The following is a 45,211-nucleotide window of genomic DNA, read 5'->3' as shown; positions in this document are numbered from 1 at the left end:
TCCACAGCCGCTAACTCGGGCCGGTACCAAGAGCCCTCCCCATGGCTGGGATGGGGATGATTATGGGGCGGCTTGAGCAGGTGGGGATAAGTTGGGGTGATAAAGTTGTAGGGCGTTGAGTTGGTTGGATTCTTTTCCGATTACGCCGTGTGAGCAGCGTGCGTATCCCTCGACCCTTCTCCCCTTGCGGGAGAAGGTGGCGGCGAAGCCGACGGATGAGGGGTCTCTCAGACATCCAATATCGCACCCAGCCTGACCGGTGCACGCGGCGTTGAGGTCTGAGAGACCCCTCACCCGACCTCGCTCCGCGAGGCCACCCTCTCCCGCAAGGGGAGAGGGATCAGCGTGGCTTCAGTTTGATCGACGTCACCGCAGCCGCCCCTTCCGAGCGCAGGACCAGGACGTTGGTCCCGGCCAGCAGGTGCACCGTTCCGCCCGAACGAACTTCCGCACCGCCGTTGGCCGCCAGCGTCATAGGCCCCTGCCCTACGATCGTGACCGCATAGGCCCCTGCCCGGTCAGCCGTCACCGTGTAGCGCAGCCATTCGCCGGCGGTGAAGTCGGTGCCGTCGGGGGCGATGTCGACGCCGTCGTTGCGGGCGGTGCGGCCGTTGTTCCAGAGGGTGCGGTCGGCCCCGGTGGCGACGTGGTAGTTGGCGGCGTCGGCGTCCCAGTAGGCCTTGCCCATGACGCCGAGGTCGTAGTCGACGGCGGCGATGGTTCCGCCCTTGGCTGTGACGCGCTGGGGCTTGAACGGCCGGACGCTGTCGTCGTGCGGCTGACGCAGCATGGCGTCGAGCACGTCGGGGTGGCGCAGGTTGTTCTCGAAGCGGACGTCATGGGAGGCCAGCTTCATCAGCACGGCGTAGGCCTGGTCGGGCTGGACCGGGGTCTTGGCCTCGCCGGTCAGGGTGGCGACGACGGCGTCGTAGTCGGGGCCGACCTGGACCTCCAGCGGCTGGTTGAAGCCGATCTTCTTCAGCGGCCAGAAGGCCCAGCCGATCCCGTGGCCCTCGACCAGGCGGATGGCGTCGGCGAACCAGACGTTGGAGTTCTCGCCCGACTCCCCCAGCCAGACCGGCAGGCCGGTCTGCTCGCGCAGTTTCAGGATCGGCTCGACCGAGGCCTGGTCGTTGCGGTTCCAGTACTTGTGGAACGACAGGGCCAGATTGCCGTCCCAGGGCTTTCCCAGACCCTTGTAGTTGTTGCCCCAGCAGTTGCCCTCGATGATCACCAGGTGGCGCTGGTCGACCTCGCGGATCGCCGCCGTGATCCGGCGCTGGACGTCCCAGAGCAGCGCCTGCTTCTCGTCGGCGCAGCCGTTGCCCGACGCCCTCCTGTCGAAGTCCCAGTTGGGTTCGTTGAGCACGTCGTAGGCGGCGATGGCCGGCTCGTCCTTGTAGCGCTCGGCGAGCTTCTTCCAGAGGGCGATGGTCTTGCGCTGGTTCTCCGGGCTGTCCCACAGCGAGGGCTTGGCCGGGTCGCGATCGGAGATGGCGAGATCATTGCCCTGCCCGCCCGGCGCGGCGTGCAGATCCAGGATCAGGTGCATGCCGTTGGCCTTGGTCCAGGCCAGGAGGTCGTCGATGCGGCGGAAGCCGTCCTCTTTCCAGGTGTCGGCGCCCGGGACGGGCTCCTGATCGGCCGGCAGGGTCAGGAGGGCGTAGTGCATCGGCAGGCGCACGGAGTTGAAGCCGGCGGCGGCCATGTCGTCGATGTCGGCCTTGGTGGTGTGGTTGTCGAGCCAGGCTGTGTGGATCGCGGCCTCGCGCCGCGGGCCGACCAGGGCCGCGATGCGGGCGCGGATGACGTGCTCCTGGCCGAGCTTGGACAGGCGCAGCATGTAGCCCTCCTGCAGCATCCAGCCGCCCAGCCCCATGCCGCGCAGGACGACGGGCGCGCCGGTCTCGTCGACGATGCGGTCGCCCTGGGCCTTGAGCCACTGCGGACCGGGAGGCGGCGGCGCTTCGGCGGCGATCGCGGTCGAGACGGCGAGCAGAGACGCGGCGGCGGCCAGGACGGCGGCGAACTTCATGGACGAACTCCCCAGCGCGCGCGGCTGGTTGGGAGGTCGCCGCTGCGTCGCGGGCGGAGTTGGCCCGGGGACTCTGATCTTGTCCAGATGGACGGCGCATTTGTCCATGAGGACAAATGGTTAGGGGGAATTCTGGAGGTGGGCGGCGCTAGTTCTTCAAGCAGAAAATTGCCCGTCATCCCGGCCGTAGCGAAGCGAAGAGCCGGGACCCAGGGGCGGCGCGCAGCGAGGCGGCGACCGCTGGCAGCGCGAACCTTATCGCGGTGCCCAGTCCCCTGGGTCCCGGATAAGCCCTCCGGGCTTTCCGGGATGACGATCTTCTTGAGAGCTGTGAGGGAGGAAGCCCCTCAGCCGCACTTCACCTGCTGGACCACGCCAGTGTCCGGATTGAACAGGATGTTCAGGCGGTCGGCGCGGTAGTCCATGGTCACCGGGCAGGTGGTGCAGGCCACGCGCCAGCGGGAGGGATCGACCGGGGCCGGCAGTTCGGTGCGGTTCTTGCCGACGAAGGCTTGGGCGTCCTTCAGGCCGCACTGGTCCTTTTCGGGTTCCGGCGGCTTGGGCAGGGCGATGGCCGGCGGGGCGACCGGGGTTTCGGGCGGCGGCGGCGGGGCGGGCTCGGGCGCGCCGGTCGAGCAGGCCGCCAGGACCATGGCCGCGCCGAACATCACGCCAAACCGCTTCACGAACCGCGTCATGCCTTCTTCTCCCATCCGCGTTCGGCCTGCTGCCAGTAGGACACCGGGTGGCCGGCCGCCTTGAACGCCTTCCAACGGCCCCGCGCCAGCCGCAGGGCCTCTTCGTCACGACCGTCGAACAGCAGGATGCAGCGCGTGAACGCGGCAAGGTCCCCCGGCTCAGCGCCGTCGAGCAGGAACAACGCGTCCCCGCCGTTCGGGTTGTCGAGACCGGCGCTGAGCAGCACCGGCTGGCGCTCGGCCAGCGGCTCCTCGGCCATGCCGTGCGGCAGGAAGCTGTCGTCGCGAAAGGTCCAGAGGTGGGCGTCCAGCGCGTTGAGGCGCGCGGGGTCCCCGCCCCGGACCAGAGCCTTCCAGCCGCGCCCCAGGGTCTTTTCCAGAAGCTCGGGCAGCACCTGTTCGGCGCTGCTTCGCTCCAGATGGTAGAACCAGATCTCGCAGGGCGCGGCGCTCATGCTTGTGCCGGAGCCCTTTGGGCTCCGCCCCAAATGTTAGTTGGAGCGTGGCAACCGCCGAAACCGCTCACACTTTCGGCTGCCACGCTCACGCGTCAGCCTTCGTAGGCGTCGGCGACGAGGCGGTTGAGCAGGCGCACGCCGAAGCCGGCCGCGCCGTCGGGCACGGTCGGATCGGTCGAGCCCTTGCGCCAGGCGGTCGAGGCGATGTCGAGGTGGGCCCACGGCACGCCGTTGACGAAGCGCTGCAGGAACAGGCCGGCCGTGATCGAGCCGGCCGGGCGGCCGCCGATGTTCTTCATGTCGGCGATCGGGCTTTCGATCTGCTTCTCGTAGGCCTTGGGCAGCGGCAGGCGCCACAGCGGCTCGCGCTCGGACTCGCCGGCGGCCAGCAGCTTCTCCGACAGGCCGTCGTTGTTGCTGAACAGGCCCGCATAGTCGTTGCCCAGCGAGATGATGATCGCGCCGGTCAGGGTGGCCAGATCGATCATGAACTTCGGCTTGAAGCGCTCCTGGGTGTACCAGAGGGCGTCGGCCAGGACGAGGCGGCCTTCGGCGTCGGTGTTGATGACCTCGATGGTCTGGCCCGACATCGAGGTGACCACGTCGCCGGGGCGCTGGGCGTTACCGTCGGGCATGTTCTCGACGAGGCCGAGCACGCCGATGGCGTTGACCTTGGCCTTGCGGCCGGCCAGGGCGTGCATGACGCCGGCCACGGCGGCCGCGCCGCCCATGTCCCACTTCATGTCTTCCATGCCGTCGGCCGGCTTGATCGAGATGCCGCCGGTGTCGAAGCAGACGCCCTTGCCGACGAAGGCGATCGGCTGGGCCGACTTGTCGGCCGCGCCGTTCCAGCGGGCGATGACCAGCTGGCTTTCGCGGACGCTGCCCTGGCCGACGCCCAGCAGGCTGCCCATGCCGAGCTTGGCCATTTCGGCCTCGCCGAGGATCTCGACCTCCAGGCCCAGGCTCTCGAGGCCCTTCACGCGGGCGGCGAACTCTTCCGGATGCAGGATGTTGGCCGGCTCGGAGACCAGGTCGCGGCTGAACAGGATGGCGTCGGCCAGGGGCTCGAGGGCGGCGAAGGCCTTCTGGGCCTTGGCCGGATCGGCGGCGGCGACCTTCACCGTGGCGACCGAGGGCTTCTTCTCGGCCTTCTCGGTGGTGCGGTACTTGTCGAAGCGGTAGGCGGCCAGCTTGACGCCGAAGGCGACACGGGCGGCGGTCTCGGCGTCGCCGCCGAGCTTGAGCAGCAGTTCGGTGACGCCCGAGGTCTTGACCGCGCCATAGGCATGGGCGGCGGCGATCTCGACGGTCTCCGGCTCGACCACGCCCGAACCGTCGACGCCGATCACCACCACGCGGGCGGCGTCGAGGCCGGCCGGGGCGACGATGTCGAGCACCTGGCCCTTGGCGCCGATGAAGCGGCCGCCGGCCGCGGCGCGGACGATGGCGCCGCCGGCGGCGTCGTTGACCGCCTTGGCCTCGGGCGAAAGGGCGGCGGCCTCGTAGGCGAGGACGGCGATGGCGGCGTTGGCGCCGGCCTGGCTGTCGGCGGGGACGAACTCGATACGCATGGAGCGCTCCTGGGAAGCGGAAAGCCCGGTCGCGGCGCGGCCTCAAGAAGGCCGCGATCCGACGCGACAGGACGTGAACGCACGGCATAGTCCATGCCGATCCTTGGGAAAAGACCGTCGCCGTTCACAGCCCCGTCACGCCGTCCCAACGCCGTCCCACATCATGTCTTCGGTTGTGCCAAGCCGAGCCAGACGTGTAGAACACGCCAACGCCGGGGTTCGCCGCGCGAATCCGTGAAGCCCCCGAAACCACCCCCGCATGCGCCTGATCGAACGCTATCTTTTCCGACAGCTGGTCGGGCCGACCCTCCTGGCCACCGCGGCCCTGGCGGCGCTGGCTCTGCTCGCCCGTAGCCTGTCGGAATTCGACATTCTCGTGGAGCAGCGCCAGACGGCGTTGATCTTCGCCAAGATGATCCTGCTGGCCCTGCCGCAGTTGCTGAACATCATCATGCCGATCGCCCTGTTCGTGGCCGCCCTGGTGGCCCTGAACCGTCTGCATACCGAGCAGGAGATCGTCGTCTGCTTCGCCGGCGGCATGAGTCGCTGGCGGGTGATCTCGCCGGCCATGCGGCTGGCGGTGGGCGCGACCCTGGTGTCGCTGGCGCTGGGCCTCTGGGCGCAGCCATGGTCGGCGAGGCTGATCCGCGAGACGGCCTTCGACATGAAGACGGACCTGGCCTCGACCCTGGTGCGGCCCGGCGAGTTCACCGAGCCCGGACCCGGCCTGACGGTCTACGCCCAGTCGATCGACCGCGACAACCTGATCAAGAACCTGTTCATCCACCAGGAAAAGCCCAACGGCGGCTCGGTGACCTACACGGCCCGCGAAGGCGTCATCGCCAAGCGCAACGGCCTGCCGGTGCTGATCATGCGCAAGGGCTCGAACCAGGAATTCTCCAGCAGCGGCGTGCTGAACTATCTGTCGTTCGAGGAATACGTGTTCGACCTGTCGAGCCTGTTCCAGAGCGACGAGCTGCTGCACTACAAGATCGCCGACCGCTATCCGCACGAGCTGTTCTTTCCCGACCTGACCCAGGAGTGGGAGCAGCACAACCGGGTGAAGCTGATCGCCGAGGGCCACTCGCGCCTGTCCAGCCCGCTCTACAACCTCGCCATGATGGCCATGGCCCTGGCGGCCGTGATCGGCGGCTCGTTCAGCCGCATGGGCTACGCCAAGCGGATCGCCGCCGTCGGCGCGGCCGCGGCGGTGGTGCGCATCCTCGGCTTCGGCGTGCAGGCGGCCTGCGACGACCAGGTGTGGCTGAACGTGCTGCAATACGCCGTGCCGCTCGCCGCCACCTGGTGGGGCCTGGCCCAGATCTTCCGCCAGAAGATCATGCGCTACGTGCCGATCGCCACCCATCGCGACGGCCTGCTGCCGCTGGGAGCCGCGTCGTGATCGGTCCCGGGATGATCGAGCGGTACGTCCTGCGCAAGACGCTGGCCTCGCTGGGCGCGGCCCTGGCCGTGCTGGGCGCGCTGGTGATGCTGATCGCCTTCGTCGACATTAGCCGCAACGTCGGCACGCGATCGGAAGACGCGGGCTTTGGCCAGTTGCTGTACCTGACCCTCCTGCAGGCCCCGGCCACCCTGCTGACCCTGACGCCGTTCATCTTCCTGTTCGGCACCCTGGGCGCGTTCGTCGGCCTGAACCGCCGCAGCGAGCTGATCGCCATGCGCGCGGCCGGCGTCTCGGCCTGGCGGTTCATCCTGCCGGCGGCCTTCGCGGCCTTCGCGATGGGCGTGGTGACCGTCACCCTGCTCAACCCGCTGACCGCGGCGATGAGCACCCGCTTCGAGACCGAGCGCGACGCGCTGCTGGCCGGCTACCTGAAGAACGCCCCCAAGGGCGCCTGGCTGCGCCAGGGCGACACCAAGCGCCAGATCGTCATCCGCGCCCGCATGCGCGACAATGTGGGCGGCACGGTGCGCCTGCGCGGCGTGTCGTTCTTCGTCTACGACGTCCAGCCCAACGACACCCTGGTCTTCAAGGAGCGCTACGAGGCGGCCGAAGCGCGGCTGGAGCCGGGCTTCTGGCGGCTGACCGGAGTCAGCGTCGCCACGCCCGGCGTCGGCGCCATGCGCACCGAAAGCGTCACCGTGCCGTCCGACCTCGACGAGCGCACCGCCGCCGACCGCTTCAAGAACCCGCAGGCCGTGGCCTTCTGGCGCCTGCCCGAGACCATCTCCCGCACCGAGGCCGCCGGCTTCTCGGCCACGCCGTTCAAGCTGCGCCTGCAGCAGATCCTGGCCACGCCGCTGCTGTTCGCGGCGATGTCGGTGCTGGCGGCGGCCTTTTCGCTGCGCCTGATGCGCCTGGGTGGCCTGGCGGCCCTGGCCGGCTCTGGCGTCGCGCTCGGTTTCGGCTTCTTCTTCTTCAACGAACTCTGCGGCGCGCTCGGCAAGGCCGATCTCCTGGGGCCGATCCTGGCCGCCTGGACCCCGCCGGCCGCGGCGCTTTTGGCGGGGCTGACCCTGCTTTGCTATACCGAGGATGGTTGAGTCTGTGACGCCGGCATCGAGGCCCCTGATGATCGATCTAAGCCCAGCGCCGGCCGCGGCGGTTCGCAAGCTGCTGATGGCCGGCGTCGCGTGGCTGGCGTTCGCCGCCAGCGGCGCGCACGCGGCCCAGCCGTCCCTGGCGAGCGTGCCCGAGGTTCCCGCCAAGCCGGCCGCGGCCGACGACGGCCTCGGCGACGACGGCTACTATCTGGAATCCGACCTGCTGATCCGCGACGACGTGGCCCAGACCATGACCGCCCAGGGATCGGTGGAGGTTCGCTACCAGGGCCGCGTGCTGCGCGCCCAGGAAGTGATCTACGACACCAAGACCGGCGTGGTCACCGCCCACGGCAAGGTGCAACTGATCAACGCCGACGGCACCGCCCAATTCGCCGACGACCTGACGCTGGACAAGGACATGCGCGCCGGCTTCGCGCGCAACTTCTCCACGCGCCTGGACAAAAACGTGAAGATCGCGGCCGCCACCGCCATCCGCCGCAACGACCAGGTCACCGAACTCAACCAGGCGATCTACACCCCCTGCGACGTCTGCGCCGAGAAGCCGACCCCCACCTGGTCGATCGAGGCCGACAAGGTGGTGCAGGATAAGTCCAAGAAGATCGTCTACTATCACGGGGCCCGCATCCGCCTGTGGGGCGCGCCGCTGGTCTACCTGCCGCTGTTCTGGCACCCAGACCCGCAGGCCGAGCGGAGCTCGGGCTTCCTAACGCCTAAGGTCGGCCTCTCGAAGAAGCGCGGCCTGTCCTACCAGCAGCCCTATCTGCAGGTCATCTCGCCGTCTTCGGATGTCGTGCTAAGCCCTCAAATCAACACGAAAATTAATCCGTTCCTCAACGTCAATTACCGCAAGCGCTTCTACTCGGGCATGCTCGAGGCGCGCATGGGGGCGACGTACGAGAAGGAGTTCGACAACAAGGGCAACCGCTTCGGCGACGCGACCACCCGCAGCTACATCCTGGCCAAGGGCGCGTTCGACATCGACGAAAATTGGAAGTGGGGCTTCAGCGCCGAGCGCGCCTCCGACGCCCTGCTGTTCGACAAGTACGACATCAACGACGTCTACGAGCAGCGCGGCCTGTTCACGAGCGAGGATCACCGCCTGACCTCGCAGATCTACGCCTCGCGGCAGGACACGCGGTCGTGGTTCTCGGTTTCGGCCGTCTCGGTGCAGGGCCTGCGGGTCGTGGGCACCGATTCCACCACGGGCCTGGGCAACAAGTTCGAGAACAGCGGGGCCTTCCCGTTCATCGGCCCGCTGGTCGAAGGCCGCTGGGAGCCGGAATCGCCGGTTCTGTTCGGCCGCCTGCGGCTGCAAGGCTCGGGCGTGGTGCTGAACCGCTCCGAATCGCAATTCGGCGAGTCGCCCTACTCCTCGGCCATGCAGACGGCCTATCGCGGCCAGAACGGCGTCGACAGCGCCCGCGGCAGCTTCCAGGCCGACTGGCGCGCCAGCGCCGTGGTCGGTCCCGGCCTGCGCATCCAGCCCTTCGCCCAGGCCCGCGCCGACGCCTACAACATCAAGGGCGTCTATCTGACGACCGCCGCCCTGGCGGCCGGCGACGACGCCGAGGTCAGCTATTCGCGCACCCTGGGCGTGGCCGGCGTCGATCTGAGCCTGCCGCTGTACAAGGGCCTGAAGAACGGCGGCAGCGTCATCCTCGAGCCCCTGGTGCAGATCGCCACCGGTTCGGACAGCTCGCGCGTGCCCGTGGTCGTCGCCCGCGACGGGACCACGACCTACCTCTACAACGAGGACAGTTCGGCCTTCGAGTTCGACGAGACCAACCTGTTCCGCACCAACAAGTCGCCGGGCTTCGACCTCTACGAGGGCGGCACCCGGGCCAACGTCGGCGGTCGCGCGACCTTCACCACGGCCGACGGCCGCGGCGGCAGCATCCTGATCGGCCGCAGCTTCCGCACCAAGTACGACCCGCTGCTGCCGGAGCGCACCGGCCTGCAGGAGAAGTCGTCCGACTGGATCGTGGCGGCCACGGTCACGCCTGTGCCGGGCATCAACGCCTATGTCCGCACCCGCCTGGATTCGGACACAACCGAGATCAACCGTATCGAAACCGGCATGGACGCCGCCACGGCGCGCCTGCAGGGCTCGTTCCGCTACCTGAAGGACACCGTCGACTCCAATGGCGAGCGGCAGGAAAACTTCGAGACGCGGGGCCAGTTGAAGCTGACCAGCAAGTGGGCCCTGACGGCCTTCGGCCAGCTGGACCTGGTGGCCGAAACCTGGCGTCGCCGCGACCTGGGCGTCGCCTACACGGACGATTGCATCCGCATCGACATCATCTACCAACACGAAGACCGCTATAGCTCGACGGTGACGGGCCTGAAGCTCCAGCCCGACGAGTCGATCGTGGTCCGCCTAACCCTCGCCACATTGGGTGATACAGGGTACAGCGACTGATTATTCCATCGCGCCGGGGGGCGTGCGGGGGTCCGCACGCGTCCTTGTGGCGCATCGAGGCGCGACCACCGACAGGCAGCTGGAAGGTCGTTGCGTCTCAACGGTTTGAAATCGAGGTCGATCGGCGACGGTCGGGCTCCAGAGGAACGACACTACCCATGCGGGCTGCGCGTAGCGTGACGACTTTTGCGGCCAGCGCCGCGTCCATCCTCGCCCTGACCGTGGCGGCCATGCCGGCCCACGCGCGTCAGGCCGCGCCCACCATCGACGCCCCCGCGGCGGCCCAGCCGGAAGCTCAGGCTCGCGCCAATCCGCTGTCGGAAAGCGTCGCGGCCGTGGTCAACGACGACATCATCTCGTCCTACGACCTGATGCAGCGCATGCGCCTGCTGATGATCACCTCGGGCATGCAGCCGACCCAGGAGAACCTGCCCCAGCTGGAGCAGGAAGCCCTGCGCTCGCTGATCGACGAGCGCGTTCAGCTCCAGGAGCTGCGCCGCGTCGAGAAGGAACAGAAGATCACGATCATCTCGACCGACAAGGAAGTCGACGAGGAGATCGGCAGCATCGCCCAGGGCAACAAGATGACGGCCCAGCAGTTGCTGGACCAGCTGGCCGCCCAGGGCGTCAGCGCCGACACTTGGCGCTCCCAGATCCGCGCCGAGTCGAGCTGGCAGAACTGGATCAGCGGCCGCTACGGCTCGCGCCTGCGCATCGGCGAAGACCAGATCAAGGCCTTCCAGCGCCGCCTGGCCGAGTCGGCCAGCAAGCCGCAGTACCAGGTCAGCGAAGTGTTCATCGACGCCACCCGCGTCGGCGGTCCGGACGTGGCCCTGAACGGCGCCCGCCAACTGGTGACGCAGATCCAGCAGGGCGCGCCCTTCCCGGCCGTGGCCCGTCAGTTCTCGGCCGCGGCGACCGCGGCCAACGGCGGCGACGCCGGCTGGGTCAGCCCCGGCGAAATGCCGGCCGAGGTCGATGCGGCCCTGGAACAGCTGCGCCCCGGCCAGCTGTCGGCCCCGATCTCGGTCAAGGACGGCGTCTACATCGTCTATCTGCGCGACAAGCGCGCGGGCGCCAAGGCGACCCTGGTCGACCTGAAGCAGGTGGCCGTGGCCCTGGCCAAGGACGCCCCGGAAGCCGACGTGCAGTCGGCCACCGCCCTGCTGGCCGGCCTGAAGCCCAAGCTGACCAGCTGCCAGACCCTCGAGGCCGAAGCCGGCAAGGTGGACGGCGTCGTGGCCGGCGACCTCGGCGAAGCAGAGATCGGCGATCTGGCTCCGGCCTTCCAGGAGGCCGCCAACGCCCTCAACGTCGGCCAGATCTCGGATCCGATCCGCACCGACGCCGGCCTGCACCTGATCGCGGTGTGCGGCAAGCGCCAGTCGGGCGCCGCGGCGCCGTCGCATGACCAGATCGAGAATCGCCTGCGAGGTCAGCAACTTGCGCTGATCTCCAAACGTTACCTGCGAGACCTGCGCAACTCCGCCACCATCGAGACCCGGTGAAGACAGACACCTTGGCCCTGAGCGTCGGCGATCCCGCCGGCGTCGGGCCCGAGATCATCGCCAAGGCCTGGGCGGCCCTCCGGGAGACCGGACCCGTGTTCATGGCCGTCGGTGATCTCCAGAGTCTGGCCGCGGCCGGCGGCGGGGTGAAGGTTCGCCCCGTGACCGGTCCGGTCGAGGCCGCCAGGGTCTTCGCCGACGCCCTGCCGGTGCTGGACCTGCCGCTGCAGTCGCCGGTGATCGCCGGCCAGCCCTCCAGCGCCCACGCCGCCCAGATCATCCGCTGTATCGAGACCGGCGCCGGCCTGGCCCTGTCGGGCGCGGTGGCGGGCCTGGTCACGGCGCCGATCGCCAAGGCCCCGCTGTACGAGGCTGGCTTCAAGTTTCCCGGCCATACCGAGTTCCTCGCCGAACTGACCGCTCCGGCTCCCTACGAGGGCGCGCGCGGGCCGGTGATGATGCTGACCGCCGGCGACCTGCGCGCCACCCTGGTGACGATCCACCAGTCGGTGGGCTCGGTGCCGGGCGCGCTCAGCGTCGAGCGCATCGTCGAGGCGGGCCTGGTCACCGCCCAGGCCCTGAAGACCGATTTCGGGATCGCCGCGCCGCGCCTGGCGGTGGCCGCGCTCAACCCGCACGCCGGCGAAGGCGGAGCCCTGGGCCGCGAGGAGATCGACGTGATCATCCCGGCGGTGGAGGCCCTGCGCGCCCGCGGCGTCGACGCCCGCGGCCCCTCGCCCGCCGACAGCCTGTTTCACCCCGACGCCCGACGGACCTATGACGGGGTGCTGTGCATGTACCACGACCAGGCCCTGATCCCGGTGAAGATGCTCGACTTCTGGGGCGGGGTGAACGTGACCCTGGGCCTGCCGATCGTGCGCACCTCGCCCGACCACGGCACCGGCTTCGACATCGCCGGCCGCGGGATCGCCCGCCCCGACAGCCTGATCGCCGCCATCCACCTGGCCGCCCAGATCGCCGCCCGGCGTAGCGCCAGCTAGGCTTTCGCGGCGTTTCGATCTAGACGGGGACCATGACGTCCCCTTCCCTCGCCGACCTGCCGCCGCTGCGTGAAGCGCTGGAGCGCCACGGCCTGCTGGCCCGCAAGAGCTTCGGCCAGCACTTCCTGCTCGACCTTAACATCACCCGCAAGATCGCGCGCCTGGCCGAGGTGGGCGAAGGCGACACGGTGATCGAGGTGGGCCCTGGCCCCGGCGGCCTGACACGGGCCCTGCTGGAGACCGGCGCGCGGGTGATCGCCGTCGAGAAGGACAGCCGCTTCCTGCCGTTGCTGGGCGAGCTGTCCGAGGCCGCCGAGGGCCGCCTGACCCTGGTCGAGGGCGACGCCCTGCGGGCCGACATGGCCGCCCTGGCCGGCGGTCCGGCCCACATGGTCTCCAACCTCCCCTACAATGTCGGCACCCAGTTGCTGATCGACTGGCTGACCGGGCCCTTCCGCCCCCTGTCGATGACCCTGATGTTCCAGAAGGAGGTCGCCGACCGCATCGCCGCCCAGGACGGCGACGACGCCTATGGGCGGCTGGCGGTGATCTCGCAGACCGTCTGTACGGCCAAGGTGGTCATGGACCTGCCGGCCCGCGCCTTCACGCCGCCTCCCAAGGTCGCTTCGGCCGTGGTGCGGCTGGTCCCGCTGGCGCCCGCGCCGGACAAGGCGATGGTCTCGGCGCTTGAGCGGGTGACCGCCGCGGCCTTCGGCCAGCGCCGCAAGATGCTGCGCTCGAGTCTCAAGCCCCTGGGCGGCGGCGCCCTGTGCGAGGCGGCCGGGATCGACCCGGACGCACGGGCCGAGACCATCCCGGTCGACGGCTTCCAGGACCTGGCCAGGGCCCTGATCGCCGCCGGCTGAAGCTGAAGCGCTTGCCAAGCGGCGCGAGCGGGGGAATCAATCTCTGCATGCAGGCCTCGCCCGAGCAGCAGCACCTGGTCCTGGTCGTCGACGACGACGAGCTGGTGACGGAATTCGTCCGGTTCCGCCTGGAGACCGAGGGCTTCGCCGTCGAGGTGGCGCACAACGCCGAGGACGCCCTGGCCGCGGCCGTGCGCCGCCCGCCGCACCTCCTGCTGCTCGATGTCGGCCTGCCGGAGATCAACGGCCTGACCCTGCTGCGCCGGCTGCGGGTGGAAAAGCGCCTAAAGGACGTGCCGGCGATCATGATCACCGCCTCGGCCGCGGGCGCCAACGTCAAGGCCGCGATGGAGGCCGGCGCCGTCGGCTACGTGCTCAAGCCGTTTTCAGCCGACGACCTGTTGCAAAGGGTGCGCGCGGCGACCAAGAACCAGTCTCGCGTCTGGTTATGACGCACCGCGTACGGAGCCCCGCATGACGACCCGTCCCCTGGCCCTGGTGATCGACGACGACACCCTGATGCTGGAGTTCGTGTCGGGCGCGCTGACCGACGGCGGGTTCGACGTGCGAACGGCCGAGGACGCCCAGAGCCTGCTGACCGACGTGCACGACCGCAAGCCGGCCATCGTGTTCCTGGACGTGCGGATGCCGGGCGAGACCGGGATCGAGGTGCTGCGCCGCCTGCGGGTCAGCGACTGGGGCCGCGAGGTGCCGGTGGTGATCATGACCGGCGAACGGCGCCTGGACCGCGTGGTCGAGGCCATGAGCGCCGGCGCCACGACCTACATGATGAAGCCGTTCACGCCCGCCCAGATCGTCATGCGGGCCAAGGAACTGATCCAGCCGCGCGAGAGCGGCAGCTTTCACTACTGACCAGTCGGGTCCCGCTTTCCGGGAAGCCCTTGGTCCGCCGCTGAAACTCCCCCCAACCGCTTAATCCCCGCGAAGGCGGGGACCCAAGCTGATGTTCAGGATGAGGCGCGGTCGTGGGCAAGCCCGCCGGCTCGGCTTGGATCCCCGCCTGCGCGGGGATGCTCGGAGAATGGGGCTGGGGCCTCAGATATCCTCGGCCAGCAGGTCGCCGACCAGGTTGCCGATCCAGGGGTTGCGCGAGCGCTTCTGGCGTTCGGCGTGGTAGATGTGGGCGAGATCCGCGTAGGCCTTGTCGAAGTCGTCGTTGAGCACGACGTAGTCGAACTTCTCCCAGGCGGCGACCTCGTCCTTGGCGCGCGACAGGCGCCGCGCGATGACTTCCTCGCTGTCCTGGCTGCGGGCGTGCAGGCGGCGGCTCATCTCGGCCAGCGAAGGCGGCAGGATGTAGACCAGCACGCTGTCGGGACCGGCCTGGGCGTGCACCTTCATGGCGCCCTGGAAGTCGATGTCGAACAGCACGCTTTCGCCCTCGTCGAGCGCGGCCAGGATCGGGGCCTTGGGGCTGCCGTAGTAGTTGCCGTAGACCTCGGCCCACTCGAAGAAGGCGTCCTGGGCGATCATCTCCTGGAACTTGTCCTTGGAGACGAAGTGGTAGTCGCGGCCGTCGTGCTCGCCGGGACGCGGCTCGCGGGTGGTGGCGCTGATCGACAGGTGCAGGTCGCCGTGGTCAGCCACCAGGCGGCGGGTCAGCGAGGTCTTGCCGACGCCCGAGGGGGCCACCACCATCAGGAGGAGGCCGCGGTGCTTGCCCCCGTGCTTCTGGGCCGGGTTATTCGACATTCTGAACCTGTTCGCGAAACTGTTCGATCGTGGCCTTGAGTTCCAGGCCATGGGCGGTCAGCGCGGTCAGCGCCGACTTGCTGCAGAGGGTGTTGGCCTCGCGCATGAATTCCTGGGACAGGAAATCCAGGCGGCGGCCCGAGGCGCCGTCGCTGGACAGCAGGGTGCGGGCGGCGGCGACGTGGCCGGCCAGGCGGTCGAGCTCCTCGCGGACATCGGCCTTGACCGCCAGGGCGGCGGCTTCTTGGACGATGCGGTCCTGAGGCGCGCTTTCGCCGAGCAGTTCGGTCATGCGGCGCTCGAAGCGCTGCTTGAGGATCGAGGGCTGGCCCTCGGCCTCGGCGGCGGCCAGGCCGGTGAGGGTCTCGATGCGATCGACGAGGCCGGCTAGCACCGGGGTGAGCGAAGCGCCCTCCTCCTGGCGCGCGGTCTTCAGGCCATCGAGCGCCTGGGCCAGGCTGGCGGCCATGGCGGCCTCGAGCGCGGTGCGGGCCTCGGCGTCCTCGTCGTCCTCGCGGACCTCGATGACGCCGCGCAGGGCCAGCATGCCGTCGAGCGTGGGCTTGGCGACCATGCCGGTGGCGACATAGGGGCCGCCGGCCTTCAGGTAGCGCTCCAGCACCTCGACATTGACCTGCGGGGCGGCCGAGGCCTCGGCCTTGCGAGCCTGGACGTTGACGGTCAGTTGGCCGCGCTGGAAGCGGGCCTGAGCGCCGTCGCGGGCGGCCCGGTCGAGGCCTTCGAAGCCCGGCGGGCCGCGGAAGCGGGTCTCGAGGTTGCGGCCGTTGACGCTGCGGGCCTCGACGGCCCAGCTCCAGTCGCCCAGAGCGCCCTCGACGCGCGCGAACCCGGTCATGCCCGACAGCGCCATGCGATCAGCCTCCCGCCAGCGGCGTCGTTGCGGCCTTGGCCTGACGCTCGATCTTGCGCCACTGGGCCACGTTACGCTCGTGCTCTTCGTAGGTCTTGGCGAAGACATGGCCGCCGGTGCCGTCGGCGACGAAATAGAGCTCGTCGGTCTTGGGCGGGTTCAGCACCGCCGCCAGGGCCGCGCGGCCCGGATTGGCGATCGGCGTCGGCGGCAGGCCGGGGATCTTGTAGGTGTTGTAGGGCGTGAAGGTATCGAGTTCCGACCGGCGCAGGCCCCGGCCCAGGGGCCGGCCGCGGGTGATGCCGTAGATCACGGTCGGGTCGGTATCGAGCCGCATGCCCAGGCGCAGACGGTTGATGAACAGGGCCGCGACGCGCGGACGTTCGCTGGCCAGGCCCGTCTCCTTCTCGACGATCGAGGCCAGGGTGACGGCCTCGTCCTTGGTCTGGAACGGCAGGCCCGCCTCGCGCTCGGCCCAGAGGGCGTTCAGCACCTTGTCGCGGTCGTCCATCATGCGCTGAAGAACGGCGGCCCGCTCCTCGCCGCGCTCGACCTGGTAGGTCTCGGGCAGGACGGCGCCTTCCGGCGGGGTCGGCACGTCGCCGACCAGCACGTCGGAGCGCTGCAGGATCTCGACAACCATGTCCGAGGTCATGCCCTCGGGGATGGTCACCTGGTGGCGCACGACCTTGCCGTCGCGGACCATGGCCAGCACTGTCGACAGCGAGGCGCCGGTCGGGAATTCGTACTCGCCGGCCTTCAGCTTGCGGGCCGCGCGGGTGATCTGGGCGGCGGTCAGGAACAGCGAGGACGAGCGGATCGCCCCGCCGGCTTCCAGCGCGCCGGCGATCTCGGAGACGCTGGCGCCGCGGCGCAGGACCACCGAGGTGTATTCGCCGTTCTTGGCCTTGGGGCCGGGTCCGCCATAGACGAACACCGCCCCACCGACGACGACCAGCGCCGCGACCGCGGCGACCACCAGGCCGCCGCCGGCCATGGCGGCCAGGCGACGTCCCAGGGACGCGGTCTCCCGCTTGCGGGCGCTCGACGTCCGCTTGGACGCCGGAGCCTTCTTCTGCGGACGCGGCGGCTTGCTCACGAGACTTGGCTCACGAGATTTTACGGAACACGACGGAGGCGTTGGTGCCGCCGAAGCCGAAGCTGTTGGACACGGCCACGTCGATCTTCTTCGGCACGGCCTTGTTGGGCGCCAGGTTCATCGGCACGTCGACGTCGGGATTGTCGAGGTTGATGGTCGGCGGGCAGATCTGGTCGCGGATGGCCAGGATCGAGAAGATCGACTCGATGGCGCCGGCGGCGCCCAGAAGGTGGCCGGTCATCGACTTGGTCGAGGACATCACCACGTTCTTGGCGTGATCGCCCAGGAAGCGGGCGACGGCGCCGGCTTCCAGACCGTCGGCCATGGTCGAGGTGCCGTGGGCGTTGATGTAGTCGATGTCCGAGGGCTGGAGGCCCGCGTCCTTGACCGCCGCCGCCAGGGCCCGGCCGCCGCCTTCGCCGTCATCCGACGGGGCGGTGATGTGGTAGGCGTCGCCCGACAGGCCGTAGCCGACCACTTCGGCGTAGATCTTGGCGCCGCGCGCCTTGGCGTGCTCGTACTCTTCGAGAACGACCACTCCAGCGCCCTCGCCCATGACGAAGCCGTCACGGTCCTTGTCGTAGGGGCGCGAGGCCTTTTCCGGGGTCTCGTTGAAGGCGGTGGCCACGGCGCGGCAGGCGATGAAGCCGGCGATGCCGAGCTTGCAGACGGCCGCTTCGGCGCCGCCGGCGATCATCACGTCGGCATCGCCGTACTTGATCAGGCGCGCGGCGTCGCCAATGGCGTGGGCGCCGGTGGCGCAGGCCGTCACCACGGCGTGGTTGGGGCCCTTGAAGCCGTACTTGATCGAGACCTGGCCCGAGATCAGGTTGATCAGGGCCGAGGAGATGAAGAACGGGCTGACGCGGCGCGGGCCCTTGGCTTCCAGCTCCAGGGCGGTGTCGGCGATCGTCGACAGACCGCCGATGCCCGAACCCAGGATGACGCCCGTGCGCCACTTCTGCTCGTCGGTCTCCGGGACCCAGCCCGAATCCTTCACGGCTTCGTCCGCCGCGGCGATGCCGTAGAGGATGAAGTCGTCGACGCGCTTCTGGTCGCGCGGGCTCATGGTCTTGTCGGGGTCGAACGAGCCCTCGACGTCCGGACCGCCGCCGCCGCGACCATCGACCCGCGGCACCTCGCAGGCGACCTGACAGGCATAGTCGGTCGGGTCGAAAGCTGTGATGCGACCCGCGCCGGACTTTCCAGCCACGATGTTCTTCCAGGACACTTCGACGCCCTGGCCCAGAGGAGTCAGCAGGCCCAGCCCGGTGACGACGACTCTACGCATGGATTGCTCCCAACCTTCCGACGCACCGTTCTCGGACGATAAGGCGAACCCCTACCGGCCGGTTGCGGCGCGAATCTTGGCCACATACGAAAACCGCCGCGCGCACGATGGCAAGAGCCCGTGCTGCGCGGCGGCTGATAGTCCTGTTCGCCCGCGAGGGTACGAACCCGACGCCCTTAGGCGCCGGTCTTTTCCGTGATGAACTTCACGGCGTCGCCAACCGTCTGGATGTGCTCGGCGGCGTCGTCCGGAATTTCGATGTCGAATTCTTCTTCGAACGCCATCACCAGCTCAACGTTGTCGAGGCTGTCGGCGCCCAGGTCGTCGATGAAGCTAGCCTTCTCGGTGACCTTCTCGGGATCGGCATCCAGGTGTTCGATGACGATCTTACGCACGCGCTCGAGAATGTCGGACATTCTGTTAGTCCCTCGTTTTGAAATCTGTTTGTCCCGCGGCCGGTTTGAAAACTATTCACCGTCCGCGAGATGTCGGGTCACCGCCTATCACGTTCCTTTTCGGGTGACCAGCGGGTCAGCCGCGAAGAAGCGGGGCCATTTAAAGCCCAAGGCGGCGTTCGCCTAGATCATGGCCATGCCGCCGTTGACGTGCAAGGTCTGACCGGTGACGTAACCGCCCTGATCGCTGGCCAGGTAAACGCAGGCGGCGGCGATATCGCTCCCCTCGCCCAGCTTTCCGGCCGGAATGGTCGACAGGATGCCGGCCTTCTGGGCGTCGTTGAGGGCCTCGGTCATCGGGCTGGCGATGAAGCCGGGGGCGACGCAGTTGACGGTCACGCCGCGGCTGGCCAGCTCCTGGGCCAAGGCCTTGGAAAACCCGATCATTCCGGCCTTGGAGGCCGCATAGTTGGTCTGGCCGGGGTTGCCGGTGACGCCCACGACCGAGGTGATGCCGATGATGCGGCCGGCGCGGCGCTTCATCATGCCCTTGGCGGCGGCGCGGGCCAGGCGGAAGTAGCCTTCCAGGTTCACCTTGATGACGGTTTCCCAGTCCTCGTCCTTCATCCGCACGATCAGGCCGTCGCGGGTGATGCCGGCGTTGGCGATGACGATGTCGAGCGGAGCGCCGGCGGCTTCCTCGGCCTTGGCGACCAGGCCGTCGACCTGTTCGGCGTCCGACAGATTCGCCACGACGAACGAGGCGCGCTCGCCCAACTCGTTTTTCAGCTCGGTCAGGGCCGATTCGCGGGTGCCCGAGAGCACGACATGGGCGCCCTGGCCGTGCAGGGCCCGGGCGATGGCGCCGCCGATGCCGCCGGTCGCGCCGGTGACGAGGGCGGTCTTGCCGGTCAGATCAAACATTCGAGGTTTCTCCGTTCGGAGGGATTGGGAGTGCGGGCTCCTCGTCCTTCGACAAGCTCAGGATGAGGAACCCGAAGAGTTCAGAGCGATTGGGCGAAGGCTTCGAGGTCGGCCGGGGTGTTCAGCGGCGTGGCCTCGGCGTCCGGGGCGATGCGCTTGGCCATGCCCGACAGCACCTTGCCGGCGCCGGCCTCGGCGAAGCGGGTGACGCCGCCCTCGCCGGCCAGCCAGGTCATGCTTTCGCGCCAGCGGACGCGGCCGGTGACCTGCTCGACCAGCAGCTTGCGGATGACGTCCGGGTCGTGGACCGGCGAGGCGGTGACATTGGCCAGCAGCGGGGCCTTCGGCGCCAGGATGGTGGTGGCGGCCAGGGCGGCGGCCATCTCGTCGGCGGCCGGCTGCATCAGCGGGCAGTGGAACGGCGCCGAGACGTTCAGCGGAATGGCGCGGGCGCCCAGTTCCTTGGCCTTCTCGATGGCCCGATCGACCGCGGCCTTGGCGCCGGAGATCACGACGTTGCCGTTGTTGTTGTCGTTGGCCACGACACAGACGCCGACTTCCGAGCCGGCCGCAGCGGCGGCTTCGGCCAGGGCCAGATCGGTCTTGGGGCCGATCAGCGAGGCCATGGCGCCCTCGCCCACCGGCACGGCGCGCTGCATGGCCTGGCCGCGCAGCTTCAGCAGGCGGGCGGTGTCCGACAGGCTGATGGCGCCGGCGGCGGCCAGGGCCGAGTATTCGCCGAGGCTGTGACCGGCCACGAAAGCGGCGCGCTCGATGCCGATCCCGAACTCCTTCTCCAGGGTGCGGGTCACGGCCAGGCTGACGGCCATCAGGGCCGGCTGGGCGTTCTCGGTCAGGGTGAGATCACCCTCGGAACCTTCGCGCATCAGCTGGGAAAGCTTCTGGCCCAGGGCGTCGTCGACTTCCTGGAACACTTCGCGGGCGGACGCGAAGGCCTCCGCCAGCTCGACGCCCATGCCGACCGATTGGCTGCCCTGCCCCGGGAAGATGAAGGCGATGCTCATGGCGGCCCGCTCCTCTGTAATTCAATGTCTTGGGGGCGGAGGGTTAGGGGAAACACAAGGCCTGGGCAAGCCGGACCGATGTTTTGCCTGTGCTTGCTTTCCGCAGGGGCGCGTCCACATTGCTCGCCGTTCCGTATCTGAACGCGCCATGCTCTCCCCCGCCCTATCGGAGTCGCCAAGATGAAACGCCTCGCCCTCGCCGCCTCGCTGGCCGCCTTCAGCCTGCTGGCCGCCGCCCCCGCCCTGGCGGCGCTGAAGCCCGGCGACAAGGCCCCCGACTTCACCGCCCCGGCGGCGCTGGCGGGCAAGGACTTCGAGTTCAAGCTCAGCAAGGCCCTGAAGAAGGGCCCCGTGGTGCTCTACTTCTTCCCGGCCGCCTACACCTCGGGCTGCACCGCCGAAGCCCACGAGTTCGCCGAGGCCACCCCTGAGTTCGAGAAGCTGGGCGCGACCGTCATCGGCGTCACCGGCGGCAATGTCGACCGGATCAAGGACTTCTCGAAGGAGCACTGCCGCGACAAGTTCGCGGTGGCGGCCGCCAACCCGGCCCTGATCAAGGACTACGACGTCAAGCTGCCGCTGAAGGACAACATGTCCAACCGCACCTCCTATGTCATCGCCCCCGACGGCAAGGTGCTGCTGGCCTACAGCGACTTCAACTTCCAGGGCCACGTGACCAAGACCATGGAAGCGGTGAAGGCCTACAAGAAGAAGTAGGGGCGAAGCCGGGGCCGCCTCGTGAGAGGCGGCCCCCTCCCCGTCTAGAACTTCACCTTCACCCCGGCGCTCCACATCGCCGGTTCGTCGGCCAGGCGGTAGACGATCAGGCCGGGGATGAAGACCGCGCCCGAGACGTAGTCCTTGGCGTCGAGGACGTTGCGGCCCTGCACGAACACCCGCCAGGCGGCCGAGGGCGATTCCCAGGCGACGCCGGCGTTGACGCGGTCGACCGCGCCGATGCGGCCGGCCTGCGCATTGGTCGCCTCGGCGTAGCGCGGGCCGCGGTGGCTGTAGTCGGCCGAGAAGATCAGCGCCCCGCCCTTCAGCATCTCCGGCTCGATGCGCCAGGTTCCGCCGACCTGGGCCTGGACCTTGGAGACCAGCGGCAGGGTCTTGGCCCCGGCCTGGGCGGCGGCGGTGGAGGGGTCGAGCTTCTCGTACTCGGCGTCGGTCAGGGCCAGAGAGGCGAAGAGGTCCAGCCCCTTCACCGGCGTGGCGGCGGCCTCAAGCTCCAGGCCGGCGATGCGGGCCTCGGCGGCGTTCTGGGTCAGGATCGAGCCGTTGCTGATGACGTTCTGCTGCAGGTCCTTCAGCTGTTCGACATAGGCGGCGAGGTTCAGGCGGGCGCGGTGCTCGAAGGCCTCGATCTTGGCGCCGGCCTCGTAGGACCAGACGGTTTCGGGGTCGTAAGCCTTGGTGAAGATCGAAGGCTCGGCGATCGACAGGGCGACGAACCCGCCGGCGCGGTAGCCCCGCGCGATCGTGCCGTAGACCATGACGTCGTCGGAGACGTCGTACTGAAGATTGAACTTCGGGGTCCAGACCTTCCACTCGCCCTCGTTGGAGCGGCTGGTCAGGCTGGCGGGATAGGCGGCCAGGCCGTTCTGGATCGTGCCGGCGATGGTCTTTTCGTCCTTGGTCCAGCGCAGGCCGGCCGAGCCCTTCAGGCGGTCGGTGAAGCGCCATTCCAGCTGGCCGTAGGCGGCGACGCTTTCCGAGGTGGCGTGGATCGTCGTCGGCAGCAGCGGCACGGCGTAGGACCCGTAGATGCCCGCGCCGATGGTGTCGGATAGCACCTGGCCGCCCGTCTCCTTGAACCAGAACAGGCCGCCGATCCATTGCAGCCGGCCGTCGAAGGATTCGCCCAGAGCCTGGAACTCCTGGCTGGACTGCTCCTGCTCGGTCTGGCTGCCGCGCAGGAAGCCGGCGACGAGGCCGGCGCCGGCCACCAGGCCGCCTGAGAAGTCGAGCGTCCAGCGGTCGTCGAGGCGCTGATAGGCGGTGATCGACTTCAGCTGCACCGCGCCCAGATCGTAGCCGAGGTGGAGGGCCAGACTCTTCTGCTCGGTCTTGGTGTCGGTGTTGAGCGGCGAGCGGGTCGAGCCGAAGTCGCCGCCGGCCAGGGGCTTCAGCGTGACTGGGTCGAGCGGCGAGAAGTGCTGGCCGTCGGTGTCGGTGCGGGCGTAGGCGGCCGAGACCGTGGCGCTGAACGGGCCGGTGTCGATCAGGCCCAGCGCCAGGCGGACGCCGGCGTCGCGACGGGCGCCGACCTTCTTCTTGAGGGCGGTGTTCTGCTGCCAGCCGTCGCGTTCGGAGAACAGGGCCGAGACCGTGGCGCCGACATGGTCGGTGATCGCCCCGCCGGCGCTGGCCTTGTAGCGCTGCAGGCCGTAGTCGCCCCACGAGGCCTCCAGCGAGCCGCCGGCCGCGTCGCCAGGCTGGCGGGTGACGTATTTCAGCGCGCCGGTCATCGAGTTGCGGCCGTAGAGCGTGCCCTGCGGCCCGCGCAGCACCTCCACCCGCGCGACGTCGGCCAGGTCGAGGTTCGCGACCGACAGGCGGGCCTGGTAGACGTCGTCGACATAGATCCCGACGGGCGGCTCGGAGGTGATCATGCCGCCAGTCTGGTCCAGCGCCCCGCGCAGGGCGACCTGGATCGTCGAGGGCGAAGCGCTGATCTGCGAGACGTAGAGGCTGGGCACGGCCGCGCCCAGGGTCTCGACCTTGGTGATCTGCAGCTGGTCCAGCGCCTTGGCCCCGAAGGCGCTGACGGCGACGGGCGCGTCCTGCAGCTTCTGCTCGCGCCGCTGGGCGGTGACGACCAGGTCCTCGACCGTGGTCGGGTTTTCCTGGGCCAAGGCCGGCGTGACCCCGGCCAGGATCGCGCTGACCGCGGCCGCGCCGCATAGAACCGATTTTCGCATTTCCGCTCCCCCTCTGGTGGAGCGTTCAGGAGGGAAAGACGCGAGCCTGCACGCAAACCCGCCCTGCGGGGCGCCCGATGGTCGGACAGCGGCGCGGGTCGACGGCGACGGATTGTCAGGAAAGCGGCGCGGCTGCGCCGGAGGCTACCAGTTGGCCTTGACCAGCTTGACCATGAAGCGGCCGTCCTGGACGCGCTCGTCCTCGGCGCGGACGCTGACCGAGAACTCGGCCGGGATGTCGAACGGACGGATCAGGCTGAAGTCGACGCCCTCGTCGCCCATGGTGCCGCCGCCGAAGCCGATGGCGACGACCTGGCGGCCGTCCAGCGTCAAGGCCGAGCGCAGATTGGCGCGGGCCAACGGGATGGCGGCCGGCACGATCATCGAGCGCGTGGCGTTCATGTCGACCGACAGGCTGACATAGTTCGACTTGGGCAGGTCGCCGAAGCCGAACAGGCGCGACATCGACGAGCGGAAGCCGGCCTCGCGCTTGTTGAGCGAGGCGCCCAGGGCCATGGCGTGCGGGCTGGGGCCCTGCTCGGCCTTGGCCGTCAGGTTCAGGTTCACGTCGTAGGTGGGCTGCTCGATGTTGCCCGCCACCTTGGCCGTGAAGTCGACGCGCTCGGCGTCGGTCGACAGATCCATCGGCAGGGCGGCCGAATAGCCCGTGAAGCGGCCGTCGTTGGACGACACCGACAGGTCGGGCTTCTTGAGCAGGGTCTGGGCGAAGGTCGGGGCGGCCGACATCATGAGCGCAAAAGCGCCGCCGACGATCAGGCTCTTGAGGATGCTGCCCCGCATGCCTCTTCCCTAGCCACCGAAGGTGTTAACGGCAAGCTGACTTCCGCGACGAAAGCCTGTTTCGAGGTCGAAATCGACACGAAGGTTTCGGAAGGACACAGACCCGCGCCACCGCGCACGCATTTCGGGCGTCATAGTATAAGGTCTCCATTGGGCCTCCACCGGGCCTGGACCCGATCCTCGCCTTGCCTCCTGGCCCCGTTTCCTGTAATAGCGCGCGCTCTCACGGAAGGCGGTCTTGCGCGAACCCTTCATTGGGCCGGGATTTTCCCGCTCGTCGCACAGGATCCATCGTGGCCGTCGGACTTCCGTCGCCGACCACGCCGCCTTCCTCAACGGAAGAAGGAAAACATGTCGTTCTACGAACACGTGGTCATCGCGCGGCAGGACATCTCGCCGCAACAGGCCGAAGCTCTCAACGAGCAAATCAAGACCCTGATCGAAGAAGGTGGTGGTCACATCGCCAAGATCGAATACTGGGGTCTGCGTAACCTCACCTATCGCATCAAGAAGAACCGCAAGGGCCACTACTCCCTGCTCGCCATCGACGCCCCGGCGCCGGCGGTGAAGGAACTGGAGCGCCAGCTGTCGATCAACGAAGACGTGCTGCGTTTCCTGACCATCCGCGTGGAAGAGCTGGACCTGGAACTGTCGCCGGTTCTGGCCCGTCGCGACCGTGAGCGCAGCGATCGCCCCGAGCGTTCGGACCGCCCTGAGCGTTCCGAGCGTCCGCGCGAAGACTTCGCCCCGCAAGCGTAAGGGAGAAATAGATCATGACCGATACGACTGCTCCCGAAGCCGCGGCTCCGGCCGCCGCCGCCGGCGGCGCCCGCCGCCCGTTCTTCCGTCGCCGCAAGGTTTGCCCGTTCTCGGGCGCCAACGCGCCGAAGATCGACTACAAGGACGTGAAGCTGCTGCAGCGTTACGTTTCCGAACGCGGCAAGATCGTGCCGTCGCGCATCACCGCGGTGTCGGCCAAGAAGCAACGCGAACTGGCCAAGGCCATCAAGCGCGCCCGCTTCCTGGCTCTGCTCCCCTACGTCGTGAAGTAAGGGAGACGCCACGATGAAAGTGATCCTGCTCGAACGAGTCGAAGGCAAGGGCGTCCTGGGCGACGTGGTGACGGTGAAGGACGGCTACGCCCGTAACTTCCTGCTGCCGCGCCAGAAGGCTCTCCGCGCCAACTCGAACAACCTGAAGGCTTTCGAAGCGCAACGCGCCGAGATCGAAGCCCGCAACGTCCGCAACCGCGAAGCCGCCGGCAAGTCCGGTGAGTCGCTGGACGGCACGCAGTACGTCCTGATCCGTCAAGCTGGCGAAAGCGGCCAGCTGTACGGTTCGGTCGCGGGCCGCGACGTCGCCGACGCCATCAAGGCCGAAGGCGGCAAGGTCGACCGCTCGATGATCGTGCTGGACAAGCCGATCAAGACGCTGGGCGTCCACGAAGTGAAGGTGAAGCTGCACGCCGATGTGACCGTCACGGTCACCCTCAACATCGCGCGCAGCCAAGACGAAGCCGATCGCCAAGCGCGCGGCGAAAACGTCATCGCCTCGCAATTCGAAGAAGATCGCGCTGCCGACGCCGAAGCCGCCCAGGACATGCTGGAAGGTGGCGCCGGTTCGCACGAAGGCGACCACTACGAAGCCTGATCCGTCAGGTCATTCGCAGACTGATGAAAACGGCGCGGAGCAATCCGCGCCGTTTTTTTCTGCGCCAACGGCTAGAATTGCTCAGATTGTAAGCTGCACCCCGGTCAACCAAGTTCGTGTCCGTCTAGCCACCTGTCGGATACAAGAGCCGCATCCATGCGACCCCGCCCGACAGAGTTCGAGAGGGGTTATCTCATGCGTTCCAAACTGCTTCTGCTCGCCGCCGCGTCGGCGTCCGCCCTGGCCTTCTCGGCCCACGCCCAGACCGCGCCCGACGACCAGACCACGGTCGAGGAACTGGTCGTCACCGGCACCCGCACCGCCGGCCGCTCGCGCCTCGACACGGTCTCGCCGGTCGACGTGGTCGACAGCAAGGCCCTGACCCGCCAGGGCTCGACCGAACTGGCCCAGGCGCTGTCGACCCTTGCGCCGTCGCTGAACTTCCCGCGCCCGTCGGCCGTGGACGGCACCGACTCGGTGCGTCCGGCCACCCTGCGCGGCCTCGCCCCCGACCAGACCCTGGTGCTGCTGAACGGCAAGCGCGGCCACGCCGCCGCCCTGGTCAACATCAACGGCGCGGTCGGCCGCGGCTCGGCCGCCTTCGACCTCAACACCATCCCGACCGCCGCCCTCGACCGCGTCGAGATCCTGCGTGAAGGCGCCGCCGCCCAGTACGGCTCGGACGCCATCGCCGGCGTCGTCAACCTGCGCCTGCGCGAAGCCCGCACCGGCGGCGGCGCCACGGCCAGCTACGGCCTCTACGACACCGAGGTGAAGACCGCCCGCGACACCGACGGCCGCAAGGCCCATGACGGCGTCACCTACACCGCCTCGATCTGGCAGGGCTTCACCCTGCCCAACGACGGCTTTTTGACGCTCACCGGCGACTGGTCCAAGCGCAACCCGACCAACCGCAGCGACGTCTCGTCGGCCTTCAGCCCCGGCGTCGTGACCGGCCGCTACGGCGACGCCGAGGTCGAGAGCAAGTCGATCTTCGCCAACGCCGGCCTGCCCCTGAACGAGACCTGGAGCCTCTACGGCTGGGCCGGCTACCAGAAGCGCGAGGGCGAGAGCGCGGCCTTCCCGCGCCTGGCCAACAACGCCAACAACATCGCCTCGATCTATCCGAACGGCTTCCTGCCGAAGATCACCACCGACATCGACGACTACAACTTCGCCTTCGGAACCAAGGGCGAGCTGGGCGCCTACACGATCGACGCCAGCGTCACCTACGGCGAGAACGACATCGACTATGGCGTGAAGGACAGCCTGAACGCCTCGTACGGCCCGACCTCGCCGACCTCGTTCTACGCCGGCTCGATGAAGTACCGGCAGACGGTGGCCTCGCTGGACATCACCCGTCCGCTGGAGATCGCCGCCTTCGCCCAGCCCTCGACCCTGGCGTTCGGCGCGGAATACCGCAAGGAAGGCTATGAGATCGTGGCCGGCGAGACCGCCTCGTGGGCCAACGGCGGCTACAACAACCTGGCCGCCGGCGCGCAGGGCTTCCCGGGCTTCCGTCCGAGCAACGAGGTCGACGTCACCCGCGACAACTACAGCCTCTATATCGACCTCGACAGCCAGATCACCGACAAGCTGGACATCGACGTCGCCGCCCGCTTCGAGGACTATTCCGACTTCGGCTCGACCACGACCGGCAAAATCGCCGCGCGCTACGACTTCACCGACAGCTTCGCCCTGCGCGGCGCGGTGTCGACCGGCTTCCGCGCCCCGGCCCTGCAGCAGCAGTACTTCACCGCCACCTCGACCAACATCATCAGCGGCGTGGCGACGGAAGTCGGCACCTTCCCGGCCACCAGCGCCGTGTCGCAGGTGCTGGGCGCCAAGGCCCTGGAGCCGGAAGAGAGCACCAACTACTCGCTGGGCCTCGTCTATCGCCGCGGCCCGCTGGAAGTGACGGTCGACGCCTACCAGATCGACATCGACAACCGCATCGTGCTCTCGGAGAACATCCAGGGCAGCGCCACCGGCACGGCGACCCAGCAGGCGATCTACACCCTGCTGCAGCCCTATGGCGTGACCACCGCGCGGTTCTTCATCAACGGCGTCGACACCACCACCAAGGGCGTCGACGTGGTGGTGCGCTATCGCCTGGACGCCGAGGCGGCCGGCCGCTTCGACCTGACGCTGGCGGGCAACTACAACGAGACCGAGGTCACCCGCCTGCCGACGACCAACACCCTGTCGTCGCTGCCGGTCCCGCCGACCCTGTTCGGCCGGGTCAACGTCCTGACCTTCGAGCGGGGCACGCCGCGCACCAAGTTCGTCGCCAGCGGCGACTGGAGCAACGGCCCCTGGGGGGCGACCCTGAAGCTGACCGGCTACGGCACCGTGCTGCAGCCCAACGCCACGGCCTCGCTCGACTACTGGACCGGCCGCAAGGCGGTGATCGACCTGGAAGCCCGCCGCGCCTTCGGCGAGAACCTGACCTGGGCCGTCGGCGCCAACAACCTGTTCGACGAGTATCCCAACCGCACCCCGGCGGCCGTCAACAGCACCAGCGGCGTGGTCGGCTTCCCCAACTACTCGCCGTTCGGCTTCAACGGCCGGTTCCTCTACACCCGGGTCAGCTACAACTGGTGAAACCTGACCTGACGTAAGGCGCGAGGGGGACGTGGCGGACGCTGCGTCCCCTTTTGTCGTTCAACAGAGATATACACAGAACATCCCCATTCATCTTCGCCGTTCATCATGCTCTTCCAAGCGCCCGGACGGCGTTCGCGTTAACTTATGACGATGTCGCTCGTACCCGCTCTTGATCTGCGTCCTCCGACGCAGGACTCCCCCGTTATCGCCGTCGCACCGCACAACCTGGAAGCCGAGCAGGCGCTGCTGGGCGTGCTGCTCTACGACAACTCGGCCTATGAGCGGCTGACCGACAGCCTGCAGGGGCGCCACTTCTACGAGCCCTTCCACCAGCGGCTGTTCAGCTCGATCGAGACGCACATCCGCAAGGGCCAACTGGCCGAGCCGATCCTGCTGGCCGACGAGTTCAAGCACGACACGGCGTTCCAGGAGCTGGGCGGCATCCGCTACCTGGCCGACCTGGTGGACCGCGCCCCGCCGGCCGCCAATGTCGGCGACTACGCCCGGGCGGTGTTCGACCTGGCCCTGCGCCGCGACCTGATCCGCATCGGCGGCGAGATCGCCGCGGCCGCCCACGGCCATGGCGACGAAAAGCGCCCGGCCCGCGACCAGATCGAGTCCGCCGAACAGCAGCTCTACACCCTGGCCGAAAGCGGCACGGCCAGTTCCGGCTTCGTCAGCTTCGGCGACGCCCTGCGCGGCGCCGTCGAGATGACCGCCGAGGCCTTCCAGCGCGACGGCGGCATGTCGGGCCTGGCCTCGGACCTGATCGACCTCGACCAGAAGATCGGCGGCCTGCACCCGTCGGACTTGATCGTGCTGGCCGGTCGCCCCTCGATGGGCAAGACCGCGCTGGCGACCAACATCGCCTTCAACGTCGCCAAGAAATACGCCTGGGAGCCGCAGCCGGACGGCAGCCGCAAGACCGTCAGCGGCGGGGTGGTGGCCTTCTACTCGCTGGAAATGAGCGCCGAGCAGCTGGCCCTGCGTATGCTGGCCGACGCCTCGGGCGTGTCGGGCGACAAGCTCCGCAAGGGCGAGATCGACGCTTCGGAGTTCGGCCGGGTGCGCGACGCGGCCATGGAGCTGCAGGAAGCGCCGCTCTATATCGACGCCACCGGTGGTATCTCCATCGCCAAGCTGACCGCCCGGGCGCGACGCCTGAAGCGCCAGGTCGGCCTCGACCTCGTCGTCGTCGACTATCTCCAGCTGGTCACCGGCTCGGACCTGGGATCCAACGCCAGCCGCGTGCAGGAAGTCTCGCAGATCACCATGGGTCTGAAGGCCCTGGCCAAGGAACTGGCCTGCCCGGTCATCGCCCTGTCGCAGCTGTCGCGTCAGGTCGAAAGCCGCGAGGACAAGCGGCCGCAGCTGTCGGACCTTCGTGAATCCGGCTCGATCGAGCAGGACGCCGACATGGTCTGGTTCGTGTTCCGCGAAAGCTACTATGTCGGCCGGGCCGAGCCGCGCGAGGGCACGCCCGAGCACCTGACCTGGCAGGAAGAGATGGACAAGCTGCAGGGCCTGGCCGAGGTGATCATCGCCAAGCAGCGTCACGGTCCCATCGGCACGGTGCGCCTGTCGTTCAACAGCGACACCACCCGCTTCGGCAACCTGTCGCGCGACCACTATTTCCACCAGATGCGGTCGGGCAGCGACGAATAGCGTTTCCTTCCGGACGCGCGCCGGGCGAGGCTCGGCGCGCGATTCAGGAAGAGGCCTCGCTCGATGGACTTCAGCCCCCTGCCCGTCACGACCTTCGTCGGGGCGTTCCTGCTGGCCTTCCCGGCCCTGTTCTCGATCGTCAATCCGGTCGGGGCGGCGCTGATCTTCCACCAGATGCTGGCCGACCATCCGGCCGAGACGCGCCGGCGCCTGGCGCCGACCATCGCGCTCTACGCCTTCTGCATCCTGCTGGGCTCGCTGCTGCTGGGCGGCTACGTGCTGAACTTCTTCGGGGTCAGCCTGGGGGCGCTGCGGGTGGCCGGCGGCCTCGTCGTGGCGATCCGCGCCTGGGCGCTCCTGATGACGCCCGAGGAGCACGAAGAGCGCAAGGCCGACCAGGCCGCCTCGCCCGCCAAGGGCCGGGCCGAGGACATGGCCTTCTTCCCGCTGACCATGCCGTTCACCACCGGCCCCGGCGCGATCTCGGTGGCGATCGCCCTCTCCTCCCAGCGCCCGGCCGAAGGCCATTCGGTCGCGCCGTTCTTCCTGGGCGCCAGCCTGGCCGTCGCCGTCATCGCCCTGATGGTCTGGGCGTTCTACCGCGCCTCGGACCGGGTGCTGGCGCTGCTGGGCGTCAACGGCGCGCGGGTGATGTCGCGGCTGATGGCGTTCCTGCTGATGTGCATCGGCGTGCAGATCGTCGCCAGCGGCGTCGAGGCCCTGGTGACGCAGTTCCTCTCCACCCGGTGACCCGGGCGCGCGCCGGCACGCATCTCCACAGGATCTGCACTGGCCTTGGCGACGCGGGTCGGCTACCTCCGCAGCCGTGACCGAAGCTCGCCTGACCCTCGACCTGGACGCCCTGGCGGCCAACTACGCGACCCTCAAGGCGCAGGCCGGCGGGACCGAGCTCGCGCCGGCGGTGAAGGCCGACGGCTACGGCCTGGGCGCGGGCCTCGTCGCCCGCCGCCTGTGGGACGAAGGGGCGCGGGCCTTCTATGTCGCGCGGCTGTCGGAAGGCGTGGCCCTGCGCAAGGCGCTGGGCGAGCGCGAGGCGGCGATCCACGTGCTGGACGGGGCGACGCCGGGCTCGGGCCCCACGCTGGTGCAGGCCGGGCTGATCCCGGTGCTCAACAGCCTGCCGCAGGTCGAGGCCTGGAACAGCCAGGCCGGCAAGGGAGCGCTGGAAGCGGCGATCCACATCGACACCGGCATGAACCGCCTGGGTCTGCGCCACGAGGAGGCCGCGGTGCTCACGGCCTCGATGGACCGGCTGAAGCATCTGAACGTCTCGCTGGTGATCAGCCACCTGGCCTGCGGCGGCGAGCCGGAACATCCGCTCAACGGCCGCCAGCTGACCCGCTTCACCGACGCGGCCGCCCTGTTCCCCAACGCGCGCCGGAGCCTCGCCAATTCGGCCGGGATCTTCCTGGGCGAGGCCTATCGTTTCGACCAGTGCCGGCCGGGCATCTCCCTCTATGGCGGCGGGCCGCGCGACGTGGCCGACGACCGGATCAAGGCCGTGGCGACGCTCGAAGCGCCGATCCTGCAGGTGCGGGTCGTGCCGCGCGGCGAATCGATCGGCTATGGCGCGGCCTTCACGGCCAGCGAGACCACCCGCGTGGCGATCCTGGCCTGCGGTTATGCCGACGGCGTGCTGCGCTCGACCAGCCCGACCGGCCAGGTGTGGTTCGACGGCGCGCGCCGGCGGATCCTGGGCCGCGTGTCGATGGACCTGATCGCGGTGGAGATCACCGACTGCGACGCCGCCCGCCCCGGCGCGATGGTCGAGCTGTTCGGCCCCAACCTGCCGGTGGACGACGCGGCCGCCGCGGCGGGCACGACCAGCTACGAACTGCTGGTGCGCCTAGCCGGCCGCGCCCGCCGCGTGGTGCTGGGCGAGGCCTGAGGCCCCGCCCTTTTCCCTACTTCGCCAGGCCTTCCAGCCGGCCCGCATCGACCGACGCCACGGCCTTCTTGAGGTCGTCGACGCTGTCGGCCTCGCCATTGGCCTCGATGGTGAAGCGGTTGCCGACCACGATGCTGTAGCTGCCGGACTTGGCCTCGCGGTCCCACTTTTCGGAGACCAGGCGGCCGCCGGTCGTGCTGGTCTTCTCGTAGCCGGTGGCGGTTTCGGTCGAGGTCTGGGCGTTCATGGCCGAGGCCATGGCCGTCAGCCCCGCCAGCGCGCCCAGATCGGTGACGGCCAGGCTGAAGCGGCGGCCGTCCTTCTCGTAGTCGCCCTGGGCCGAGGCCATGCCCGCGCCGTCGGCGCCGGCCGAGTGGGCCTCGAGCGTGGTGCGCGCGAAGCCGCCCGACGAGGCCGGCAGGAAGCCCTTGAGCACGTCGGTCGAGGTCAGCGGCTTGCCCTTGCCGGCTTCAGCCGAGGCGGCGGCGGCTTCCAGCTGTTTGGAGGCGGCCTGCATCTTGCCGAGGTCGACCGTGTTGCCGCCGACCGTCAGCGAGCCGCCGTCGCCGGAGACCTTGGAACTGGCCGCATAGCTGCCGAGCGCGACCGCACCCGCGATCGTGCTGGTGACCAGGGCCACGGCGAAGAACAGCGCGATGGCGCAGACCACCGTCACGGCGGTGTAGCCGAGCGACTTCTCCTTGGACGACTTCATCAGCCGCGGCAGGCCGGTATAGAGCAGGTAGAGGCCATAGAGCCCCAGCAGGCCGCCGATGATCCCCAGCGCCGGGAAGATGCTGAAGATCCCGGCCACCCAGCCGGCGGTGTTGGAATAGGCGGCGACCTTGAAGGCCTGGAGCCTGTTCTTCTGGCCGTCGAAGGACGGCGCCAGGGCGTCGATGATCAGCGCCAGCAGGAACACCGACAGCAGCGACAGGCCATAGGCCACGACCGTGCCGATGATGGCCGGGATCGGCGCGGGCTTGATGACGGCGAGGCCCGGGATCCCGTTGCCGAAGACCAGGCTGCCCACCAGGCCCGCGACCGCCGGAATAGCCGCCAGGATGCAGACGTATCCGACGTAGAGCCCCTTGATGGTGGCGGGTTCCGGGTCGATCCGCTCCCACTCGGCGGATGGAGAAAGTAGAAGCCGCTTCACGCGGCCTACGAGATCGGACGAAACAACTCCGGGTTCGACCACGGACATTTAGGCGCCTCCAGAAAGATCCTGAGTCTGCGCCCCCCGGTGTCTATCTATACGCAACGCGCGCAAAACGGGAACAAGGTTCGGCGACAGGCTGGGCCGATGCAGCTGCGTCCGGCTTTGGCGCAGCGACGCTCCAGCCTGTAGTCTCCACCCATTCGAGAATCAGGAAGACCCCATGGCCCGCGACGGCGCCGTCTACGCCTGCCAGTCCTGCGGGGCGGTTCAGACCAAGTGGGCCGGGCAATGCCCCGCCTGCCAGAGCTGGAACACCCTCGTCGAGGAGGTCGGCGTCCGCGCGCCCGGCAGCCTGTCGGCCACCAAGGCGACCCGCAACCGCGGCCTCCAGTTCACGGGCCTCGAAAGCGACACCCCCGCCCCGCCCCGCATCCTGACCGGCGTCGACGAGTTCGACCGGGTCTGTGGCGGCGGCGTGGTGCCGGGCTCGGCGATCCTGATCGGCGGCGACCCGGGCGTGGGCAAGTCGACCCTGCTGCTGCAGGTCTGCGCCAACGCCTCGAGCCGGGGCGTGTCCTGCGCCTACATCTCGGGCGAAGAGGCCGTGGAGCAGATCCGCGGCCGCGCAGACCGCATGGGCCTGGCCGGCGCGCCGGTGAAGCTGGCGGCCGAGAGCAGCCTGCGCGACATCCTCGACGGGCTGAAACGCGACAAGTTCGACCTGGTGGTCATCGACTCGATCCAGACCATGTGGAGCGACGCCCACGAGGCCGGTCCGGGCACGGTCACCCAGGTGCGCGCCTGCGCCACCGAACTGGTGCGCCTGGCCAAGAAACAGGGCGTGGCCATCCTGCTGGTCGGCCACGTCACCAAGGACGGCCAGATCGCCGGCCCGCGCGTGGTCGAGCACCTGGTCGACGCCGTGCTGAGCTTCGAGGGCGAGCGCGGCTATCCCTTCCGCATCCTGCGCGGGGCCAAGAACCGTTTCGGGGCCACCGACGAGATCGGCGTCTTCGAGATGGGCGACATCGGCCTGCGCGAAGTGAAGAACCCCTCGGCCCTGTTCCTCAACGAAGGCGGGGAGCGCGCGGCCGGGGCGGCGGTGTTCGCCGGCATCGAGGGCTCGCGCCCCGTTCTGGTGGAATTCCAGGCCCTGGTGGCCCCGTCCGCCTACGGAACGCCCAGACGCGCCGTGGTCGGATGGGATTCCGGGCGTCTCGCCATGGTGCTCGCCGTGCTTGAATCGCGCTGCGGCCTTGGTTTTGGCGACAAGGACGTCTATCTGAACGTCGCTGGCGGGCTGAGGATCACCGAACCCGCCGCCGACCTCGCGGCGGCGGCCGCTCTGGCCTCTTCGGCCATGGATGTCGCCCTGCCGCAGGACTGCGTGGTGTTCGGCGAGGTCAGCCTCTCCGGCGAGATCCGGCCAGTGAGCCGAATGGAGTCGCGTTTGAAGGAAGCCGCCAAGCTGGGGTTCGGCCGCGCGCTGGGACCGCTGTCGGGCCTGCCCGAAGGCGGCGGCGCCCTGCCGGTGGCCGGCGCGGCGCGACTGGCCGACGCGGTCCGTAGAATCGAGAACGACATCTGGAGCTCGCACGCGTGACGCCGTTCGACATCATCGCCGGACTGATCCTGCTGGTTTCCGGCGCCGTGGGCTTCTTTCGCGGCGCCTCGCGCGAGCTGACCTCGGCGCTGTCGTTCATCGTCGCCGCCGTCGTCGCCCTGCTGGGCCTGCGCCTGACCGGCCCCCTCTTCCGCGAATTGATGGACCCGGACTGGGCCGCCACGGCCGCCGCGATCCTGGTCACCTTCGTCGTCGCCTTCGTGACCTTGCGCTTCATCGGCGGCCAGCTGACCAAGACCCTGCACGCCGACGGCGCGCTGGGCATGCTGGATCGCCTGGTGGGCCTGGGCTTTGGCCTGCTGCGCGCCCTCGTCGTCCTGGGCGTCTTCAACCTCGTCTTCCACATGGCCACGCCGCGCGACCGCGTGCCGGCCTGGGTGTCGGACTCGATCTTCTATCCGCTGTCCAACGCCAGCGCCCGGGTGCTGAAGGTGTTCGCCCCAAAGGGCGCCGGACTTGCCGGCAAGCTGGCCCCCGCCATCGAGGACGCGGTCCGCGACGGCGCCAGCGACAAACCGTCCGACGCCGACCGTGGCGAAGAAGGCTATGATAAGGACCAGCGTCGAAAGTCCGACGATCTGGTGGAGAAATCGCGATGACGTCTTTCGGCCAGTCGACCGACCGCTTCTCATCCATGCCCTGGCGTGATCCCGAGGATGACACCCTGCGCCTGGAGTGCGGCGTGTTCGGCGTATTCGGCGCGCGGGACGCCTCAGCCATCGCGGCGCTGGGCCTGCACGCCCTGCAGCACCGGGGGCAAGAGGCCTGCGGCATCGCCGCCTTCGACGGCCAGCGCTTCCACACCGAACGCCACATGGGCCACGTCGGCGACGCCTTCACCGGCGCCGACCTCGTCCAGCGCCTGCCGGGCCACATGGCCATCGGCCACACCCGCTACTCCACGGCCGGCGGCAGCGGCATCCGTAACGTCCAGCCGATGTTCGCCGACCTGGAGACGGGCGGCCTGGCCCTGGCCCACAACGGCAACCTGACCAACTTCCTGACCCTGCGCGAGCGTCTGGTGCAGGAAGGCGCGATCTTCCAGTCGACCTCGGACAGCGAGGTCATCCTCCACCTGATCGCCCGCTCGCGTAAGGCCCGCATCGTCGACCGCTTCATCGACGCCATCGGCCAGATCGAAGGCGGCTACGCCCTGGTGGCCATCACCAACAAGAAGATGATCGGCGTGCGCGACCCGCTGGGCATCCGCCCGCTGGTGCTGGGCGACCTGGACGGCAAGCCCGTGCTGGCCTCGGAAACCTGCGCCCTCGACATGATCGGCGCCCGCTTCGTGCGCGACGTCGAGCACGGCGAGATGGTGGTGATCAGCGACACTGGCGTCAAATCGCTGCGGCCGTTCGCGGCCCCGGCCGCCCGCCCCTGCGTGTTCGAATATGTCTACTTCGCCCGTCCCGACAGCGTCGTGAACGGCCGCTCGGTCTATGAGGTGCGCAAGCGCATGGGCCGCCGCCTCGCCATCGAGACCGGCGTCGAGGCCGACGTCGTGGTGCCCGTGCCCGACAGCGGCGTGCCGGCGGCCATCGGCTACGCGGCCGAAAGCGGCCTGCCCTTCGACCTGGGCATCATCCGCAACCACTATGTGGGCCGCACCTTCATCCAGCCGACCCAGGGCGTTCGCGAACTGGGCGTGCGCATGAAGCACAGCCCCAACCGCGCCGTGCTGGAAGGCAAGCGCGTCATCCTGATCGACGACTCGATCGTGCGCGGCACCACCTCGCTGAAGATCGTCCGCATGGTCCGCGAGGCCGGCGCCAAGGAAGTGCACCTGCGCTCGGCCAGCCCGCCGATCAAGTGGCCCGACTTCTACGGCATCGACATGCCGGAGCGCGAACAGCTGCTGGCGGCGACCAAGTCGCTGGAAGAGATGGCCAAGTTCCTGGAAGTGGACAGCCTGGGCTTCCTGTCGGTCGAAGGCCTGTACGAGGCCCTGGACTGCGCGCCGCGCGATCCGGCCGCCCCGCAGTTCACCGACCACTACTTCACCGGCGACTACCCCACGCGCCTGACCGATCGCGAGATCGCCGAGGGCCGCAACGACCAGGTCGAAAAGCAGCTGTCGCTGCTCAGCGCCTGACGCCAGCCTTTCGGGTCCTTCGGCTTGTTCGAAGGACCCAAGCTGCGCTAACCCGGTATACGGCCAATTCGCTTTGATCTTCCGGCCGCTCGGGTCGCCCGCCAACGCCGGGCGACGACCTTTGTGAGAGTCGCCCCTTGGCCAATCCCGTCTCCGCCGTCCTCTCCAAGCTGAAGATCGACGCCTACATCATCGCGCTGTTCAGCATGGTGGTGCTGGCCTCGTTCCTGCCAGTGCGGGGCCAGGCGGCCGAGATCACCGGCTGGGTGGTGAAGGTCGCCATCGCCCTGCTGTTCTTCCTGCACGGCGCAAAGCTGTCGCGCGAGGCCGTGGTCGCCGGGATCACCCACTGGCGGCTGCACCTGACGATCCTGGCCTTCACCTTCCTGCTGTTCCCGGTCCTGGGCCTGGCCATCAGCAAGGCCGGCGTGCTGTCGCCGACCATGGCGGCGGGGATGGTGTTCCTGGCCTGCCTGCCGTCCACCGTGCAGTCGTCGATCGCCTTCACCTCGATCGGGCGCGGCAACGTCGCCGCCGCCGTCTGCGCGGCCTCGGCCTCGAACCTGTTCGGGATCTTCCTGACGCCGGTGCTGGTGGGCCTGCTGATGAACGCCCACGGCGACGTCGGCGGCTGGGAGTCGATCCAGTCGATCGTCGTCCAGCTGCTGCTGCCGTTCGTGGCCGGCCAGCTGGCCCGGCCGCTGGTCGGCAAGTGGATCGAGAAGCACAAGACCCTGGTCGGGCGCGTGGATCGCGGCTCGATCCTGCTGGTGGTCTATTCGGCCTTCAGCGCCGCCGTGGTCGAGGGCCTCTGGCACAAGGTTTCGCCGCTGGAGCTGATCGTGCTGCTGCTGGTCTGCGGCGTGCTGCTGACGCTGGTCATGCTGGCCACCATGTTCGGCGCCCGGGCGCTGGGCTTCTCCAAGGCCGACGAGGTGGCGATCGTGTTCTGCGGCTCCAAGAAGAGCCTGGCCACCGGCGTGCCGATGGCCGGCATCCTGTTCCCCGGCGCGACGGCCGGGGTGCTGGTGCTGCCGCTGATGATCTTCCACCAGATCCAGCTGATGGCCTGCTCGGTGCTGGCGCAGCGCTACGGCGCGCGGCCCGCCGACGAGGCCTGACTAGACAAAGACAAACGCCCGCCAGAGCGTGATAGCCGAAAGCGTAAGCGGTTTCGGCGGCCATCACGCTCTGAACGTAAAATGGAGGCGCAGGAAACGCTCATGACCACCACCGACACGCCGCTGGCCGGCCGCATCGCCCTCGTCACCGGCGCCACGCGCGGCATCGGCCGCGCCATCGCGCTGGGCCTGGCGCAGGCCGGCGCCCATGTCGTGGCCCTGGGCCGCACCCAGGGCGCGCTGGAGGCCCTGGACGACGCGATCCTGGCCGCCACCGGCGAACACGCCACCCTGGTCCCCCTGGACCTGCGCGAGGCCGATGGCCTGGATCACCTGGGCGCGGCCCTGCACCAGCGCTTCGGCAAGCTGGACATCCTGGTCGGCGCGGCCGGCGTGCTGGGCGCCCTGACGCCGGTGGGTCACCTGGACCCCAAGGGCTGGGACATGATCCTGTCGACCAACCTGACGGCCAACTGGCGGCTGATCCGGGCCATGGACCCGCTGCTGCGCGCCTCCGACGCCGGCCGGGCCATCTTCCTGACCAGCAGCGTCGCCAAGAGCCACCGGGCCTTCTGGGGCGCCTACGCCGCCTCCAAGGCCGGGCTGGAGGCCATCGTCGACTGCTATGCCGACGAGATGGAGAACACCGCCGTGCGGGCCTTCTGCATCGACCCGGGCGCCATGCGCACCAAGATGCGGGCGCTCGCCTTCCCGGGCGAGGATCAGGCCACCGTGCAGGATCCCGCCGAGATCGCGCCCTTCGTCGTCGACCTGGCTCGCCCTGAGCGCGAGCCTCCGCGAGGCGTCGTTCGCTTCAAGGAACGAGGCCAGGAAGCCGCCAGTCTCGGCTGAACGGATGGCTGTTAAGCAATCCCAGGTGCAGATTACGTATTCCAAGTAAAATCAGGATATCCGAAATCGCGGATTTCGCCGGATCGTCTACGATCTGCAATAAGCTCTTGAGTCGACAATGGGACTTAAGGCGTTGAAATTGTTGCTCGCGTCAATCCGACGCACCTGATGCAAGATTTCGAAGAACGTTGTTAAGCAGGGAATAACGGATCAAAGCTCACCCTTGGGTCGTGGCGAACCCCGCCGCTAGCCTTCCGGCGGAGCTCGGATCCGATGTCATTCCTGTCGTTCAAGCGCGGTCGCGATACGGCCGACCAGCGCCTCGCCGAGCTCGAGGCCACCGTCGCGGCGATCCATCGCTCGCAGGCGGTCATCGAGTTCGAGCTCGACGGCACGATCCTGACGGCCAACACCAACTTCCTGAAGACGGTGGGCTATTCGCTGGAAGAGATCCGCGGCCGCCACCACAGCATGTTCGCCGATCCGGAGTTCGCCCGCAGCGACGAGTACAAGCAGTTCTGGCTGAACCTGGGCCGCGGCGAGTTCTTCGCCGGCAAGTTCCAGCGCCAGGGCAAGGGCGGCGTCGAGATCTGGATCCAGGGCGCCTACAACCCCGTGTTCGACGCGGACGGCAAGCCCTGCAAGGTCATCAAGTTCTGCACCGACATCACCCAGGCCGAGCATGAGCGACTGGCCAACGAGACGCTGCGCAAGACCGAGGCCGAGCAAGGCGCCGTGGTGCTGACCCTGGCCGACAACCTCAAGCGCCTGGCCGCCGGCGACCTGACCGCCGACATCACCGCCGCCTTCGACGGCCGCTTCGCCTCGATCAAGAGCGACTACAACGCCGCCCTGGCCGCCCTGCGCGACGCCATGAACCAGATCGGCTCGTCGACCAACGGCGTGCACAACGGCTCCAACGAGATCACCGGGGCGTCGGAAGACCTTTCCAAGCGCACCGAGCAGCAGGCCGCCGCCCTGGAAGAGACCGCCGCGGCCCTGGACGAGATCACCGCCACCGTGCGCCGCAGCGCCGAGGGCGCCCGCTCGGCCTCGACCGCCGCCTCGACCACGCGCCAGGAGGTCACCCGCTCGGGCGAGATCATGCGCGACGCCATCGAGGCCATGGGCGAGATCGAGCAGAGCTCGGGCAAGATCGGCCAGATCATCGGGGTGATCGACGAGATCGCCTTCCAGACCAACCTTCTGGCTCTGAACGCCGGGGTGGAAGCCGCCCGGGCCGGCGAGGCGGGCCGCGGCTTCGCCGTCGTCGCCCAGGAAGTGCGGGCCCTGGCCCAGCGCTCGGCCGAGGCGGCCAAGGAGATCAAGACCCTGATCGCCAACAGCAGCGCCCAGGTCGACCGCGGCGCCAAGCTGGTGGTCGACACCGGCCAGTCGCTGAACGGCATCGTCGGCCGCATCGCCGAGATCGACACCCTGATTTCCGAGATCGCCCAGTCGGCCCACGAGCAGGCCACGGGTCTCAACCAGGTCAACACCGCCATCAACCAGATGGACCAGGTGACCCAGCGCAACGCGGCCATGGTGGAGGAAGCCACCGCGGCGGCCGCCTGCCTGCGCAACGAGGCCTCGTCGCTGGCCGAGCTGGTCTCGCGGTTCGACACCGGGACCCAGATCGCCAAGGTCGCGCCGGCCGCCGCCGCGCCCCGCGCCCCGGCGCCCCGCAGCCCCGTCGCCGCCGCGCACGAGCGCATCGCCCAGTCGTTCCGCCCGGGCGTGGCCGTGGGCCAGGACTGGGAAGAGTTCTAGACCCCTCCCCGCCCTGGCTGACGGGTTAGCGGCCCTTGGGCTTGCCGCCGGGCGTCTTGTTGCCGCGCACCACGCGCGAACCGGCCACCGGACGACGCGGACCGCCGGCCTTGCCGCCCGCGGCCTTGGTCCCGACCTTGTAGCTCGGGGTGGTCGAGACCTTCTTCTGGGCCTTGGGACCCTGCGGCTTCACCGACTTGACCGCCGCCTTGCCGGTATCGGCCTTGGCCGGCGCCTCGCCCTTGGCGGCATCGGCCTTGATGGCCCCAGCGCGCTTGCCAGAAGCGGGCTTGCTGGAAACGGCCTTGGTCGGGACAGGCTTGCCCGGCCCGGCCGCGCTGTCGTCCGCCGGCGCCTCGGCCAGGATCGCCGCCCTCTGGGCCGACTTCTTGACCGTGTTGCGCGAGGCCTTCAGGCGCGCCTTCTCGGCTTCCTTCTTCTCGAAGGCCCGTTTGCCACGAACCACATGCCCCTGCTCGGGCTCGGCATAGGGGTTGGCGCCCGACTTGATGGTGATGCGCAGCGGCACGCCCGGCAGGTCGAAGCTTTCCCGCAGGCTGTTCACCAGATAGCGCCGATAGTGATCGGGCATCTGGTCGGCGCGGCTGGAGAACAGCACGAAGGTCGGCGGCCGGGCCTTGGTCTGGGCCATGTACTTCGGCTTCACGCGCTTTCCGCCGACCGAGGGCGGCGGGTGGCGTTGCATGGCCAGTTGCAGCCAGTCGTTCAGGTCGCGGGTCTTGACCTTGGTCGACCAGTCGCGGTGCGTCTTGATCACGGCCGGCATCAGGCGCTCGACGCCGCGGCCGGTCTCGCCCGACAGCGCCACGACGGGCGCGCCGCGCAGCTGGGGCAGCATGCGCTCGGCGTGCTCGTTGAATTCCTTCAGGATCTGGCCTGGATCCTCGATCAGGTCCCACTTGGCCAGCACGAAGACGACGCAGCGCCCTTCCCGCTCGGCCAGGTCGGCGATCTGCAGATCCTGGGTCTCGAACGGGTGGGTGGCGTCCATCACCAGCAGCACGACCTCGGCGAAGGTCAGCGAGCGGATGGTGTCCTGGGTCGAGAGCTTCTCGAGCTTCTCGTTGACCTTGGCCTTCTTGCGCAGGCCGGCGGTGTCGACGAGGCGGATCTTGCGGCCGTCCCAGGTCCAGTCGACCGAGATCGAATCGCGGGTGATGCCGGCCTCGGGGCCGGTCAGCAGGCGCTGCTCGCCGATCAGGCGGTTGACCAGGGTCGACTTGCCGGCGTTCGGACGGCCGATGATGGCGATCTTGATCGGCTTGGTGTCGTCGTCGTAGTCCTCGAACTCTTCCTGCAGCTCGTCGGGCGTCACCGCCAGCAGCGCCGCATAAAGGTCGGCCATGCCCTCGCCGTGCTCGCCGCTGATCGGGATCGGCTCGCCCAGGCCCAGGCGGTGGGCCTCGGCGGCGCCGGCCTCGGCCTGCTTGCCTTCCGACTTGTTGGCGGCGACCACCACCGGCTTGTTCCGGCGGCGCAGCATCTCGGCGAAGATCTTGTCGAGCGGCGTCAGGCCCTCGCGGGCGTCGAACACGAAGAGCGCGACATCGGCTTCGTCGATGGCGAGCTCGGTCTGGGCGCGCATGCGCGCTTCCAGGCTCTCGTCGGTGACGTCCTCGAAGCCGGCGGTGTCGATCAGTTCCAGATCGAGGTCGCCGAGGCGGCCGTGCGCGAAGCGGCGGTCACGGGTGACCCCCGGCTGATCGTCGACCAGGGCCAGCTTCCTGCCGGCCAGACGGTTGAACAGCGTGGACTTGCCCACATTGGGGCGGCCGACGATGGCGAGTTTCAAAGGCATAGGCGGTCAGTAGTCGATTTTTCTGGTCCCGGCAAAGCAACAAGCCCGGGCCGGCGTTTCCGCCAGCCCGGGCCCGGGACGATTTGTGTTGCGCCGGGCCCCGAAGGGAGCCCGGAAAGTATCAGCGGATCGCGATCAGCTGGGCCTCGTCGGTCACCAGATAGACCTTGTCGCCGACCGCGATCGGCGACAGCAGGACCGGCGAACCGATCTTCAGGGTCTTTTCCTTTTCACCGGTCTTGGCGTTCAGGGCCACGGCCTCGCCGTAGCTCGACACCGTGATCAGGCGGCCCGAAGCCAGGATCGGGCTGGACCAGATGCGCGGGTGCTTGGCCAGCTTCTTCTTCTGCTTCTTGCTGAGCTTGTCGCTCTCGTTGAGATCGCGGATCCAGTGGACCTGGCCGCCGTCACGCGAGACGCAGATCACCTGGCCGGCCTTGTCGACCACATAGACCACGTCGCCGGCCGCCCAGGGGGTGGTGATGGCGGTGACCGGCAGGCTCCAGCGGGCCTGGCCCGTGCGCAGGTCGGTGGCCGAGAACACGCCCGAGTGACTGACGGCGTAGACGTCGCCCTTGTAGATCACCGGACGGCCGGCGATGTCGCGGATTTCCGACAGGGCGTTGGTGCGGCTGGCGCGGCTGAGGGCCTCGCTCCACAGGTCGTTGCCGTTGCCGGCGCGCAGGGCCACCAGTTCGCCCGAGGCGAAGCCGGCGACGACGGTGTCGCCGCTGACCGCGGGGCTGGAGGCGGCCAGGATGCGGGCCGGCTCGATCAGGGCCTGGTAGGTCCAGCCCGGCGTGCCGTCGGCCGCCGCGAAGGTCAGCAGTTCGTTGTCGGTCGAGACCACGAACACGCGGCCATCGACCACGGTCGGGGCGGCGTGGACCGGCGTGCTGGTGGGCTGGCGCCAGTTTTCCTTGCCGTTGGCCGCGTCGATCTGGGCCACGAAGCGGAAGCCGGACGAGACGTAGAGCTTGCCGTCGGCATAGGCGATGCCGCCGCCGAAGCCCTCGGTGTCGCCCTTGTCGCCGCCGATGCCGAAGAAGCCGCGCTTGCCCGGCTGGGCGGCCGGACGCAGGTCCTTGCGCCACAGGGTCTCGCCCGTGGTCGCGTCAAGCGCCGAGACCTTGGCCTCGCCGTCCATGACGAAGATCTTGCCTTCGGCCGAGACCGGGGTCGCGGTGATGTGGAAGGTGCGGTTGGCCTTTTGGCCAAAGCTCTTTCGCCAGGCGATCTCGACGTCCTTGGCGGCGGCGACGTGCTCGACCGACTGCTCGGGCGAGCCGCCCGGCAGACGCCAGTCGGCCTTGGGCTGGGCTTCCGGCAGGAAGAAGTCGACGCCCTTCAGGCCGTCGGCGGCCTCGACCTTCTGGTCGAAGGCGATGACCGAGATCCGCTGGCCTTGCGTGGCCTGGGCCTTGTTCTTCTCGTCCTTGCCGAACGGATTGAGTTTCGAAACCGTCGAGCAACCGGTCACCGACACTGCGGCCGACATCATCGCGGCGAGCAGCAGGGAGCGCTTCAAAGTCATGGGTCGGCGGCTCATCGAGCTTGGGGTTGCAGGCCCGGCGGCAGCTGGCCGGGCGCGAGTTGGATCGGCGGCGGCAGAGCGACGGCGGCCTTGACGGCGGCCGGCAGCGACTTGGCCGAGCCGGAGTCGATCATCTGGATAGCGGCCTGGGCCCGCTGGCGCGTGTCGTCGGACGCATCCGACAGCAGCGACAGCACGACGAAGTCGCCGCGCGCGTCGGCGCTCTTGCCCGCCTGCAGCTTCGCGAAGGCCAAGGCCTCCTTGGCTTGCACGCGGTAAGGGCTCTTCTCGCCGGTCAACGGGGTCAGCCTCGACTCGATCTCCTGATAGGGAGCCGTGTCCATGAGCGCGAAGGCGGATTTGAGGCGAGCTATGTCACCCATGACAGGATCGGGAGCAATCTTGGCCGCTTCGTCGAAATAACCGACAGCTTCGGCGGTCTTGCGCTCGTCCAGGCGGATGCCGCCCATCTGCATCAGGGCCAGGGCGCGGTAGCCCGCATTGCCTTCCTTCGACAGCTTTTCGAACTCGCCGAAGGCCTTGGCCGGGCCTTCCTTCTCGTAGGATTCGAGGGTCGCCTGGACGGCTTCCGACGCCTTGTTGGCGCGGTTGGTCTCGTACGTCGTCCAGCCCCACCAGCCGCCGACGCCCAGGACCGCGACCGCGGCGACCGCGCCCAGGACGGGCAGCGACTTCAGCGCGAAGGTCTTGTAGCGGTCGGAGCGAAGCTGCTCTTCGACCTCGTCAAACACATCGACCACGAACGAGGCTCCGGTACGGGCGCGGGAAGCGCCGGGACGTCGAGAACCGGAAGGGTTTCCGGACGACGCAAGGTTGAACATCAAGTCGCCACGGCCCCTGGCCGCGACGCAGGCGGCGAACCTATAGCGTGTCCGCCGCCGCCGCAACGGCGGGATCAGGGTCCTTCTCCCCTTGCGGGAGAAGGTGGCGGCGAAGCCGACGGATGAGGGGTTTCTCAAACGTTCGAGGCTTCGCCCAGGTTCGTGGCGGATGGTTTTGAGAGACCCCTCACCCGACCTCCTTCGGAGGCCACCCTCTCCCGCAAGGGGAGAGGGGAAAAGAGGTCAGTCCTTCTTGGCGTAGTACGTCTCGGCCGCGCCGGGGAAGCTGCGGTCCTTGACGTCGCGGGCGTAGTCGGCGGCGGCCTTTTCGATCTGGCCCTTCAGGTCGGCGTAGCGGCGCACGAACTTGGGCGTCCAGTCGAACAGGCCCAGCATGTCGTCGCTGACCAGCACCTGGCCGTCGCAGCCGGCC

The 45,211-nt window shown here is 68.8% G+C and carries 40 protein-coding genes (1 of these 40 cut by a window edge); 22 read left to right on the top strand and 18 right to left on the bottom strand.

Features of this window, described 5'->3' with window-relative positions; genetic code table 11:
• Nucleotides 1-340 precede the first annotated feature (340 nt).
• The 4 genes from AC07NG_RS16825 to AC07NG_RS16810 form a co-directional block, all read right to left on the bottom strand.
• The gene (locus AC07NG_RS16825) at nt 341-2,035 is read right to left on the bottom strand and encodes a cellulase family glycosylhydrolase (RefSeq protein WP_494595210.1); all 1,695 of its coding nucleotides are present in this window, start codon (nt 2,033-2,035) and stop codon (nt 341-343) included.
• A 347-nt stretch (nt 2,036-2,382) separates the two neighbouring features.
• On the bottom strand, nt 2,383-2,733 hold the full coding sequence (locus AC07NG_RS16820) for a peptidase inhibitor I78 (protein WP_199228291.1): 351 nt from the start codon (nt 2,731-2,733) through the stop codon (nt 2,383-2,385).
• Nucleotides 2,730-3,188 carry a DNA polymerase III subunit chi gene (locus tag AC07NG_RS16815; protein WP_110117847.1) on the bottom strand — a complete coding sequence of 153 codons (459 nt, stop codon included), beginning with the start codon at nt 3,186-3,188 and terminating at the stop codon, nt 2,730-2,732. Before AC07NG_RS16815 ends, AC07NG_RS16820 begins: the two co-directional genes overlap by 4 nt.
• A 95-nt stretch (nt 3,189-3,283) precedes the next feature.
• Complete coding sequence (locus AC07NG_RS16810) at nt 3,284-4,765, bottom strand: leucyl aminopeptidase (RefSeq protein ID WP_492855494.1); 1,482 nt, start codon at nt 4,763-4,765, stop codon at nt 3,284-3,286.
• A 259-nt stretch (nt 4,766-5,024) separates the two neighbouring features.
• Here AC07NG_RS16810 and lptF point away from each other — a divergent pair, with 259 nt between their 5' ends.
• The 8 genes from lptF (at nt 5,025) to AC07NG_RS16770 (ending at nt 13,958) form a co-directional block, all read left to right on the top strand.
• Nucleotides 5,025-6,167: an LPS export ABC transporter permease LptF gene (gene lptF, locus AC07NG_RS16805; protein ID WP_492855495.1), complete on the top strand. Its 1,143-nt coding sequence runs from the start codon at nt 5,025-5,027 to the stop codon at nt 6,165-6,167.
• Nucleotides 6,164-7,270, top strand: coding sequence for an LPS export ABC transporter permease LptG (gene lptG, locus AC07NG_RS16800; RefSeq protein ID WP_492855496.1), 1,107 nt, complete (start codon nt 6,164-6,166; stop codon nt 7,268-7,270). The genes lptF and lptG overlap by 4 nt, the downstream gene beginning before the upstream one ends.
• A 28-nt stretch (nt 7,271-7,298) precedes the next feature.
• The gene (locus AC07NG_RS16795) at nt 7,299-9,710 is read left to right on the top strand and encodes an LPS-assembly protein LptD (RefSeq protein WP_494595207.1); all 2,412 of its coding nucleotides are present in this window, start codon (nt 7,299-7,301) and stop codon (nt 9,708-9,710) included.
• Nucleotides 9,711-9,886: 176 nt separating this feature from the next.
• Nucleotides 9,887-11,218 (top strand): peptidylprolyl isomerase, encoded by a 1,332-nt coding sequence (locus tag AC07NG_RS16790; RefSeq protein ID WP_494595205.1) that lies wholly within the window; start codon nt 9,887-9,889, stop codon nt 11,216-11,218.
• Complete coding sequence (gene pdxA / locus AC07NG_RS16785; protein ID WP_494595203.1) at nt 11,215-12,219, top strand: 4-hydroxythreonine-4-phosphate dehydrogenase PdxA; 1,005 nt, start codon at nt 11,215-11,217, stop codon at nt 12,217-12,219. Before AC07NG_RS16790 ends, pdxA begins: the two co-directional genes overlap by 4 nt.
• A 32-nt stretch (nt 12,220-12,251) precedes the next feature.
• On the top strand, nt 12,252-13,085 hold the full coding sequence (rsmA, locus tag AC07NG_RS16780) for a 16S rRNA (adenine(1518)-N(6)/adenine(1519)-N(6))-dimethyltransferase RsmA (RefSeq protein WP_487288707.1): 834 nt from the start codon (nt 12,252-12,254) through the stop codon (nt 13,083-13,085).
• 47 nt (nt 13,086-13,132) lie between these two features.
• Entirely contained in the window at nt 13,133-13,537 is a 405-nt protein-coding gene (locus tag AC07NG_RS16775) for a response regulator transcription factor (protein ID WP_110117838.1), read from the top strand.
• 22 nt (nt 13,538-13,559) lie between these two features.
• A complete protein-coding gene (locus AC07NG_RS16770; RefSeq protein ID WP_492855502.1) occupies nt 13,560-13,958 on the top strand; it encodes a response regulator in 399 nt (132 codons plus the stop codon).
• Nucleotides 13,959-14,141: 183 nt separating this feature from the next.
• On the opposite strand, the gene gmk is transcribed toward AC07NG_RS16770, so the two are convergent.
• From gmk to fabD, 7 genes are all read right to left on the bottom strand, one after another.
• On the bottom strand, nt 14,142-14,798 hold the full coding sequence (gmk, locus tag AC07NG_RS16765) for a guanylate kinase (protein WP_487288709.1): 657 nt from the start codon (nt 14,796-14,798) through the stop codon (nt 14,142-14,144).
• On the bottom strand, nt 14,788-15,669 hold the full coding sequence (locus tag AC07NG_RS16760; RefSeq protein ID WP_494595200.1) for a YicC/YloC family endoribonuclease: 882 nt from the start codon (nt 15,667-15,669) through the stop codon (nt 14,788-14,790). The genes gmk and AC07NG_RS16760 overlap by 11 nt, the downstream gene beginning before the upstream one ends.
• A 4-nt stretch (nt 15,670-15,673) precedes the next feature.
• On the bottom strand, nt 15,674-16,768 hold the full coding sequence (mltG, locus tag AC07NG_RS16755) for an endolytic transglycosylase MltG (RefSeq protein ID WP_492855505.1): 1,095 nt from the start codon (nt 16,766-16,768) through the stop codon (nt 15,674-15,676).
• A gap of 10 nt (nt 16,769-16,778) precedes the next feature.
• Nucleotides 16,779-18,059: a beta-ketoacyl-ACP synthase II gene (fabF, locus tag AC07NG_RS16750; RefSeq protein WP_492855506.1), complete on the bottom strand. Its 1,281-nt coding sequence runs from the start codon at nt 18,057-18,059 to the stop codon at nt 16,779-16,781.
• Between the two features lie 176 nt (nt 18,060-18,235).
• Nucleotides 18,236-18,475, bottom strand: coding sequence for an acyl carrier protein (locus AC07NG_RS16745; protein ID WP_007672577.1), 240 nt, complete (start codon nt 18,473-18,475; stop codon nt 18,236-18,238).
• A gap of 162 nt (nt 18,476-18,637) precedes the next feature.
• A complete protein-coding gene (gene fabG / locus AC07NG_RS16740; RefSeq protein ID WP_492855507.1) occupies nt 18,638-19,378 on the bottom strand; it encodes a 3-oxoacyl-[acyl-carrier-protein] reductase in 741 nt (246 codons plus the stop codon).
• Nucleotides 19,379-19,458: 80 nt separating this feature from the next.
• Nucleotides 19,459-20,403 carry an ACP S-malonyltransferase gene (gene fabD / locus AC07NG_RS16735; RefSeq protein ID WP_494595196.1) on the bottom strand — a complete coding sequence of 315 codons (945 nt, stop codon included), beginning with the start codon at nt 20,401-20,403 and terminating at the stop codon, nt 19,459-19,461.
• Between the two features lie 180 nt (nt 20,404-20,583).
• On the opposite strand from fabD, the gene AC07NG_RS16730 reads away from it, so the two are divergent.
• Nucleotides 20,584-21,120: a peroxiredoxin gene (locus AC07NG_RS16730; protein WP_110117831.1), complete on the top strand. Its 537-nt coding sequence runs from the start codon at nt 20,584-20,586 to the stop codon at nt 21,118-21,120.
• A 44-nt stretch (nt 21,121-21,164) separates the two neighbouring features.
• On the opposite strand, the gene AC07NG_RS16725 is transcribed toward AC07NG_RS16730, so the two are convergent.
• On the bottom strand, nt 21,165-23,327 hold the full coding sequence (locus AC07NG_RS16725) for a TonB-dependent receptor (protein ID WP_494595194.1): 2,163 nt from the start codon (nt 23,325-23,327) through the stop codon (nt 21,165-21,167).
• Between the two features lie 144 nt (nt 23,328-23,471).
• Nucleotides 23,472-24,128: a hypothetical protein gene (locus AC07NG_RS16720; protein WP_487288718.1), complete on the bottom strand. Its 657-nt coding sequence runs from the start codon at nt 24,126-24,128 to the stop codon at nt 23,472-23,474.
• 351 nt (nt 24,129-24,479) lie between these two features.
• Here AC07NG_RS16720 and rpsF point away from each other — a divergent pair, with 351 nt between their 5' ends.
• The 7 genes from rpsF (at nt 24,480) to alr (ending at nt 31,959) form a co-directional block, all read left to right on the top strand.
• Entirely contained in the window at nt 24,480-24,887 is a 408-nt protein-coding gene (rpsF, locus tag AC07NG_RS16715) for a 30S ribosomal protein S6 (protein ID WP_110117828.1), read from the top strand.
• 14 nt (nt 24,888-24,901) lie between these two features.
• The gene (gene rpsR, locus AC07NG_RS16710) at nt 24,902-25,180 is read left to right on the top strand and encodes a 30S ribosomal protein S18 (protein ID WP_058346420.1); all 279 of its coding nucleotides are present in this window, start codon (nt 24,902-24,904) and stop codon (nt 25,178-25,180) included.
• A gap of 13 nt (nt 25,181-25,193) precedes the next feature.
• Complete coding sequence (rplI, locus tag AC07NG_RS16705) at nt 25,194-25,778, top strand: 50S ribosomal protein L9 (protein WP_487288722.1); 585 nt, start codon at nt 25,194-25,196, stop codon at nt 25,776-25,778.
• Nucleotides 25,779-25,973: 195 nt separating this feature from the next.
• A complete protein-coding gene (locus tag AC07NG_RS16700; RefSeq protein WP_494595192.1) occupies nt 25,974-28,382 on the top strand; it encodes a TonB-dependent receptor plug domain-containing protein in 2,409 nt (802 codons plus the stop codon).
• 147 nt (nt 28,383-28,529) lie between these two features.
• Nucleotides 28,530-30,050: a replicative DNA helicase gene (locus tag AC07NG_RS16695; protein WP_492855514.1), complete on the top strand. Its 1,521-nt coding sequence runs from the start codon at nt 28,530-28,532 to the stop codon at nt 30,048-30,050.
• A 63-nt stretch (nt 30,051-30,113) separates the two neighbouring features.
• Nucleotides 30,114-30,800, top strand: a complete 687-nt coding sequence (locus AC07NG_RS16690; RefSeq protein ID WP_492855516.1) for a MarC family protein — start codon at nt 30,114-30,116, stop codon at nt 30,798-30,800.
• A 76-nt stretch (nt 30,801-30,876) separates the two neighbouring features.
• Nucleotides 30,877-31,959, top strand: coding sequence for an alanine racemase (gene alr / locus AC07NG_RS16685; protein WP_494595189.1), 1,083 nt, complete (start codon nt 30,877-30,879; stop codon nt 31,957-31,959).
• Between the two features lie 16 nt (nt 31,960-31,975).
• Here alr and AC07NG_RS16680 read toward each other — a convergent pair whose 3' ends face one another.
• Nucleotides 31,976-33,166 carry a Yip1 family protein gene (locus AC07NG_RS16680; protein WP_494595188.1) on the bottom strand — a complete coding sequence of 397 codons (1,191 nt, stop codon included), beginning with the start codon at nt 33,164-33,166 and terminating at the stop codon, nt 31,976-31,978.
• Between the two features lie 175 nt (nt 33,167-33,341).
• Here AC07NG_RS16680 and radA point away from each other — a divergent pair, with 175 nt between their 5' ends.
• From radA to AC07NG_RS16650, 6 genes are all read left to right on the top strand, one after another.
• Entirely contained in the window at nt 33,342-34,724 is a 1,383-nt protein-coding gene (radA, locus tag AC07NG_RS16675) for a DNA repair protein RadA (RefSeq protein WP_487288729.1), read from the top strand.
• On the top strand, nt 34,721-35,344 hold the full coding sequence (locus AC07NG_RS16670) for a CvpA family protein (RefSeq protein WP_492855519.1): 624 nt from the start codon (nt 34,721-34,723) through the stop codon (nt 35,342-35,344). Before radA ends, AC07NG_RS16670 begins: the two co-directional genes overlap by 4 nt.
• Complete coding sequence (gene purF, locus AC07NG_RS16665) at nt 35,341-36,840, top strand: amidophosphoribosyltransferase (RefSeq protein ID WP_487288731.1); 1,500 nt, start codon at nt 35,341-35,343, stop codon at nt 36,838-36,840. The genes AC07NG_RS16670 and purF overlap by 4 nt, the downstream gene beginning before the upstream one ends.
• A gap of 137 nt (nt 36,841-36,977) precedes the next feature.
• Nucleotides 36,978-37,961, top strand: coding sequence for a bile acid:sodium symporter family protein (locus AC07NG_RS16660; protein ID WP_110117817.1), 984 nt, complete (start codon nt 36,978-36,980; stop codon nt 37,959-37,961).
• A 102-nt stretch (nt 37,962-38,063) separates the two neighbouring features.
• Nucleotides 38,064-38,813 carry an SDR family NAD(P)-dependent oxidoreductase gene (locus AC07NG_RS16655; protein WP_492855520.1) on the top strand — a complete coding sequence of 250 codons (750 nt, stop codon included), beginning with the start codon at nt 38,064-38,066 and terminating at the stop codon, nt 38,811-38,813.
• Between the two features lie 273 nt (nt 38,814-39,086).
• Nucleotides 39,087-40,583, top strand: coding sequence for a methyl-accepting chemotaxis protein (locus tag AC07NG_RS16650; RefSeq protein WP_494595185.1), 1,497 nt, complete (start codon nt 39,087-39,089; stop codon nt 40,581-40,583).
• A gap of 25 nt (nt 40,584-40,608) precedes the next feature.
• Here the strand turns inward: AC07NG_RS16650 and der are convergent, their stop codons facing one another.
• The 4 genes from der to panB form a co-directional block, all read right to left on the bottom strand.
• Nucleotides 40,609-42,402, bottom strand: a complete 1,794-nt coding sequence (gene der, locus AC07NG_RS16645) for a ribosome biogenesis GTPase Der (protein ID WP_494595183.1) — start codon at nt 42,400-42,402, stop codon at nt 40,609-40,611.
• Nucleotides 42,403-42,523: 121 nt separating this feature from the next.
• Nucleotides 42,524-43,936, bottom strand: a complete 1,413-nt coding sequence (locus AC07NG_RS16640) for a PQQ-like beta-propeller repeat protein (RefSeq protein ID WP_494595182.1) — start codon at nt 43,934-43,936, stop codon at nt 42,524-42,526.
• 11 nt (nt 43,937-43,947) lie between these two features.
• Nucleotides 43,948-44,697, bottom strand: a complete 750-nt coding sequence (locus tag AC07NG_RS16635; protein WP_110117811.1) for a tetratricopeptide repeat protein — start codon at nt 44,695-44,697, stop codon at nt 43,948-43,950.
• A 324-nt stretch (nt 44,698-45,021) separates the two neighbouring features.
• Nucleotides 45,022-45,211, bottom strand: partial view of a 3-methyl-2-oxobutanoate hydroxymethyltransferase gene (gene panB / locus AC07NG_RS16630; RefSeq protein ID WP_487288739.1) — the final stretch only. 638 nt of this gene lie beyond the right edge of the window; 190 of the gene's 828 nt are visible here — the last part of the coding sequence; its start codon lies off the right edge, out of view — the gene reads right to left on this strand; its stop codon occupies nt 45,022-45,024.

This window comes from Caulobacter sp. GW821-FHT10C03, from assembly GCF_059415485.1.
The sequence above is the reverse complement of the archived record's forward strand: the minus strand, read 5'-3'. Positions and strand labels throughout refer to the sequence as shown.

What these genes read in the sequence shown, in the direction of transcription:
- AC07NG_RS16825 (WP_494595210.1), bottom strand. Translation starts at nt 2,035, where the DNA reads ATGAAGTTCGCCGCCGTCCTGGCCGCCGCCGCGTCTCTGCTCGCCGTC.
- AC07NG_RS16820 (WP_199228291.1), bottom strand. Translation starts at nt 2,733, where the DNA reads ATGACGCGGTTCGTGAAGCGGTTTGGCGTGATGTTCGGCGCGGCCATG.
- AC07NG_RS16815 (WP_110117847.1), bottom strand. Translation starts at nt 3,188, where the DNA reads ATGAGCGCCGCGCCCTGCGAGATCTGGTTCTACCATCTGGAGCGAAGC.
- AC07NG_RS16810 (WP_492855494.1), bottom strand. Translation starts at nt 4,765, where the DNA reads ATGCGTATCGAGTTCGTCCCCGCCGACAGCCAGGCCGGCGCCAACGCC.
- lptF (WP_492855495.1), top strand. Translation starts at nt 5,025, where the DNA reads ATGCGCCTGATCGAACGCTATCTTTTCCGACAGCTGGTCGGGCCGACC.
- AC07NG_RS16795 (WP_494595207.1), top strand. Translation starts at nt 7,299, where the DNA reads ATGATCGATCTAAGCCCAGCGCCGGCCGCGGCGGTTCGCAAGCTGCTG.
- rsmA (WP_487288707.1), top strand. Translation starts at nt 12,252, where the DNA reads ATGACGTCCCCTTCCCTCGCCGACCTGCCGCCGCTGCGTGAAGCGCTG.
- AC07NG_RS16775 (WP_110117838.1), top strand. Translation starts at nt 13,133, where the DNA reads ATGCAGGCCTCGCCCGAGCAGCAGCACCTGGTCCTGGTCGTCGACGAC.
- AC07NG_RS16770 (WP_492855502.1), top strand. Translation starts at nt 13,560, where the DNA reads ATGACGACCCGTCCCCTGGCCCTGGTGATCGACGACGACACCCTGATG.
- gmk (WP_487288709.1), bottom strand. Translation starts at nt 14,798, where the DNA reads ATGTCGAATAACCCGGCCCAGAAGCACGGGGGCAAGCACCGCGGCCTC.
- AC07NG_RS16760 (WP_494595200.1), bottom strand. Translation starts at nt 15,669, where the DNA reads ATGGCGCTGTCGGGCATGACCGGGTTCGCGCGCGTCGAGGGCGCTCTG.
- fabF (WP_492855506.1), bottom strand. Translation starts at nt 18,059, where the DNA reads ATGCGTAGAGTCGTCGTCACCGGGCTGGGCCTGCTGACTCCTCTGGGC.
- AC07NG_RS16745 (WP_007672577.1), bottom strand. Translation starts at nt 18,475, where the DNA reads ATGTCCGACATTCTCGAGCGCGTGCGTAAGATCGTCATCGAACACCTG.
- fabG (WP_492855507.1), bottom strand. Translation starts at nt 19,378, where the DNA reads ATGTTTGATCTGACCGGCAAGACCGCCCTCGTCACCGGCGCGACCGGC.
- fabD (WP_494595196.1), bottom strand. Translation starts at nt 20,403, where the DNA reads ATGAGCATCGCCTTCATCTTCCCGGGGCAGGGCAGCCAATCGGTCGGC.
- AC07NG_RS16730 (WP_110117831.1), top strand. Translation starts at nt 20,584, where the DNA reads ATGAAACGCCTCGCCCTCGCCGCCTCGCTGGCCGCCTTCAGCCTGCTG.
- AC07NG_RS16725 (WP_494595194.1), bottom strand. Translation starts at nt 23,327, where the DNA reads ATGCGAAAATCGGTTCTATGCGGCGCGGCCGCGGTCAGCGCGATCCTG.
- AC07NG_RS16720 (WP_487288718.1), bottom strand. Translation starts at nt 24,128, where the DNA reads ATGCGGGGCAGCATCCTCAAGAGCCTGATCGTCGGCGGCGCTTTTGCG.
- rpsF (WP_110117828.1), top strand. Translation starts at nt 24,480, where the DNA reads ATGTCGTTCTACGAACACGTGGTCATCGCGCGGCAGGACATCTCGCCG.
- rpsR (WP_058346420.1), top strand. Translation starts at nt 24,902, where the DNA reads ATGACCGATACGACTGCTCCCGAAGCCGCGGCTCCGGCCGCCGCCGCC.
- rplI (WP_487288722.1), top strand. Translation starts at nt 25,194, where the DNA reads ATGAAAGTGATCCTGCTCGAACGAGTCGAAGGCAAGGGCGTCCTGGGC.
- AC07NG_RS16700 (WP_494595192.1), top strand. Translation starts at nt 25,974, where the DNA reads ATGCGTTCCAAACTGCTTCTGCTCGCCGCCGCGTCGGCGTCCGCCCTG.
- AC07NG_RS16695 (WP_492855514.1), top strand. Translation starts at nt 28,530, where the DNA reads ATGACGATGTCGCTCGTACCCGCTCTTGATCTGCGTCCTCCGACGCAG.
- AC07NG_RS16690 (WP_492855516.1), top strand. Translation starts at nt 30,114, where the DNA reads ATGGACTTCAGCCCCCTGCCCGTCACGACCTTCGTCGGGGCGTTCCTG.
- AC07NG_RS16680 (WP_494595188.1), bottom strand. Translation starts at nt 33,166, where the DNA reads ATGTCCGTGGTCGAACCCGGAGTTGTTTCGTCCGATCTCGTAGGCCGC.
- radA (WP_487288729.1), top strand. Translation starts at nt 33,342, where the DNA reads ATGGCCCGCGACGGCGCCGTCTACGCCTGCCAGTCCTGCGGGGCGGTT.
- purF (WP_487288731.1), top strand. Translation starts at nt 35,341, where the DNA reads ATGACGTCTTTCGGCCAGTCGACCGACCGCTTCTCATCCATGCCCTGG.
- AC07NG_RS16655 (WP_492855520.1), top strand. Translation starts at nt 38,064, where the DNA reads ATGACCACCACCGACACGCCGCTGGCCGGCCGCATCGCCCTCGTCACC.
- AC07NG_RS16650 (WP_494595185.1), top strand. Translation starts at nt 39,087, where the DNA reads ATGTCATTCCTGTCGTTCAAGCGCGGTCGCGATACGGCCGACCAGCGC.
- der (WP_494595183.1), bottom strand. Translation starts at nt 42,402, where the DNA reads ATGCCTTTGAAACTCGCCATCGTCGGCCGCCCCAATGTGGGCAAGTCC.
- AC07NG_RS16640 (WP_494595182.1), bottom strand. Translation starts at nt 43,936, where the DNA reads ATGACTTTGAAGCGCTCCCTGCTGCTCGCCGCGATGATGTCGGCCGCA.